A 57671-nucleotide genomic window follows, 5' to 3' on the forward strand; every position below is an offset into this window, starting at 1 on the left:
CTATGTGGTTGCCCAGCCGCAAAGCCAGCTTACAGCCGCTGAACTGCGTGCCGAACTGGCACCGCAACTGGCCGAGTACATGCTGCCAAGCGCGTTCGTGCTGCTTGATGAACTGCCGTTGACGCCGAACCGCAAGCTTGACCGCAAGGCCTTGCCGGTTCCGGCGGACGATGCTTTTGCCAGTCGCGAACACGTGGAGCCGCAAGGTGCTACCGAGATTGCGCTGGCGCAGATCTGGCAAAACCTGCTCGATCTGGAACAGGTGGGCCGTCATGACCAGTTCTTCGAACTGGGCGGCCACTCCTTGCTGGCGATGCGCCTGATTTCCCAGGTGCGCCATCAATTGGGCGTCGAACTTGGTCTGGCCGCGCTGTTCGCCCATCCCGAACTGAGTACCCTGGCCGCGGCCATCGCTCAGGCCGGACGCAGCAACTTGCCGGACATCGTGCCGGTGGCACGCGATCAGGCGTGGCCGTTGTCATTCGGCCAGCAACGTCTGTGGTTTCTCGCCCAGATGGAAGGCGCCAGCGCGGCCTACCACATACCTGCCGGCCTGAGCCTGCATGGCAAACTGGATCTCAAGGCATTGCAACGGGCGTTGGAGCGCATCGTGGCGCGCCACGAAGGTTTACGCACCACGTTCATGCAGGGCGATGACGGACAGCCGGTGCAACGCATCAGCCCGGCGGACACCGGTTTCAAACTGCAAGTGCACGACCTGCAAGGGTTGGCGGATGCCGAGGAAAAACTTCAGGCACTGGCCAGCGAAGAGTCGCTGCAAGCCTTCGATCTGCAACAGGGCCCGTTGATTCGTGGCCGCCTGATTCGTATGGCCGAGGACCATCACGTATTGTTGCTGACCCTGCACCATATCGTTTCCGATGGCTGGTCGGTTGGTGTGCTGACCCGCGAATTGTCCGCGCTGTATGCGGCATTCAGTCAGGACCAGGACGACCCGCTGGCGCCGCTGGACCTGCAATACCTGGACTACGCGGTGTGGCAACGTCGCTGGCTGAGTGGCGATCTGCTGCAACAGCAAAGCAATTTCTGGCAGCAAACCCTGGCAGATGCTCCGGCGTTGTTGATGTTGCCCACCGACCGTGCGCGTCCGGCGCTGCAGGACTATGCCGGTGCAGCACTGCCCGTCGTTTTCGACAAAGACCTTACCCGAGGTCTCAAGGCATTGAGCCAACGCCGCGGCAGCACCCTGTTCATGACGGTCATGGCCGCGTGGGCCGGCCTGCTGGGACGCCTGGCGGGTCAGGACGATGTGGTCATTGGTACGCCTGTGGCCAATCGTACACGCAGTGAAGTCGAAGGGCTGGTGGGTCTGTTCGTCAACACCCTGGCCATCCGCGTTGACCTCAGTGACAAGCCTACGGCAGAGACGCTGCTGGCGCGGGTCAAGCAGCAGACTCTCGATGCCCAGGCGCATCAGGACTTGCCGTTCGAACAAGTCGTGGAAGTCATCAATCCGCTACGCAGTCTGTCCCACAGCCCGATTTTTCAGGCCATGCTGTCGTGGGAGAATAACGAGGCGTCTGATCTGACGCTCGGCGACATGACCCTGAAAAGCGTCGAATTGGCCGCTGATACGGCTCAATTCGACCTGACGCTGGATATGGCCGAGGTGGATGAGCAACTGGTCGGCACGCTGGAGTACGCCACCGCGTTGTTCGACGAGAGCACCATGCGGCGCTATCTGGGCTACTTCCGGCGTTTGCTGGAGGCCATGGTCGCCGACGACCAGCAGGTGCTGGAGCACGTAGCCTTGCTGGGTGGCGACGAACGTGAACATCTGCTGGCGGGCCTCAACGCAACAGAGGCGCCCTACCCGCAGGACTTCACGATCCATCAACTGTTCGAAGACAGGGTTCAGGCTCAGCCCAACGCCATCGCCGTGGCTTTCGAGGCGCAGCGCTTGAGTTATGCGGAGTTGAACCTTCAGGCCAACCGTCTGGCTCATCACCTCATCAGCCTGGGCATCAAACCGGATGATCGGGTGGCGATCTGCGTAGAACGTGGCGTGGAAATGCTGATCGGCGTGCTCGGTGTACTCAAGGCCGGTGCTGCCTATGTGCCACTGGATCCGGCCTACCCTGCCGAGCGCCTGGCCTACATGATCGAAGACAGTGCGCCGTCGGCAATGCTGACCCAGCGTGATGTGCAGGCGCATTTGCCGACGCTGGACTTGCCACTGGTGCTGCTCGATGAAGATCAACGCGACACCTTCAACGAGCGTGACGACAACCCGGTGGTGGAAACCCTCGGTGCGCACAATCTGGCGTATGTGATCTATACCTCGGGCTCAACCGGCGTGCCGAAAGGCGTAATGGTCGAGCATCGCGGATTGCTCGCTGTCAGCGCGGCGTGGAAGCAATTGTATCCGTTGCACGCGCCACTCAATCACTTGCAGATGGCAGGGTTTTCCTTCGATGTGTTCAGCGCCGACCTGATCCGCTCACTGGGTTTCGGCGGCACACTGGTGCTGTGCCCACGCGAGACCTTGATGGACCCTCCTGCGCTTTACCGCCTGTTGAGCGAAGAGTCGATCGGTTTTGCGGATTTCGTGCCTGCCGTGCTCAACGCGTTGCTGGGCTGGGTGGAAGAGACCGGTCACGACCTGTCGTTCATGCGCACGGTGGTCTGTGGTTCGGATATCTGGACCGCGCACAGCGCCCGGCAACTGCGCAAGCTGTGTGGCGATCACGTGCAGATCGTCCAGGCCTACGGCGTCACTGAAGCCAGCATCGACAGCACCTGTTTCGAGTTCGAGGCAGCCAGCCAGGTCGACGGGGTCTTGCCGATTGGTCGGGCACTGGCCAACACGCGGATTTATCTGCTCGACGAGCTGGGCCAACCGGTCCCGCCGGGTGTCGCGGGCGAGTTGTATATCGGCGGCGCAGGTATTGCACGCGGTTATCTGAATTTGCCGCAACTGACTGCCGAACGCTTCATGGACAACCCCTTCGTGGCGGGCGAACGGCTGTACCGCAGTGGCGATATGGCTCGCTATCGGGCTGATGGCAATATCGAATTCCTCGGCCGCAACGACTCCCAGGCCAAGCTTCGCGGGCTGCGTCTGGAGCTGGGCGAAATCGAAGCACGCCTGGCCGAGGTTGCGGGCGTGCGCGAAAGCCTGGTCGTGATTCGCGAGGACAGCGGCGGCACGCCGAAACTGATCGCGTATTTTGTGGAATATGCCACTCGCGACGAGTCTGGCCCTGCCCTGACCCCGCGTGCGCTGCGCCAGCAACTGCAACTCAACCTGCCGGAGTACATGATCCCGGCAGCGTTCGTGCGCATGGCCGCATTGCCGCTGAGCGCCAACGGCAAACTGGATCGCAGGGCGTTGCCCGAACCGGATGCCGACGCCTTCGATCAGCATGATTTCGAAGCAGCCGATGGCCCGCTGGAGACGGCAATCGCCGCCATTTGGGCCGATGTGCTGGGCGTCGCACAAGTCGGCCGTCATGATGACTTTTTCGCGCTCGGCGGTCATTCATTGCTGGTCATGCGCGTGCTTGCTCAGGTTCGTCAGCAATTGAATCTGGAGGTTTCACCGTCAGTGTTTTTCGCAGCACCGGTGCTGCGGCAGTTCGCCGAGCGGCTGGGCAACACGCAGGACAACGCTCGCCTGGCGATCACGCCTGTGCAGCGTTCGGGTGCGCTACCGCTGTCGTTTGCCCAACAGCGCCTGTGGTTCCTCGCGCAACTGGAAGGTGGCAGCGCCGCTTACCATATTCCAGTTGGATTACGTCTGCGCGGCAGCCTTGATCAAGCGTCGCTGCAACGTGCACTGGACCGTATCGTGGCCCGCCATGAGGCACTGCGCACGACCTTTGTACAAGAGCAGGGACAGCCTGCAGAGCAGCGTATCTCTGCCGCTGAAACAGGTTTCAGACTGCAACTGCAGGTACTGGCCGGGCAGAACGATGCAGAAGACACGCTGCTTGCCATCGCAGCACAAGAGGCCAGCGAGCACTTCGACCTCGTCAATGGACCGCTGGTGCGCGGGCGTCTGGTGCGCATGGCCGATGACGACCACGTGTTGCTGGTGACCATGCACCACATCGTCTCCGATGGCTGGTCAACCGGGGTGTTGAACCGCGAGCTGGGCGCTCTCTATGCAGCCTTCAGTCAGGGGGCGGAGGATCCATTGCCGGCCTTGCCAGTGCAATACGTCGACTACGCACTGTGGCAACGTGAATGGTTGAGTGGCGACGTGCTGCAACAACAGCGTCAGTACTGGCAGCAGGCCCTGGCCGGTGCACCAGCCTTGCTGACCCTGCCGACCGATCGGCCACGTCCGGCGCAACAGGACTACAGCGGGCGGACGCTGGAACTGGTGCTCGATACACACTTGACCCATGGCCTCAAGGCGTTGAGCCAACGCCATGGCAGCAGCCTGTTCATGACCGTCATGGGCGCCTGGGCCGCGCTGTTGGGACGGCTGTCCGGTCAGGACGACGTGGTGATCGGTACGCCGGTGGCCAACCGTATGAGCGCCGAGGTGGAGAACCTGATCGGCTTCTTCGTCAACACCCTCGCTGTACGGGTCGACCTTTCGGGCGCCCCGAGCGTCGAAACGCTGCTGCAGCAAGTCAAACGGCAGACTCTGGCTGCCCAGGCAAATCAGGACCTGCCGTTCGAACAGGTGGTTGAAGTGGTTCGACCACAACGCAGCCTGTCTCACAGCCCGATTTTTCAGGCAATGCTGTCATGGCAAAACAACGAGGACGCCGCTCTGCTGCTCGGCGACATGACCCTGCAAGGCGTCGCAGTGGCCGGTGATACGGCAAAATTCGACCTGGCGCTGGACATCGGCGAGGTGGACGGGCAACTGATCGGCACGCTGGAGTACGCCACGGCGCTGTTCGACGAAAGCACCATGCGTCGTTATCGAGGCTACTTCCTGCGTTTGTTGGAGGCCATGGTGGCCGATGACCAGCAAGTGCTGGAGCAGGTGCCGTTGCTCGACACTGCGGAGCGCGAGTACCTGCTGAAGGATATCAATGCCACAGAGCGCGCCTACCCTGTCGGTCAGTTGATGCATCGCTTGTTCGAGGCGCATGCCGAAGCTGCACCGCAGGCAATTGCAGTCCGCCAGAGTGAGCAAACGCTGACCTACGCCGAACTCGACAGCCGCGCCAATGCCTTGGCTCAGCACCTGCGCAAACACGGTGTGGGGCCAGGAACCCGGGTGGCGATCCTGCTGGATCGCTCGGTGGAATTGCTGGCCAGCATGCTGGCCACCCTCAAGTGCGGCGCGGCTTATCTGGCGCTGGATCGTCTGGCGCCCGAAGAGCGCCTGCGCTTCATGCTTGAGGACAGCGAAGCCATCATGCTGCTGAGCAGTAGCGACCTGACGGCACCTGACATGACGCCAAGACTGGATCTGGACACACTGGAACTGTCGGCGCTGAACCAGGGGCCAGTCGTGCTTGCAGATGAAATCGCAGGCGAAACCCCCGCGTGCATCATCTACACCTCTGGCTCCACCGGTGTGCCCAAGGGCGTGATCGTGACTCACAACGGCATTATTCGGCTGGTTCAGGACAACGGCTACTACGACTTCTCCGCCGAGGACCGTGTGGCGTTTTCGTCCAACCCGGCGTTCGACGCCAGTACTCCGGAAATCTGGGGTGCATTGCTCAATGGCGGCCAGTCGGTGATTATCGAGCCGCAGGTGCTGCTCGAGCCGGTGGCGTTTGCCGCCCTGTTGAAACGCCATGGTGTAACAGCCATGATCAGCTCGACCGCCCTCTTCAACCTGTATGCCGGATTGATTCCCGAGGCCCTGGCAGGCCTGCGCATGATCATGTGTGGCGGCGAGCGCGCTGATCCGGCCTCGTTCCGTCGGGTCCGGGAGCACTCCGCTCAGGTACGCCTGTTCAACGGCTACGGCCCGACCGAGGGCACCACCTGTGCCACCAGCTACGAAATCTTCGATGTACTGCCTGACACCCTGAGTCTGCCGATTGGCAAGCCCAACGCCAACGTGCGGGTCTATGTGCTTGACGCCCGGCGCGAGCCGGTGCCGATGGGTGTGGTCGGCGAGATCTACATCGGTGGCACAGGTGTCGCACTCGGCTACCTGAATCGCCCGGAACTGACCGCCGAACGTTTCAGCGAAGACCCGTTCAGCCAGCAGGCCGGCGCGAGACTCTATCGCACCGGCGACCTGGCGCGCTGGTTGCCGGACGGTAACCTTGAATATGTGGCGCGTAATGATGGGCAGGTCAAGGTCCGCGGCTTCCGCGTCGAGCTGGGCGAAATCGAAAGCCTCCTGCACTTGTGCGACGGCGTGCGCAACTCCGTGGTGGTGGCGCATGAAGCCAGCCCGGGTGACACCCGTCTGGTCGCCTACTACACCGTGCATGCAGACGCTGAAGCACCTGATCCAGAGGATCTGCGTGCGCAATTGAGTGCCGATTTGGCGGAATACATGGTTCCGAGTGTGTTCATGCGCCTGGATACCTTGCCGCTTACGCTCAATGGCAAGGTCGACCAGAAAGCACTGCCGGCACCGGACCTGAACGCCATGTCCGCGCGAACTTACGTTGCGCCGGAGGGTGCCACCGAACAGGCCTTGGCGGACATATTCCAGGAGCTGCTGAGCCTTGAACGAGTGGGTCGCCATGACGGCTTCTTCGAGCTTGGCGGTCACTCGCTGCTGGCTGCGCAACTGGTTTCCCGTGTGCGTCAGCAACTGAACGGCGACATGGCGCTGCGCCAGCTGTTCAATCACCCGACCGTGGCCGAACTGGCGAAGGTGGTCGATGGCCTGCAAGCGGTCGATTCCGACAGCATCGAACCCATCGAGCGTAACGCGCCGCTGGCACTGTCCTTTTCCCAGCAGCGCCTGTGGTTCCTCGACAGGCTCGACCCTGGTGCCAGCAGTGCTTACCACATGCCGATGTCGCTGCTGCTGCGCGGCGAGCTGGATCACGGCGCGCTCAAGGCTGCGCTCGACCGTCTGGTCGCACGTCATGAAAGCCTGCGCACTAAGTTCAAGTTGCACGGCGAACATCCGGCGCAGGTCATCGCTGCGGCGGACAGCGGTTTCGCCCTGGCAGAGCAGGACCTGCGCTCGCAGCCTTATGAACAGGCCAGCCTCAGCGCTTCACGCATCGCCGACAGCGAGGTCGCTGCACCGTTTGACCTGCGCCAGGGCCCGCTGATTCGCGGGCGTCTGCTGCGCCTGGCGGATGATGAGCACATGCTGTTGATCACCCAGCATCACATCATCTCCGACGGCTGGTCGGTGGGTGTGCTGATCAACGAGTTCGCCGCCCTCTACCAGGCCTTCAGTCAGCATCAGCCTGACCCGTTACCGGCCCTGTCAATTCAGTATGCCGACTACGCCGCCTGGCAACGCCGCACCTTTACCGGCGAACGCCTTGCCGAGCAGGCCGACTTCTGGCGTGAGCACCTGGGTGGTGCACCGACGCTGCTGTCGCTGCCTACCGACAGGCCGCGCCCGGCGGTGCAAAGCTACCGCGGCGGCGCGGTTCCCGTGACGATCGATGCAGCGCTTCACCAACGTCTGGAGCGCTTCTGCCAGACCCACAACGTCACTCTGTTCATGGGCCTGCTCAGTGCATGGTCGGCGCTTATGGCGCGCCTGGGCAACGAACGCGATGTGGTCATCGGCGTGCCGAGCGCCAACCGTGGCCGCACCGAAACCGAGAACCTGATCGGTTTCTTCGTCAACACCCTGGCCCTGCGCATTGATCTGGCGCAGAACCCCAGTGTGGCGCAACTGCTGGAACAGGTCCGCCAGACCACGCTGGCGGCCCATGAACATCAGGACATTCCGTTCGAGCAAGTGATCGAAGCCTTGCAGCCGCCACGCTCGATGAGCCATAGCCCGCTGTGTCAGGTCGCCCTGTCGCTGGATAACACCAGCATCGGCGGCGAGTTGAAGCTGCCGGGTCTTAGCCTGCACCCCGTGTTACAAGCCCATGAAACCGCGCAGTTCGACCTGATGCTGATCCTGGGCAGCGAAAACGGCACCCTCACCGGGGTTATCGAATACGCCAGCGATCTCTTCGATCGCGCCACCGTCGAGCGTTTTGCCCAGCATTTCCATACGCTGCTGGAAGCGATGGTCGAGGATGTCGCGCAACCCGTGCTCGGCCTGCCGTTGCTCAGCCCGGCGCAGCGCCTGGCCTCGCCAGCACTGCTGCAGCCCAAAGCGGTATTCGCGTCGGGGCTGATGGTGCATCAGCGCTTCGAACAGTTCGCCGCCGTCCATCCGCAAAACATCGCGCTGGTCTTTGGCGGGCAAGAGGTGAGTTACCAGACGCTCAATCGCCGAGCCAACCGTCTGGCCCATGAACTGCTTGCCCAAGGCGTACGTCCCGATGACCGGGTGGCGATCCTCGCAGAGCGTGGCACACAAATGATCTGCGCGGTGCTGGCCGTGCTCAAGGCCGGTGCGGCCTACGTGCCGCTGGACCCGACTTACCCCACCGAGCGTCTCGGCTACCTGCTGACAGACAGTGCGCCGGTAGCGTTGCTGGCCCAGTCGGCCTGCCTCGACGTGCTGCCGGTACACAGCGTGCCGGTACTGACCCTCGGCGCGGACAACGACAGTGCCGATTTGGCAGATGAATCGCTGGACCGCAACCCTGAGCCTGCTGCGCCGGGTCTGTCTCGCGATCATTTGGCATACGTCATTTACACATCAGGGTCTACAGGCCTGCCCAAAGGTGTGCTGGTGGAGCACGGCAACGTGGCACGCCTGTTCGACGCCACCGCCAGGCAATTCAACTTCGGGCCTGAGGATGTCTGGACGCTGTTCCACTCCTTTGCCTTCGACTTCTCGGTCTGGGAAATCTGGGGCGCGCTGTGCTACGGCGGCAAACTGGTCATCGTCCCGAGTGAGGTGGCGCGTTCACCGGATGACTTCTATGCGCTGGTCTGCGAGCAGCAGGTCACCGTTCTGAACCAGACGCCAAGCGCTTTCCGCCAGTTCATCCAGGCTCGCGAACGCAGCCCGCAGGAGCATGCGCTGCGTGAAGTGGTGTTCGGGGGTGAGGCTTTGGACTTCCGCAGCCTGCAGCCCTGGACCGCACGCACACCGCTGTCGCGTACCCGTCTGGTGAACATGTACGGCATCACGGAAATCACCGTGCATGCCACTTACTACCCGATCAGCCAGTCGGAAATCGACACAGCCATGCCAAGTCTGATCGGGCCGGCACTTGATGACCTGTGCCTGCGTATCCTCGATGACTATCAGCAGCCGGTGCCGGTCGGCGTCAATGGCGAGATTTACATTGGCGGTGCCGGGGTTGCCCGGCATTACCTGAACCGCACCGAACTGAATGCCGAACGTTTTATTGCCGACCCCTATGCGTTGCAAAGCGGCGCACGGCTCTACCGCACCGGCGACGTTGCGCACTACCGCAGCGACGGCGGCGTGGTCTACGTCGGCCGCAATGACTCGCAAATCAAGATTCGCGGTTTTCGTATCGAGTTGGGCGAGATCGAGGCGCAATTGCTCGCCTGCCCCGACGTTCGTGAAGCGATGGTCATCGTGCGTGAGGATCGCCCTGGCGACAAACGCCTGGTCGCCTATCTGATTGCCGAGGACGGCGCTGCTCCCGAGTCAGTGCTTCTGCGCAGCCAACTGGCCAGCGTGCTGGCCGAACACATGCTGCCAAGCGCCTTTGTGACCATTGAAACCTGGCCGTTGACCACCAACGGCAAGCTGGACCGTGCCGCCCTGCCCGCGCCGGACCAGTTCGCGACGGTGAGTCGTGACTACGAAGCACCGCTAGGCGCTGTCGAAACGACCCTGGCCGCTGCCTGGCAGGAATTGCTCGGGGTTGAACGTGTCGGTCGCCAGGATCACTTCTTCGAACTGGGTGGTCACTCCTTCCTGGTGATTAACCTGATAGAGCGCTTGCGTCAGATCGGCTTGGTGCTGGACGTGAGCACGGTGTTCTCGGCGCCAACCCTGCAAGCCATGGCTGCGGTCCTGGCGGGCGGCACTGCGGCGGAACGGGTCGCCCCGGCGAACCTGATTCCGGTCGATTGCACAGCGTTGACCCCGGACATGCTGCCGTTGGTGAAGCTGACCCAGCAGGAACTGGAACATATCGTTGCCGATGTGCCAGGCGGCGTCGCCAATGTTCAGGATATCTACCCACTGTCGTCGCTGCAGGAAGGCATCCTGTTTCACCATCTGTTGCAGTCAGAAGGCGACGCCTACCTGATGCGCACCATAGCGACGTTCGACAGCCGTGCGTTGCTCGACAAATTCCTCGGCGCGCTGCAAGTGGTGATCAACCGCCACGACATCATGCGCAGCTCACTGCGCTGGCAAGGTCTGCCGCAACCGGTACAAGTGGTGCATCGTCAGGCAACGTTGCCAGTCATTCAGCTCGACACTGCACCGGGTGAAGACGCCTTGCAGATGCTGCGCGAACGCACCAATACCTACCATATGCGCCTGGACCTGCAACAGGCACCGCTGATAGCCGCGTATATCACCTACGATACCCGGCAGGAAAAGTGGCTGATGGCGTTGCTGGACCATCACCTTATCAGCGACAACGTCACCCTGCGCCTGATCATGGGCGAGATCCAGGCAGTGATGGACGGACGCGCCGACGCCCTGCCGCCATCGCAGCCGTACCGCAACTTCATCGCCCAGGCCGCGTGTGTGTCCCAAGCCGAACATGAAGCCTACTTCCGTCAACTGCTGGGGGATGTCGATACCACCACTGCGCCTTACGGCGTGCTCGATGTGCGTGGCGGCGATGCAACAATCCTGCGTTCGGTGCAGGATCTGAGCGACGATCTCAGCGCGCGGATCCACGCCACCGCACGGGCTCAGGGCGTGCCGACCTCGGTGCTGTTCCACGCGGCATGGGGCTTGGTGGTAGCCGCCACCAGCGGCCGCGACGACGGGATTTTCGGTACCGTGCTTTCGGGACGTTCCCAAGGCACCTCCGGTGCCAACCATGCGCTGGGCATGTTCATCAACACCTTGCCGATGCGTATTCGCCTGCAACAAAACAGCGTGCGCGATATCGTTCAGGACGCCTACCAACAGCTCAGCGGCCTGCTGACCCACGAGCAGGCGCCACTGGCCCTGGCGCAGCGCTGCAGCGCAGTGGATGCATCGCTGCCGATGTTCACCGTGATCCTCAATTGCCGTCACGGTGATCTGGTGAACACTGCCGGGGAAAACATCGAGGACATGGGCGAGGAGCAGGAAGGTGTTCATTTCCTGGGCTCCGAAACCCGTACCAACTACCCGATCGAAATTGCCGTAGCCAATGAGGCCGATGGCTTTTCGCTGACCGCGCAGTCTATAGATGGCATCGATCCGCACCGGATTGCCGCCTACCTCGGCCAGGCGGTTGCCGAGCTGGTCAATGCCCTTGAGCAGGATCCGCAACGCCTGGCAAGCAGCCTGGAAGTGGTCCCGGAGGACGAGCGGCAACTGCTGCTCAACGACTTCAACGACACCGCCAGTGAATTCGCTCCTGCAGTGCCGATCCATGCCTTGTTCGAACACCAGGTCCGCTGCAATCCCGAGGCTGTAGCGCTGGTCTACGAAGACCGCCAACTGAGCTATCGCCAGCTCAACCGTCGCGCGAACCACGTAGCCCGGCAGTTGCTGCAACGCGGTGTACAGCCGGACGAGCGCGTGGCCATCTGCGCCGAACGCAGTCTTGACATGATTGTCGGCCTGCTGGGCGTGCTCAAGTCCGGTGCTGCCTACGTGCCGATTGACCCTGCCCACCCGACTGACCGCATGGCCTTCATGCTGCAGGACAGTCAGCCGCGTGCGCTGCTGACCCAGAGCGCACTCAGTCTGCCGGCCGGCGACATACCGTTGATGCTGCTCGATAGCGCTGAATCGCTGCTGGCAGCGGACGATCAGGCGTTCGACGCCAATCCAGTGGTCGACGGCCTGACGGCGGACAACCTGGCCTACGTGATCTACACGTCAGGCTCCACCGGTCAGTCGAAAGGTGTCATGGTCGAGCACCGCTCGGTGTTCAACTTCTGGAACGTGCTGACCCGCACCACCCATCAGCATTGCCCGACACCGGCCACCGTGGCGCTGAACGCCGGCTTCTTCTTCGACATGTCGATCAAAGGCATCTCGCAATTGTTCTCCGGCCACACGCTGGTGATCATCCCGCAACTTATTCGTGCCAACGGCAGCGAACTGCTGGACTTCCTCGAAGCCCATCAGGTTCATGCCTTCGACTCAACACCCTCGCAGCTCGACACCTTGCTCTCGGCCGGTTTGCTGGAACGCAGCAGTTACCAGCCGGTCAGCGTGCTGTTGGGTGGCGAGGCGATCAACGCCAGCACCTGGGAAAAGCTGCGCAACTGCCCGACCATCCGCTTCTACAACATGTATGGCCCGACCGAATGCACAGTGGACGCGACCATTGATCTGATCCGCGACCTGGGTGAAAAGCCAAGCATCGGCCGACCCATCGCCAACGTTCAGGTGCATGTTCTGGATGCGCGTGGCGAGCCCGCACCACTGGGCGTCGCCGGGGAAATTCACATCGGCGGTAGCGGTGTGGCCCGTGGCTACCTCAACCGTGACGAGCTGAGTGCCGAACGCTTCATCGTCGACCGGTTCTCTGATGTCGCCAATGCGCGCCTTTACAAAACCGGCGACCTGGGTCGCTGGCTGGCGGACGGCACGCTGGAATACATGGGCCGTAACGACTTCCAGGTGAAGGTTCGCGGTTTCCGTATCGAGCTGGGTGAAATCGAAAACGTTCTGCTGGCCGTACCAGGCATCCGCGAGGTGGTGGTGATTGCCCGCAACGACAGCCAGGGTGATTCGGACAGCCAGCGCCTGGTCGCTTATGTCTGCGGTGAATCGGTTGCGGCCGAGCACTTGCGTAGCGAGCTGCTCAAGCATCTGCCTGAGTACATGGTGCCCAGCGCCTTCGTCCAGCTGGATGCCCTGCCGCTGACCTCGAACGGCAAGCTCGATCGCCGAGCGCTGCCGGCCCCCGGTCAGGATGCTTTGGCCAGCAAGGCGTACGAGGCGCCGCAAGGCGAAACCGAAGAGGCCATCGCCGAAATATGGAAAGCGCTGCTGCATCTGGATCAGGTCGGCCGCAACGACGGCTTCCTTGAACTGGGCGGCCATTCGTTGCTCGCCGTGCAATTGCTGTCGCGACTGCGACGCAAGCTCGGTACACGAATCACCTTGCGCGAACTGTTCGACGCACCGACCGTTCGCGGCCTGGCCTCATTGGTCAACGCCACGGCGCCAAGTGAAGCGCAATCGATTCCAAGGGCGGATCGCTCGGGAGGTCTGCCATTGTCATTCTCCCAGCAACGCCTGTGGTTCCTGGATCATCTGGATCATGCTGCCGGTGCGGCCTATCACTTGCCGATGGCCTTGCGCCTGACAGGGACGCTGGACACGGCTGCCTTGCAGGCGACGCTTGATCGTCTGGTTGCACGCCACGAAACCCTGCGCACGCGCTTTGAGTTGGTTGACGGTGAGCCGGTGCAGAAGATCGCCCCGGCCGATACCCGTTTTCCGCTGTTGCAACAGGATCTGCGCGACCTTTCCAGTGATGAGCGCACGGCGACCCTGGCCCGTCTGGGTCAGGATAATGCCACGCAACTGTTCGATCTGACTCAGGGGCCTATGCTGCGCGGGCATCTGCTGCAGGTGGCGGATGCCGAGCATGTGCTGCTGATCACGCTGCATCACATCGTCTCCGATGGCTGGTCCAACAGCGTTCTTGCCCAGGAAGTGAGCTTGCTTTACGCCGCCTTCAGTCAAGGGCAGAAAGACCCGCTGCCAGCGCTGCCGCTTCAATACGTGGACTACGCCGCCTGGCAACGGCAATCCCTTGACGGCCCTGCGCTGCAAGCTCAGGTCGACTTCTGGCGTACGCATCTGGAAGGCGCGCCAAGCCTGCTGAACCTGCCACTGGACCGTCCGCGTCCAGCCATCCAGAGCTACACCGGCGGGATGATCGAGTATGTGTTCTCGCCAGAGCTGAGTGCCGACGTGCGCGCGTTCAGTCAGGCTCAGGGCAGCACGTTGTTCATGGTCCTGCTGGCAGGCTGGTCGATGCTCATGAGTCACCTCAGCGAGCAGAATGATGTGGTGGTCGGTACGCCTGTCGCCAACCGTCAACGCCCGGAGCTGGAGCCATTGATCGGCTTCTTCGCCAATACACTGGCATTGCGTGTGGCAACCTGCCGAGAGACCCGACTGAGTGAAGTGCTCGGTCGAATCAAAGACATCACGCTGTCTGCCTACAGTCATCAGGATCTACCGTTCGAGCAAGTGGTCAGCGCCTTGCAGCCAACCCGCAGCATGAGCCACAGCCCGTTGTTCCAGGTGATGCTGAGCCTGGACAACACGCCGCCTTCGCTGTTGCAACTGCCCGGCCTGGAAGTCGAGTCGCTGGACAGCGCCCATATCACCACTCAGTTTGACCTGTCTTTGTCACTCACCGATGCCGGCGAAAGCCTGAGCGGCGGTCTGCAATACTCCAGCGACCTGTTCGACAAAACCACTGTGCAGGCCATCATGCAGCTGTTTGCCAGGGTTCTGGAGAACATGGTGACTGACGCACAGCAGTCGATCGGTCAGGTGCTTGACAACACGCCTGCGCTGCCGCGCTCGGTGCATACCTCGACGATCACTGCGACGCTCGAAGACGAACAGCCTGAAGCACTGCCTTACGAAGCGCCCGAAGGCGAGACCGAGATCGCCCTCGCCAACCTCTGGAAGGAGCTGCTCAAGCTGGACAAGGTCAGTCGCCATGACGACTTCTTCAAGCTGGGCGGTATTTCGTTGATGGCCGTGCAGATGGCGTCGCGTTTGCGCAAGGTGCTCGGCAAACCGATCGCGGTCCGCGATCTGTTCATCGAGCCGACCATTGCCGGTTTTGCCAGGACACTGGACAGCCAGACACGTCCCGGCCAGCACAGCAATCTGGTACCGGTCCGTCGCACCGGTTCGCAAAGGCCGCTGTTTCTGGTGCACCCGCTAGGCGGTGAAGTGCAGTACGTGCGCGATCTGGCTGCGGCAATCGACCCACAGGTGCCGCTCTACGGCTTGGCCGCCAGTGGCCTGGCAGCTGGCGAGAAGCCGTTGTCTGACGTGCCGGCCATGGCGGCGCGTTACCTGGCAGCGATTCGCCAGGTACAACCGAAAGGGCCTTACCGGATCGGCGGCTGGTCTGCAGGTGGTCTTATCGCTTATGAAATGGCCCGCCAGCTGCAATCCAGCGGTGAACAGCTGGAGTTCCTCGGCATCATCGATACCTCCGCGCGTCTTGAGCAGCAAACGCCGGAGGCGTTGAACGAAGGTCAATTCCTGATGGACTGGCTACCAGAGCAGCTCGACCCCGAGGTACTCCGGCAGCTCACCGAGCTGGCCAGCACGGATGCCATCGATGAAATGCTGACACTCTGCATGGCACATCGCCTGCTTCCGAAGGAGCTGCCACAGGACGTCGATGCCAACGTGTTCCGCAGCCATCTCGCGGTGGCCTATGCGACCCATATCGCAATCAGTGCCTATGTCAGCCCACCCGCTCCGCTCTCGGTGACGCTGTTTACGGCCCGCGAGGAGGAGCGCAACGATCCGCTGCTGGGGTGGAGTGAGTTGCTTGAGACCCCGGTGAGCATGACAGCGCTTCCCGGGACCCACGAGACCCTTGTCCGGGCGCCTCATGTCAGCGCATTGGGCAAGGCAATCTCCCGAGCGCTGGACAAGCAGCCCGTTCACACGACCTGCAGCGAGGAAGAGCATGTTCGGTAACTGCACCAACTGACGAGTGACCGCTCGGTTGCGCAGGATGTCCCGGTATCCCGTGACAGACTTTTCCTGCGCAACTCAGCCTAATGGGAGCCTCGAGCTGAATCGTTTTTTTTGGAGACGTTCACGCGTGATACCGGATTCGAGTGATGTTGAGGCGCAAAGTATTTGAGCGTCCTGAGGGCGGAATTCACAGTCTGGTCGACAGAATTGCACGCAACGTCTGATCTTCAGGAATTGACATATGAACCGACAAGCGAATGCCAAAGATGAAGTGAAAACGCACATTTATCTGGAACTCGGGAAGCTGGTGTCCAGCGTCGGGGATGACATGTTTCTGAGTAACATGCACCAGTTCATCAACGCGTCGCTGGCCGTAAGCCGTGTGGAGCTCAGCGAGTGGACCGTTGACGACAGTCAAGCGACGGTGACCGATGTACAACTGCTGGGCTACGCGGGCACTGAGTTGAATTCGCAGATGCAAACGGTGTGTCCGACTCGTGCCAGGCACCGCAACGACCATCCACTGGTCAAGCGCGTGCTTGAGGTAGAGGACGACCTGCTGATTCACCTGAACGCCCGGATGAAAAACCAGAAGGACAATGACTGTCTCGGAACCTCCCACCAGTGCAGCATGATCTCGCGCAAGGCCAATCGCTGTTGTGTGATCTCACTGCACCGACCGCAATCTGACAAAGACTACTCGTTGCAAGAGCTGTCTTTTTTGAAATACCTCTCGGAGACTCTGCTGCCTTTGTCGGAGCGTCATGCCCGCGCCCATCGCCAATCCGGTATGAGAAGCGCTGGGGGGGCACTGTCGCATGGCCCGCTTTCCCTTGAGTACAAACAATTGCAACACGAGTTCAACAAACGTTTGCGGGCCTGCGACGTATCGCTCTCGACACGGGAGAAGGAGGCCTGTCTGGAATTCCTGGCGGGCAGCACAGTTCCTGAAATCGCAGAGAAACTATGTGTCAAGAGCAGCTCTGTCGAAACCTACCTGAAACGCTCTGCCGCCAAGCTGGGTATCAGCGGTCGACATGGGCTGGCCAAGTGGCTGGTATGTGCAGAATGAACAAATCCATTAGCCCATTGCTGTTTGCTGTGCTGTCCTTGAGCGGCTGCTCGTTGATTCCGGACTATCAGCGCCCGGCAGCCCCGGTTGCCGCACACTACCCACAATCTTCCGCCTACGCGCCAGCTCTTTCCGGCCCGCTGGCGGCGGACATGGGATGGCGTGACCTGTTCCGCGAACCGATGCTGCAACAGCTTATCGAAAGCGCCCTGCTCAACAATCGTGACTTGCGCGTGGCAGCGCTCAATGTCGAGGCCTATCAAGCGCAATACCGCATTCAGCGCGCCGATCTGTTTCCCGCGATCAGCGCCACGGGCAGCGGTACCCGGCAACGCCAACCCGCCAGTATCACGCAGACCGGCGGCCCGGTGACCAGCGGTACTTATTCTGCGACGCTGGGTATCAGTTCCTATGAACTGGATTTGTTCGGACGCATACGCAGCCTCAGCGATCAGGCCTCGCTCACCTATTTGTCCAGCGAAGAGGCACGGCGCAGCACTCAGTTGAGCCTGGTGGCGAGTGTCGCCATCGCCTACCTGACCTGGCGTGCCGACCAGGAACTGTTGGCCCTGACTCAGGACACGCTGATGTCCTACGAAAAGAGCCTGAAGCTGACCACTCGCAGCCAGCAAGTGGGTGCTTCTTCGTCACTGGACCTGGCCCAGTCGCGCACATCGGTGGAGAGCGCACGGGCAAGTCTGGCGACGTTCCAGCGCCAGGTCGCCCAGGATCTCAACAGCCTGACCTTGCTTGTGGGTACGACAGTTGCGGACAGCGCGCCCAACCGTCCGTTGTCCTCGGAATGGCTCGCCGAAGTGCCGGCGGGGCTGCCTTCTGACCTGCTGCAACGACGCCCTGACATTCTTGAGGCCGAATACCAGTTGCAGTCGGCCAACGCCAGCATCGGTGCTGCGCGAGCGGCGTTCTTCCCGAGTATTACCCTGACGGCCAACGCTGGTACATCCAGTACCGAGCTGTCCGGCCTGTTTAAAGCTGGCTCTGGAGGCTGGGTGTTTTCGCCGCAGATCGACATCCCGATTTTCAACGCCGGCAGTCTGCGGGCAAGCCTTGATTACTCGAAGATCCAGAAGGATATAAGCGTTTCAAAGTACGAAAAATCGATACAGACCGCCTTTCAGGAGGTCTCCGATGGTCTGGCTGCGCGTCAGACCTACAAACATCAGCTGAAGGCGCAGAGCGACCTTGTACAGGCAAACCAGGAGTACTACCGCCTTGCCGAACGTCGTTACCGTATCGGCGTCGACAACAGCCTGACATTTCTCGACGCCCAACGCTCTTTATTCAGCGCTCAACAAAACCTGATCACCGACCGATTGTCGCAACTGACCGCCGAAGTCAATCTCTACAAGGCGTTGGGCGGCGGCTGGACGGAGCGGACATCAAAACCCTTGTGAGGAGGAACTGAAGATGGGCACATTTGAACCTGGAACACATGTACGCCTTCGCTCGGGCGGCAAAATCATGGTGGTCAAGCATGAACCCGCGATCATCCCTCTCCCGGACACTCTGCTCGTGATGTGCGAGTACCGGTCAAAGAATCGCCTGGTGCAAGGCTTCTATTCGGCGCGTGATCTGATACGTGCGCGCCGCGAGCCAATGCCCAATCATGGCTGAGAGCAACCCGGCGTAGCGGGTTGCGACTCAGGAAGCACCTGCGCGCCGGTATTCAGCTCAGCAATATCAGCCATGGCAGATACCGTTACTCAATGGCGCTGATCAAGTGCCCTGCAGGTATTCCAGTGCGAGCCTGATCTTGCCCCGCAGTCCAGGCCGTCCAAGCCGTCCAAGCCGTCCAAGCCGTCCAAGCCGCAGAGCCTGTCCCAGGCTTGATTCCTCACACCAGAACAGCAACGCCTTATTCGGGCGTTTTGGATATGACCCCGCCACCTTCCTGGGATTTCTCTTCGACGTCAGAATCACCGTGCAGTTTTGGCACGTTTGCCAAGTGCGGTTTTATGTCGTTGGCGGCCCAAATACGCTGGACGCTGGCCGGCGATATACCGACGAGCTTCGCCATGCTTCGGCAGCTCCAGCGAGCGTGGCCGATACACGGCTGAGTGACTTGATCAAGGGCTTGTCTCAATGCTTCTGCTGGCAGGGATGACTTGCGGCCTCGTCCAGGAAGATCCACCAGGCCTTGCAGACGCAGCTCCCGAAAACGCTTGCACCAACGGGTGACTGAAACAACCGACAGCCCGGTCAACCTGGCAATCTCGTTACGTGAATAGCCTTGTGCCGCGAGCAAAATCACCTGCGCACGGCGGCCTTCGCGCTGACTGATCGTGGCTGATTCAAAGCGCCGATTCAACTCGGCCTCTTCATCGTCACTGAGCACGAGGTCACGGTAGCTCACGTGACCACTCCAATAGTTGTTAACCACATAAGTACAATCAACGTTAGGGACTTGTTTAAAAGACGGCGTAGTGACTGAGTGCTACCGGGGTGAATAACTCAGGCGAAGATTGCTGTGGTGGCCACGTTATACAAAGCAATCGTCGCGAACAGTGCAATGACCACTGAAACCAATCGGTTGACTCGATTGCCCGATATTATCGACGGTAGTTTTCGACCAAAAACGGCACCCAGCGCAACCCATGTCATACCGACAGGAAGAACGACCAGGGAAAAAACCGTCATGAATGAAAGATAGCTTTGCACTTGCAAAAACGTCCCGGCGGGGGCTATGAGCGTAGCGAAAAACAGCCCTTTCGGATTGTTGAGTGTTGCCAGAAACAACGCGGAGACCGAAATCGGAGATGGCTTTCCATCAGGGTCCTGGTGAATCGAAAACCATAGTTTCAGAGAAATGTAGAACAGGAATATCACGGCCAGAACCTTGGTTGTCACCACCACCCAGCCATAGTGTTCGATCAGCGCGTCAATGGATAAGCCCCATGCGCTGATCTGAATCATATAAGCCGCCCATTCGGCAGCGACCAGCTTCAGCGAATACAGGCTCAGCCCGCGACTGATCCCTGACTGCAGCAGCAGTGAATTGGTCGGCCCTGGCACCAGCAGCACGGTGAGCATTGCAATTGCGACGTAATACATAGCCATACCCAACACTCCAAAATAGATTTGTTTTCCAGCTCGCCTGATTTCCAGACATGAACACCCATGGCGCATGGGCAAACGCGTATGCCTTCAGGACATGCCTGTGGCTGGCATTGATTGTTAATCCACGGTTGACCTTATTTTTAAAACGTACGCCTGCTTCACTTATCAGACGCCTGCAACTTATCCGTTATCGATTTGACGCAGACTTACGATTGTCTTCGATGCCTTGTTATTCGGCATACCCTCAAACACCTTCCACACCGCCCTGCTCTCCAATCACAACCCTGTCGCCGGCCTTGAGCCCTGAACGCACTTCGACCCTGACCTGATTATTGATACCCGGCTCCACGTATGCCGTTCTGACCTCGTTACCTTCACCCAGAACTCTTACGCTGTAGGTGCCGTCTTCCCGCCGGTCACCCAGTGCGGCAACAGGGATCGTCAACACGCCCTCCTTTGCCTCGAGCACAATTCGGACGCTGGCGGTCATGTTGATGTAGAAGCGGTTTTCAGGGTTGGGGGCATCGAAAAGAGCGTTGTAGAAAACCGCTTTCTTGTTTTCGCCTGTTGCGCTGGACTGGCTTGCGGCATCCAAAGGTCCCGGTTCGATCGCTTTGAGTGTGGCGTCATAGCGTTTGTCAGGATCGCCGGGGATGCTGAAGTAAACCGGAAGGCCGGGTTTGATCTTGAGTACATCGGCTTCGGAGACCTGCGCTTTCACGATCATGCTGTCGAGTTGCGCCATCTTCAGAATCACCGGTGCCATCTGGTCTGCGATCACGGTCTGGCCTTCCTGGGTGACGATGGCGAGGACCTGACCATCCATTGGCGCGAAGATTCGTGTGTAATCGAGTTTGATGCGTGAGGCTTCTTCCTGCACTCGGGCCGTGTGTAATTGCGCAGTGAGCGAAGCCAGATTGGCGCGTTGGGTCTCCAGCTCAAATCGGGCCTTGTCCTGATCCGCTTTGGAAACCGCCGTCGTGGAGCCGAGAGCCTGGTATCTGCGGTCATTCGACTCGGCAAGTTTCAATTTATGCAGCGTCGCGTCCCGCTCAGCCGTGAGCTGTTCGATCTTGACAACCGCCTGTCGCAGAGCATTTCTGGCGGGCAGTGGATCGATCTCTGCCAACAGCTGGTTTCTTTTGACCCTGTCACCTGGTTTGACCTTCAGCGACTGCAATTGCCCGGAAACCTGGGCTCCGACGTCCACCTGATTGCGTCCCTGAAGCACGCCCTGTGCCGATACGGCGTACTCAATGTCCGTCACTTCTGCTGCGGCTGACAGAAAGGCAGTCTCTTCTTCCCCGCTGGCGCCTCTATACAAGGCATAGCCAGCCAACGAGACCGCCAGATCGATCAATACGATCCTCAAAAGGATTTTGCGGAAATTCAATTTCCGGAAAAAGCCGACAATGCTCACTGTATTCCCCACTCACTGGGCGTCCCGGATCTCGGATGAATCAACGGATCAACACTTAAATAAAGGGTGTACATGAGAATCTCTACTTCGATACTGCAGCTGTCCTGCGAGGCAGGCGTTCATCCTGCAGCCATGTACCAATGGAAACATCAGGGCCTGTGTGCGTCTGTCCCCGCATTCAGGGACATTGTCACGGGGGCGTCGCCGATTGCTCCGTTCGGCTTTTCCGGACAGCGGCGCCTGGCCTGGAACCGGTTCCTGTGCGAGCGCGGCGATCGGTGCCGCCGACTCGCCGGGTCTGAAACGCCAAAGCGAAATAGGCGTTGAGCACACTAGAGTGGCCGCATGAGGTAGCGCACTCGAGGACGTGAAGAACTTTATTTTCGAGACAACTGCGCTGTCTCGTATTTCGCTACAGGCGTCATGTTTAAGTCGTTACACCGTGATGTTTAGAAAGACCGGTCACTCAAAGATCTTTTATTCTGAGACATCACACTGGATTTCCTCTATATGGGATTTGCCAAGTGCTATTGAACACGGTCATGACTGGCGAACCGGCCTCTAGCGAGACGTTTGTCCCCCTTTTCCCCTACAGACTGGTCATGCTCCCAGTGTGTAAATTCTTTAATACGCCAGTAATATTGTCCTACAATCAGACAGTGTACTCATTGCCAGGCATTGAGAGGGCTGTCCTGTATGCGAGGTTGCTTTTGGTTCGGCTGGAAACTAATGCCATGGGGGCGAATGTGTAATGGAAGCCAATCTACAAATGACGGGAAATCAGTCAGCGTATTTTCTGGAGCTGGGGAAGTTAATCGCAAGCGTGGGTGATACAGGATTTGCCTCGAATATGTACCAAATCATCGCGGCCACCGTCCCTATCGATTTACTCGACCTGAGTGAATGGACGATCGACGAGAATGAAGGAAGCGTGATCAGCATCCAGCCCCTCGGGCAAGAGAGCGCGGATCAGAAGCCGGCCAGTCTGACTGTCTCGCAGAACCAGGAGATGCTGCTCGCCCGAATGCTCAATGTGGACGACTTTCTGCTCGTTCATCTTAAATCACCCTGCAGCACGGGTTCGTCCGGGACATATCACTGCAACCTCGTGTCGCGCAAGTCGAACAGACGCTGTGTCATTTCCTTGCACCGTGAACACCACCAACGTGACTTTTCACTTCACGAATTATCGTTCTTGAAAAATTTTTCAGAGGCACTGTTGCCCCTGCTGGAGCGACATGCCCAGACGACCCGTACCTTGTGCACTGCGCATGCTGACAACGAAGCCGTTACGCAGGGCGGTCACCAGCTTCAACGTGAATTCAACGAAAAGCTGAGTCGATCGGAGGTCCGGCTTTCATTGCGTGAAAAAGAAATATGCCTTGGCATATTGGCTGGCGCAACGGTCCCAGAGCTGGCCGACAAGCTTCACGTCAAGAACAGCTCCATCGAGACCTATCTGAAGCGGGCCGGAGCGAAGCTTGGCGTGAGGGGACGACACGGCCTGGTCAAGTGGATGACAGGCGTATCTCAAACAGCGTGATTCCACCATGAGTCGCGGTGCGCTACCTGTCTGCTCGTCTCGCCCGGCGGCCGAAGTCAATCTGCATCGTGCGCTCGACGAGGCCGCCCGTGCTGCACGGTCAGCCATCCATCCGCTAAACCGAGCGAGGCTACTGTTGTGCGGCGAATAGAATTATAAAATGCTTGTAGAGAAACCAGCAGAAAATAAAATAAAAAACAAGAGTGCCCTGATGAAGGGTGTTGTTACGCGCACTTGCTGTGCACTAAGCTGTCAATGAGCACGCCTTCACTTGCTATCGGGCCTCATAAATAGTAGAGAGGCTGGCCGGAGCGTCATGCGCTTCTTAGCGCGGCGCAGCATATCCAGTGATACTGGGCGCAGTGCCCTCCCCCAGCCTGTAGCCGAACCTACTGTGAACGCTCTCTTGTTGGTTTAACTTTTTTAATTGCAATTGGCGCGTGAAACATGAACTATATGGTTAGTTTTCGGTCATAACGGTCAGCTTGAGTTTATTCAAGTTCCTTGCGATCAATATGATCACCTTAATATAAACACGTGAGTGCTGCACGACCCGTATCGCCACGCCCTGTGCGTATGCGTTAACAACATGGATAGGGATAGGAGTTGAACGTCATGCCAACGTTACTGGAGAGCTCTGCACTGTCACTGCAGGCCATACGCTGCTGCTCTATAGGGCAACGGTCGTCAGCCGGCCCGTTAATTATTCAGAGTGATTCGCATTTACCCCTGCTGTACGGGAAACATCAAACTCAATAAACATCGATAAAAGAGTTGCCGCTATTAAAGAGTGCCTTGCTTACGGTTAGCGTTCTCGCCTCTCGTAACACGATTGACTTTTTACTGCTGCATGCTCTTGAACGCCGTTAATGTCTAACTTTCAAACTCCTGTTCAGCCCGTCTGAATGTTGTATTACGGTCTGCATATAACCTGTTTGACCGCAGGGCTCGACTACTACAGAACAGTTACTTATCTGCTGAATCAAGGCTGCGCCTTGGCGTGTCTCTCTATAAACGGAAAAAGGAAACCCGATGAACATGCAACAGCTCTTTCCACACCTCGGTAAAGTGATCTCCGGTATCGGAAGCCGCCAGTTCGCCCGCTTGCTCCACGAGATGATCACCGCGTCGCTGCCCGTGGATGCGACCCATGTCATTCAGGGACTCAGTCGCTCCACGAATGAAGTAACCGGCACTCACGCCATCGGTGCATTTGGTGGAAATCTGCACCAGGTGCTTAACCCGGGGATCGAAAGCAGGCGTCTGGAGCCTGTTCTGTTGAGCCCGACAGAGCTGGCAGACACTCGCGTCGACAGATCCATCAGGTTTGAGTCGCCCTCCTACAACGCACAAGAAAAGCCAGATCATCTGCTCCCTCACGCGTCCTTCCCCCAAGTACACCTCGCTTATCCGGGCAAGGGGGAATATGTGCTGTCGGTCTATCGATCGCCCTCTGCCAAGGCATTCACCAGTCAGGAGCGCGCCCGGCTCAAGGACCTGTCCTGGGTCGTATTACCCATCGTCAAACAGCACATTGCGACCGTAACACCTACCCTTATTGCTTCCATACCCTCGCCTGTCGCGAAAAGCCTGAAAAACAAAGATGCCATGGAAGGCCTGCGTCAGCGTTTCCTTGGTCGCCTGGAGGCCTCGGCACTGAGTTTGTCTTCGCGCGAAACCGAAGTGTGCGTCGGGCTGCTGGCCGGTCTCACGGTGCCTCAATTGGCGGACAGGCTTGATCTGAAAGTCAGCACGGTAGAAAGCTACTTCAAGCGCGCGGCAGTAAAGATGGGAATCGCGGGGCGCAGTGCGCTACTTCGCTGGTTGCATGCCGAGCATCGCGTGCAGCCGCCCATCCCTGTAGAGATGTTTCAGGCGGCTGTCTGAGCTGAGGGAGGTTTTATTGATTTTCCACGACCAGGGATTTTCACTCCATGCAGCGGTACGGTCTGTAGATCGGTTGATACCCGTCCAGACCGCTACCGCCGCGCCATCCGGCATACGCCGCACACCATCAACGCCCTGCTCGACTGATCAACGTCGAGGGTGAACTACCACCCTGTTCGGGTATGCGCGCATCGCTCCATTCCTTGCGCCCATAAAAAAACCCGCCGAAGCGGGTCGTTTTTCTATCAATACCATTCCAACATCCTGTCAGAAGCCATCCCGGCAATGGTGATCATCCCTGACCTCCGAAGCGCCTCCTGCGCAACGGTTGATGGGTATAGATTGCTACTTCGCGAGCATGTCGTACAGGGCTGATCCACCCCAGCGTGTGTAAGCCTTTCGCTATAGATTCAACTACGGCGCAGTGACCTCACTTCCGTTCAAACTCGATCAACACCTTGCCGATGTGCTGCGCGGCGGCGAAATACGCGTAGGCTTCGGGGGCATCGGCGAATTTGAATGTCCTGGCGACCACCGTTTCAATTCCATTGGCCTCGATGGCTCGAATAAGGTCGACAAACATCTCGCGGCTGCCGTTGGCGATGCCTCTGATTGTGACATTTTTGAGGATCAGCGACAGGTAGTCGGGAATCGGCGAGTGCTGACCTGGCGTCACGCCTATCACGGCAATACGGCCGTTGACGGCAGCCGCCGCGATCGATTGCCCCAAGGTGTCCTGGCCTCCTGTCTCGATAATGATGTCGGCACCGGCGTTATCACTGAGCGCCATGACCTGCGCTGCCCAGTCCGGATGCTTGCGGTAATTGATCGTGATGTCGGCGCCAAGCTGACGCGCGATGTCCAGCTTCTCGTCACTCGATGAGGTGATCGCCACGCGTGCGCCGTGAAGCCTGGCCAGTTTCAACGCGGCCAGCGCCACTCCGCCGGTCCCCAGACACAGGACGAGCTCACCCGGTTTGACCTTGCAGACCTCCATCAGCGCGTTCCAGGCGGTCAGACCTGCGGATGCCAGTGCGGCAACGTCCTTGTCAGCCAACGCGTCCGGCACGTGAATCAAGGCAGCAGCGGGCAATACGACTTTTTCAGCCAGCCAGCCGTCATGGGTTACACCGACATCGTGGGCGAACACACTGGTGCGAAATTCGCCCTGCAGCCAGCTGGGAAAGTGACCGCAGATGACCCGGTCGCCCGGTTTGACCTGGCTGACGCCCTCGCCGACCGCGATGACTTCACCCACGCCTTCGGACATGGGAATGCGCTCTGGTAATTGTCTGGGTCCGTATGTACCACGCAGGATTTGAACATCCCGGCTGATGAGGCTCACCAGGCGAGGCGCCACGATGGCCTGCCCCGGCCCGGCGATCGGCTCGGGCCGAGTGGTCGCGGTCAGCGCGTCCAGGCCTTGTTGAGATCCGATCTGAAAAGCTTTCATGAACATAATCCTTGTGCCGTCAGCGCCATGAGGTCTCTGCATCGCGCCTTGAAAAATATCGTATGGCCCGGTTCAGGGCCGCGTGTTTTTTTCATGTCGCCTACACGATACCTGCTCAGCGCTGAGCATCAAGTCCGGCACTCACATCCCCGCCGCCTTCGACAGTCGTCTGGCGGAACGTCATGACACGGCGCAGCATTGCGCTGCGGCCGTGCGCACGCCGGCTGTAACGAATTACTGCGGTAGCTGGCAGCCCTTTTTCTTCAAGGATTCCAGGACCCACGAGCGATCGTTTTCTCCGCTGGCGATCTGTTCCAGTTGCTTTTGTTCGGCATGGTGTTTGGCCGAGGCTCGATCATAGACGTCGGCGACATGCTCGTACGGTACGCACAGCAAGCCATCCTTATCACCTATGACCAGATCACCCGGTTCGATCACCATTCCGTCGATAGCAATGGCCACGTTGATCTCACCCGGTCCGTCTTTGTAGGGGCCCCGGTGGGAAATGCCCGCTGCGAACATCGGGAATGTCCCGGCAGCAATGCTCCCTGCGTCCCGAATCGCGCCGTTGATGACAATGCCTGCCACGCCACGTTTCACCGCATAGGCCACCATCATCTCGCCGATGAGCGCGTTGCTCAGATCTCCCCCCGCATCCACCACGATCACATCGCCCGGCTCAGCGATATCAATGGCGTAATGGAGCATGAGGTTGTCGCCGGGCCGGGCTTTTACAGTCAATGCAGGTCCCGCCAGCACACCTTCACGGTGCATCGGACGCAGGCGAGCGCCGCCTGCGGTCATTCTATTCATCGAATCGCTGACGTTTGCGACGGGTACGTCGCGATAACGTGACACCCACTCGGCGCTGACTTTGCGGGCTGCTTCGAGGACTCGGAATCCAATCGTCATGGGGCATATCTCTCTTGAAATTATGGGGTGCCACCGAAAAGCTGTGTAATGCCATTTTCAGAATCACATTTCATTTTGGATCAATCAAGTGGTAAAAAATAATTAATAAACTTTTTTAGTCCGATAAAAATCAGGATAGTGAAATGGCATTTCATTATGGTAGGGTTTGGATATCGGGTTGAAGTCGCTGCCCGGTCGCACACCAAACGCGAACGCAAACAAGAACAAGGTACGCATCCATGACCCGCAAGATTCTGCTGACAGGTCCCGCCCTGGCACACGACGTGATGAGCTATGCAAATGATCTGGGCATTCAGATTTTCCCCACCACCCCTTACCTGCCGGCTGAAGAGCTCACTTCGCTCATCCGCGACGTGCAGCCCGACGCGATCATCGTCAGGCAAGGCAAACTCACGCGAGAAATGATCGAGGCGTCGTCCAGGCTCAAGGCGGTCGCCAAGCATGGAGTCGGCTACGACACCATCGATATTCAGGCAGCGGCAGAGAAAGGTGTGCCTGTCATGATCGCCCTGGGGGCGAATGCGCAATCCGTGGCCGAACATGCGTTCGCGCTCATGTTCAGCGTGGCTCGGCAAATTGCCTGGCTGGATGCCCGTACACGTCAGGGGCATTGGGACAAGGCCACCGCCAACGGCATCGAGTTGTCCGGCAAGACATTGGGGCTGGTTGGCCTTGGGGCGATCGGCAGCATCCTGATGGATCTGGTTGCGCCGTTGCAGATGAAGGTCAAGGTCTTCGACCCTTACCTCAAAACGCTACCCGAACGGGCACACGTCGAGCGCGAAACCGATTTCGACCGCCTCATCGAATCCAGCGATATCATCAGCCTGCATTGCCCGCTGACTGACGAAAATCGCAACCTGATCAGTACCGCGCAACTGAACCGTATGCGCTCCAACTGCATCCTGATCAATACTGCTCGCGGCGAACTGGTCGACACCCCGGCGCTCATCCAGGCACTGCAAAGCAACAGAATCGCTGGCGCGGGGCTGGACACGTTCAACCCGGAGCCGCCTTCTGCCGACAGTCCGCTGTGGCAACTGCCAAATCTTGTCGCCACACCGCATACGGGTGCCAATACCACTGAATCCCGTGATCGCGTAGGGCTGCTGGCCGTTCAACAGATCATGAAAGTGTGGGACGGCGGCGCGCTGGACCCTCGCTGCGTGGTGAATCGCCAATTGCTCGATAGCTGATCCGGCTTGCGCCCCGCTGCCGAGCTGGCGGAGCGAAGATCTACCGTTTCTCCACAAAAATAAACACAGGAGAGCACCATGGCCAGCACCCAACCGACTCAACCGGTCACCGAACTTGAACGCACCACCATGCGCCGGGTTGCATGGCGACTGCTTCCCTTTCTTATCCTCTGTTACCTGATCGCGATCATCGACCGCGGCAATATCGGTATGGCATCACTGCAGATGAATCATGACCTGGGCCTTAGCCCGGCGATCTTCGGTTTCGCGAGCAGCCTGTTCTTTGTCTCGTACTTTCTGGTCGAGGTGCCGAGCAATCTGGCCCTGCAGAAATTCGGCGCGCGCATCTGGATTGCACGCATCATGATCACCTGGGGGCTGATTTCCGCTGGTACGGCTTTTGTGCAGGGCGCCAACTCGCTATACGTCATGCGCTTTCTGCTGGGCGCTGCCGAGGCGGGTTTTTTCCCCGGCGTGCTGCTGTACATGACTTACTGGCTGCCTTCGGCCTATCGCGCACGTATGGTGGCGATCTTCATGGTCGCTATTCCGGGTGCAAACTTTCTGGGCTCACCGCTTTCGGGCTACCTGCTGACACTGGACGGCTGGATGGGCATGAGGGGCTGGCACTGGCTGTTCATTCTTGAGGGCATCCCCGCAGTACTGCTGGGTATTGCCTGCCTTTTCATCCTGACGGACCGCCCGACCCAGGCTCGTTGGCTGGATGACGAGCAACGCACCTGGCTGGTCAACAAGCTGGACGAAGAGCGCAAGCTCAAGACCAACATCGGCCATATCTCGCTGTGGAAGCTGCTCAAGCACAAGGACATATGGGTCATGGCGCTTATCTATTCAGGCGCGTCTGCAGCAGGCAGCACCATGAGCGTGTGGGCACCGCAGCTGTTGAAAAGCTTTGGCCTGAGCAATCTGGAGATCGGCTTCGTCAATGCCATCCCCTACGGTATTGCATCGGTTGCCATGATCATCTGGGGGCGCAGCTCGGACCGCAGCAATGAACGTCGCTGGCACACCTCCGCCACCTTGTTTTTGATCACGGCGGGTCTGCTGCTGGCGCTGGTCACGTCCTCTTTACCCGCCACTGTCGTGATGCTGACCATGGTGCTCATCGGTGCCTACTCGATGAAAGGTCCGTTCTGGGCTCTGGTGTCCAACTGGCTTTCGAGCAGCACGGCCGCCGCCGGACTGGCGGCTATCGGCGCCCTGGCGAATCTGATCGGAGGCGGGATCATGGTCAACGCTTATGGCGCTATCCATCAGGCCACGGGGAGTTATGCGATCGCTCTGCTGCCTCTGGCCGCGCTGTGCACGGCCGGCGCAATCGCCGTGCTGGTAATGGGCAGAAGCCGCAAACGTGAAACGCTTGAGGATGCCAAATCCGTAGAGGTCAGTTGAGGCGCGGTAATTACGATTTGAAACGCTGCCTTGTGCAGCGCTTCAAGTCGGCTGTTTATGGAAACTCCGCGCTGCCTCCGGACTCAGACCGCTTCGTCAACTGCCGGCGCACGGTGTGCCACCTTCTCCTCGCCAAAGCTCTTCCCTCCAAGGCTGCGCGTCAGGTCGTCAGCCACCTCAATGAAGATGGAGCGGATCGCTTTTGCGTAGTCGGCGGTCAGCCGCATCGACGGGCCCGAAAGCACCAGTGCTCCGATGTTTTCATGCAGCGGGCCAAAAATGGGCAACGCCATTGAGGCCGCGTGCGGATCCGTCGCGCCGCTCGAGTAAAAAGGCTCCAGCCCGCCCTTTGCACGGGCATACGGGGTACGCAATGCTTCGGCACTCGCCGCACCGTCCATGGGGCGCATGTCTCCAGGCTGCATGTGCAAACGCAGCCGGTGAGGAGAATTAACCCGGTACTGGCACAACCGATAGGCACCGTGTTTCACGTAAAAAGAGGCCGTCTCGCCGGTTTCTCCGGTCAGTTTGTGCAACCTTGGCAACACATGCCGTTCAAGATCCAGAGCATCCTGATAGACCGCATTGAGGCGCATGACCTCGCTCGCGAGCATATAGCGACCGTCTGCAAGTCGATTGACGAAACCATAGGTTTCCAGGGAAACCATCAAACGCATGATCGTGCTTTTGATCAGTCCGGTGCGCTCGACCAGTTCCACAAGGCTCAAGGCCGAGTCTCCGATCTGAAATGAAGACAGAACGGTGAGCACCCTATCCGCTGATGCGACTCCATTCACGGCGGGACGTGGACGCGTTTTGACCATCATTAACTCCTGTGCGGCAGATTGCAGCATGAACCTCGAACTCGCGGCATTATCCGTTAGCTGAAAACGGATAGCCACGAAACCCTTGGTATTAGCCACGCTGCTCAAGCCAAAAAAACGCCGCCGGCCCAACGTCGGTTTTACTGCTTCAAACGCCAAACACCCTCCACCTGGTGCGCCAGACCTCGCTCGCCCAATGATTCTATGTATTTCTGCATGCCCTTTTCGCCACGTTTTTGCAGCAGGCGGATGGCCCTCGGCAATAAATTGGGGAACAGCATGGCCAGACTGGACGCCCAGGATTCACTCGGTTTCGGTGATCGCTCCAGGCAAGGTTTGTCGAGCATGAGCATTACCTGACGTGCGACGTCATCCGGCGATTGCGGCGGCGCGATGAACTGCAAGGCGTTGCCGCCTTCAATGGCTTCCTTGCGCAACATTTGTGTGTCTGTCGCAGTGGGCAGGATCGAGCCGACCTTGATGCCCTTCTCTGCCAGATCCAGCCCGATCGACAGCATGGCGCCACGCAGGCCGAACTTGCTGGCGCAATAGATGGGAGATTCCGGCGTGGGAAATACACCGCCCAGCGAAACCGTGGAAATGATCCGCGCGTCAGCCGAGCGCTTGAGCAATGGGATGGCGAGACGCGTGAGAATCAAGGGTGCAACGAGATTGATATTGAGCTCTCGGCTGATGCTGTCCACCGAGCGCGTATCGAACGCTTCGACCACCGCGATGGCGGCATTATTGATCAGCACGTCCAGTCGGCCAAACTCTGCATCTATATATGCCATCAGATCAGCCAGGCCTTGCTGATCGGTCAGATCAACCACATAGGGATAAGCGCTTTCCCCCAGTTTTTCTGCCAGCGAACACAATTGTTTTTCGTCGATATCAGCCAGGACCAGTTGCATCCCCCGACGGATCAGTTGGGCGCAGATTGCCTGGCCTATGCCACCGGCCGCACCGGTAATCAGGACAACTGTTTTCATGAGCATGTCTCCTGAATGGCGGTCGGTTGCTGGTGCAGCGGCGCAGCCACATAGCCGGCGCCTCTGCGTAGACTGCTGTAGTAGCCTTCCTCGACCACTGGCCAGCCCAGCTCATGACACAGCTTGCGCAGGTATTTCTTGAGCGTGTGAGCCTCCAGGTACACCTCATGGCGTTGGGATTTGACGAACGTGATCCCCCCTGAAAGATCCGGGTCGTCAGACGCAATCAACCGATCAAATTGACCAGCTCTGGCTTTTTGCTGCAATTGGTCGCGCAAATAACAGGCCACCGCGTGGGCCTCGCTGTCGAACAGCTTGTAGGCGCTGGAGTTGGTTTCGACGTACCCGATGCCAAACAGGTTGTGGTGCTCGCGGCTGAAAATCGACAGGTACAACCGGGGCCGGCCGCCTTTCCACTCGAAATAGTTCGCGGCGTATTTGCAGCTCCATTTATAACCGGTGGCGTAAAGCACCAGATCCAGCGCCTCGCGTGTGCCATCCTTGAACACCACGTACTGCCCCTCATAGTGCGAAACGTCCGGTTTGACCTGAATATCACCGTGCTGCAAACAGTGCAGCAACTGGGTGTTGAGCAACGGGTGGCTTTCAAACAGCCTGTGATCAGGTCTGGGCAATCCAAAACGCTGCGTGTCGCCATTGATCACGCGCAGAATCGCCTGAAATATCGGCCGCGCGAGCCACATTGGCAGTTGCGGCCCCTTTTCGCCGAACTCATCAACCGGCATTCCGAACAGATGCTTGGGGATGAAGTGATAGCCGCGGCGCATGCTGATAAAGGCTTTATCCGCATGCCTGGCGGCGTCACAGGCAATATCTGCACCTGAGTTGCCCGCCCCGATAACCATCACCCGTTTGCCCTTGAATTCGTCGGCATGCTTGTAGGTCACCGAGTGCCTGATGGAGCCTTCGAACTGACCTTTCACCTCGGGCATGTTCGGGTCCCAGTTGCACCCTGTGGCGCACACAACCGCGCGATAGCGGCGTCGTTCACCGTTGGCCAGTGTCACCAGCCAGCGTCCGTTTTCTTCCTTTTCGACATTGTCGACGGCGGTGTTGAAGCGGATTTTGCCGTACAGGTCGAACGCCATCGCAAAGGAGCGAACGTACTCGAAAATCTGCCGATTGCTCGGGTAGTCGGGAAAGTGCGCAGGCATCGGGTAATCAATGAAGCCTGACTGATCGCGCGAGGAAATAAAGTGCGCCGACTGGTACATCGGCGTTCCTGGGTTATTGATATCCCAGACACCACCCACTTCACTGTGTCGCTCGAACTGTTCGTAATCGAGTCCCTGGCGCTTGAGCGCCCTGGCCATGCAAAGCCCGCCAGGTCCGCTTCCGATAATGCATACCGCGTCGGCGCAATCGTGGATCTTGTTGTCGTTGCTCACTTTGTATTCCTCGGGTTCTACAGCGAGAACCCTAAGTTAGCCAAGGAGCCATAGCGCTAGCAGGGGGATTATGGACGTTAAAGGGGGTGGTAACGGACTTGTTCTACAAGCACTTCTGGCCGATGAAAAATGAGCGACTGCATGGACGTTTCAGCTGTTTTTTCAGGCATGCTGTGACTCGATAAAACAAAAATACCTGCATGTGAAAGGTCCGGATCAACATGAAACTCATTGCCGACCCACTGTTCTCCGAAGCCTCTGCCCCGCCACAGATCTCGCGCATGCTCCTGCAGTACGCGACCGATCGTGGTGTCAATACCCAGTGGCTATGCCGTGGTCTGGGTTTCGCTCCTGATGACTTGAAGAAATCAGGCTATTTACTGTCGCATCGGCAAAGCAACCTGCTGGTGCGCCGGACCCTCTCGGAACTGGGTGATGGTGGTTTGGGCTTGTCGGTCGGCGAGCGCCAGACGGCAGTGTCATGGGGTATTGTCGGGCTGGGCATGCAGGCCAGCCCGACGCTGGGCGATGCGCTCAATCTGGCCATCCGTTATCAGAAACACGCCGGCGCCCTGCTCTCCCATCGTATGGAGTTTCACGACGGCCGTTGTCTGACGTATATCGTGCCGCAGTTCTTCGACCCCGATGTAATCGGTTTCTATCTGGAAGAGGCATTCGCCAGCGCGATGGCTATCGTTCGGCACCTGAGTGGCCGTCATGACCTGGTTCCCAGTCGTCTCGAACTGGAATACCCGGCACCCGAACACGCGCATCGGTACAAGGACGTATTCCGCTGCCCTGTAGTGTTTGCCGGTACGCATAATCTGATCGAGTTCGACGCTTGCTGGCTGGAAACGCCATTGGTTACGCGCGACGATTTCGTTGCAGCCGAAGTGGCCGAGTTGCTGGATAGCGCAAATTGGGAAGACAAAGGCACGTCTGATCTGGTCGAAACCGTGCAACGGGAAATACGCAAGCGGCTCTGCGCGCCGCCTTCACTCAATGAACTCGCGCAGCAACTCAATATAGGCGAGCGCACCTTGAGGCGGCGTCTGGATGAAGCCGGACAGTCTTATCAGAGCGTCATCGATTCACTGCGCAGGGCAAGGGCACTGTCATTGTTGAGTCACCGCGAAACGAAGCTGATCGACGTGGCCAGCGAAACCGGCTTCAGCGATATTCGTGACTTTCGCCGGGCGTTCAAACGATGGACCGGGGTCACGCCGCGAGAGGCCAGGCATGAGATGCAGCAATTCCGTAAAGATATCCAGCGCCCGACATTGCCTTGAGTTTCGTGTAATCAGCAGCCTGCAGCGGATTATCGAAAGTCCATCAACGCCCCCTTTTACGTCCGGTTCAGCCCTGATCGTTCTGTAACCGATTGTTTAACGTAGCCCCTGCTCTGCATGAACAATCAAACAAGAGATGGGCTGCCATGACTGATCGAGTCCTTGTTACCGGAGGTGGCGGGTTCGTTGCCTGTCACCTGATTCAGCAATTGCTCGCCAGCGGTATTACCGTCAATACCACCGTGCGCAATCTCGCCAACGAGGCAAAAGTGCTGCCTTTGCGGACGCTGCAAAAGCAGTATCCGGGCAGGCTTTATCTGTTCGAGGCAGACCTTCTGACAGAAGGCGCGTTTGATGCGCCCATGCGCGACTGCAGCGTGGTCCATCACGTAGCGTCACCTTTCCTGCTGCCCGAGAAAATAAAAGATGGGCGCCGGGAGATGCTTGAACCTGCACTGCTGGGCACCCGGAATGTCCTGCGCAGCGTCGATAAAACTCCCAGCGTGACGCGTGTGGTAATGACGTCTACAGTCGGGGCAATTTTCGGTGACTACATCGATGTCCTGCACATGAGGAACAAAACCCTTACCGAAGACTATTTCAATACCAGCAGCACACTCGACACCAACCCCTACCATTACGCCAAGGTCGAAGCCGAGAAAGAGGCGTGGCGGATCTGCGAAGCACAGAGTCGCTGGAGCCTGGTGACGATCAATCCAGGCATGATTCTGGGCCCTTCTCTGACGCCGGCCTCGGAGTCCGGAAGCCTATTCCTGCTGGACGAAATGTTCCGTGGCTACTTCTTTTACGGAATGCCCGACCTGAGCCTGACGACCGTCGACGTCCGGGATGTTGCGGCAGCCCATATCACCGCAGCCAACAAGGCTGATGCCCACGGACGCTACATCCTTGCCGAGCAACGAATGATCTCTTTCGTGGAGATCGCTGGCATTGTACGGCGCCTGCATCGACGTCCCTGGCTACTGCCGCGCTACCAGATCCCCAATGTGCTCGTGCGCGTGATCGGTCCGTTGTTCGGGCTCACTCAGGCTTACCTGAGCAAGCATCTGGGCATTCGTTTCAGCGTGGACAACCAGCGCAGCGTGAATGATCTGGGTGTCAGGTATCGCTCGATCACCGAAACGCTGACCGATCACTATCGCTGCTGGGAAGCGCAGCGCCAGCTGAAAGGTCAGGCGACCCGAAACCGTAAGGTTGCACCTGATGTGTAAACGGAATGGAACATGCATGGTTTTTTGCCATCATGTTTCACCCGAGGTATTCCCATGCGCCATCTCGATACCGATTGCCTTGCCGCTTTTGTTGCTGTCATCGACTGCGGCGGGTTTACCACTGCTGGAGAGCGTATCGGCAAGACCCAGGCAGCGGTAAGCCTGATGCTGGGACGACTGGAGGCCAGGGTCGGGCGCAAGCTGCTCGAGCGCTCTCGCCGTGGCGTGACGTTGACGGAGCATGGCGAAAGGCTGATCGGCTATGCCCGGCGCATCCAGATGCTTGAGGATGAGGCACTTGCCGCGCTGGATTGCGGGCAGGAGGCTACCCGCGTGCGTATCGGCATGCCGGATGACTACCTGGAGTCACTGGGGTGCGAGCTGATGCAGGCGTTCGCCCTGCGCCACCCGCATCTGCAGGTGGAAATCATCTGTGATTTTTCTTCTCGCCTCGAGGCGATGATTACGGAAGGTAGCATCGACCTGGCGATCATCACCCGCGCCAACGCCAAGGTACAGGGTGAGTTACTCCGGTGCGAGCCGATGTTGTGGTGCGCAGCGCCGGGGCATTTTCCCGAGCAGCAGAAGGTCCTGCCGCTGTCATTGTTTACCGACAGCTGCCGGGCGCGTCCGCAGATCATCGAGGCCCTTGATCTGCTCGGCACACCCTGGCGGGTAATCAGTTCTTCATCTCATCTCCCGGGCGTCATGCATTCGGTTCGATTGGGCACCTCGGTGACGGTATTGCCCGCCTCGGTCGTGCCCTCCGGTTGGCGCATTCTGCACTGCGAGCAATTGCCCGAGCTGCCGAGCATCGAGCTGGAGCTTGTGGTGCCCGAACATGCCCTGCTGAACACGCGCCGCCTGGCACATTTCGTTCGTGACTGCTTCAAGGCCGAAAGCCTCTCGGAAAACAGCTCGCAAATCACTTCGAAAGGCACGATTCAAAGCGAAGCGATGGCCGCCTTGTAGCCTTCCAGCAAGGCCTGCAATGCCTGCTCCTGATGGGCAAAGGTCAGGTAGGTGCGGCCAAAGGCAAACGGCATGCTCATGACCCTTTCCCGACGTAGCGCCTTGTGCAAGGCCAGCGTCCAGTGGCTGTCAGCCATTTGCGCTGCATCGGCGTAGTCTTTGGGCGGGACTGCCGACGGCCATAAGGTGAACACCGACCCGTAACCCGTGCTGCTTACCTTCATGCCCTTGTTGGCAAAGGCTGCCACCAGTTGCGCGCGCAACTGGTCGCCGCGTCTCAGCAGTGCGGGATAGTCCGCAGTGGCCAGTTGCTTGAGGGTTGCCAGTACTGCGGCGCAGGCTGGAGGCGCTCCGCTGTAAGTACCGGCACGGACGATTTTCCCCTGTTCGAACAGCCCCATGTATTCGGGCTTTCCGACCAGTGCAGCGACTGGAATACCACTGCCGATGGCCTTGCCGACCGTGGCGAGGTCGGCCTCGGCACCCAGCAACGTGCCGGTCAGCCCGGGGCACAGGCGCAGCCCCATCAGCACTTCATCCAGGATAATGAGCGCACCGTTGCGGTGGGCCAGATCGCTGAGGTGCTTCAAGTACCCGGCTGCAGGCTCGATGCATCCCGCGTTGGCCAGCACCGGTTCCAGTACCAGAGCGGCAATGTCGTGGTAGTCGCGAAACAGCTGTTCGGCGTCGGCAAAATCGTTGTAGCGCAGCAGCAGTACACCGTCCCTTTCCGGACGCTGCGTACCGGCCATCAGGGCCGATGCCTGTCCGGCGTTGCCAAAGGCGACCGAGTCGTACCAGCCGTCATAGCCGGCAGCGAACTTGACGATACGCTGGCGACCCGTCGCGACGCGGGCAGTCCGGCAGGCCAGGTGCACCGCTTCGCTTCCGGTATTGACGAATATCACCTGGCTGAGATCGCCGGTGAACGCTGCCAGCGCCGCCGCAGCCGCCTCCTCATCTGCGTGGGCGAAGGACGGCATCGGGCCGTTGATCATCGCAGCACTGGCAGCAGCCATGACCTGCGTCTGGGCATGACCGAGCATGGTCGCGCCAAAGCCCATTGCCGTGTCCACGTAGCGCACACCCTCGCTGTCCCATAGCCATGGGCCGCTGGAACGCGTGACGTTGAAGACCTGACCATCGATTTCAGGCAAAGCGCGGCCGCCGCTGGAAATTCCACCGATCAAATGTTTCATCTTTTTTCTCAGGAAATGGGAGGGATCAATAGCCCATGACGCGGGGCAACCATTGGGTCAGATTCGGGAAAAACACGAGCAAGGCGATGGCAAATGCCGTAGCGATCCAGAACGGTATCAATCGTCGTGAAACGGAGCCGATATCGATACGTCCGACATTGCACACCACAAAGATGTTGGTTCCGATAGGCGGAGTGAACAGCCCCCAGCCCAGGGTCATGGTGAAGATCAGGCCGATCTGGTAGGGCTCGAAGCCTGCAGCCTTGGCGACGGGGACCAGAATCGGGGCCAGGATGATCATTGCCGGGCCCAGGTCCAGCCAGAAACCAACGACCTTGAGCACCAGGATCACCAGCAATATGGTGATCAGCGGACCGGTGTGCAGGCCGACGATCCAGGTCGCCACGGTATGGGGCACCAGTTCGAAGGTCAGAATCCAGCCAAACGGCATCGCCACGGCCATGATGATCATCACCGAGCCAGTGGTGGTCACCGCTTCGGTCACGGCCGGGAACAGGTCACGCCAACGCAACTGGCGGTAGACGATGGTGCCGACCAACAGCGCATAAATAACCGACAACGAGGCTGCTTCGGTGGCCGTGGCAAAGCCGGTCACTATCGTCCCCAGCACCATGAACGGCATCAGCAATGCAGGCAGCGCGCCAGCGGTATCACGCAGGAACAGGCCCCAGTCCATCTTGCCTTCGGCTTTTGGAAAGCCCTCGCGAACCCCGACGATGTAAGCGGTCATCATGAAGACTGCGGCGAGCATCAGGCCGGGGATCACGCCGGCCATGAACAGACCACCGATAGACGTATTGGTCAGCACGCCGAACATGATCAGGATGACACTCGGTGGCACGATAATACCCAGCGTTCCGGAAGCAGCGGTGACTGCCGCGGCGAAGGCACGTGGGTAGCCACGCGCTTCCATCACCGGAATCATGACCTTGGCAACGGTGCCGGTATCGGCCGTGGCCGAGCCGGTCAGACCGCCATAGACGAACGCAGTGGCCACGTTCACCAGCCCGAGTCCACCACGCAGACGTCCAAAACAGTGCTCTGCCACACGCATGATGCGCAGCGTGAGGCCACCACGGTTCATCAACTCTCCGGCCAGCAGAAACAACGGAATCGAGGCCAGGGTGGACGAGTCCGCCCCGCGCAGTGTCTGCTGGGCGAGCCAGGCCATCGGCATGTGCAGATCGCCCCACAGCAGGGCCGCGATACTGCCACCGGCCATCGCCCAGACAACTGGCAGGCCAGCCATCAGCAAACAGAAAAACGCCAGAAAAAGAATCAGCACGGTCATGGGCGTACTCCGTTGCGAATCAGGCGTGTCAGGCGAACCACCGCCAGTAGTGCCAGCATTGCAGCGGCGCTGATCAGCGCCAGTGAACTCAGCCCGGCCGGCCAGCGCAGCACCGGGGTCGGCATCCAGCCTGTGCGTGAAATGAACGCAACACCGCTGCTCAGCAGCCACGCGCTGATACCCAGCAAAGCCACGCTGGCAAAGGCATCCAGGGCCTTTTGCAGAGCGGCCGGCAGCATGCCTGCCAGGCCCTGGAATCGCACGTTTTCGTGCCTGATTTCAGCGATCACCGCGCCAATGAATGTCACCCAGATAAACCCGATAGTGGCGATCTCGAACGACCATTCGAAGCCATGCAGATTCAGGTAGCGGGAGAAGACGCCCGCCAGGATGGACAGAAAGGTAACGGCGAACATCAGCGAGCCTAATACGGCCAGGCAGCGTTCGGCCAGGCCGCTGGGTGGTTGGTCGGGATGCGGGCTGATAGACATGGCGTCACTCGCCTTGCGCGTCGTGTCGCAGTTGGCTGACGAAGTCTTCGCCCCAGACCTTGCCGAACTGCGTGTAGACCGGATTGCTCAGCTCGCGAAACGGCCGCGGATTGACGTCGTTGAACTTCACGCCCTTGCTCTGCATTTCCTGCTGGATTTTGCTGTACACCGCTTCCAGCTGTGAGCGATACCAGGCTGTGGTGTCTACCACCGCCTTGTCGAGAGCCGCCCGCTCCGTTGTGCTCAGGCTTTCATACTTGTCCTTGTTGATGAACCAGAAGTTTGCCGACCACACGTAGTTCGAGAGCGAGACATACTTGGCGACCTCGTACCACTTCTGATCATGGAAATCGCGCAGTTCGGGCTCGACCCCGTCCACCACGCCCGATTGCAGCGAGGTGTAGACCTCACCAAACGGAATCGACTGCCCCAGCCCGCCCAACTGCTTGATGGTTGCCAGAATGACCGGGTTGGGCGGCGTGCGTATTTTCAGGCCGCTGAGGTCCGCAGGCTGCAATATCGGGTGTTTGCTGTTGGCGAACTGACGAAAACCCGAGTCCAGTGCCGAGAGCATGACGAAGCCGTGGTCCTGGCCCATGCTCAGAAATTTCTTGCCGGCTTCGCTATCGAGGTAGGCATGCACGGCAACCGAATCTTCGAACAGAAATGGCAGTGACAACGCATTCAGGCGTGGATCGATGCCGTCGGTCGAGCCGCCCAGGCCAATGTCGATGGCACCGGCGCCGACCGAGTCGACGATAGGCGCTTCGTCGCCCAGTTGGCCGTCCGGATAGACCTGTACGTTCAATTCACCTTTCGTCTCGGCGCTGACCTCGGCGGCAAAACGCGTCATCGCCTGGTTGATCAGACTGTCGGAGCTGGAGGCATGGGCCAGACGCAAGGTCTGCCCGGCCATCGCCAGGTGGGTACCCACGAGAAACGCCAGACCGGCGATGGCCTGAAGTACCACGGTTTTACGAGACAGGAATCTGAGCATGGCGGCGAACTCTCGTTGATAGCGTTGAAGCTATTAACCATGAGCCGCTGCTGCAGCGTCAATTGAGAGATGGCTTTTTGCGATTAAGATGCGTAATACATCCATACATATATTTATTTATGGACACCCTCTCCGCCATCCTGGCGCTCTCAGTCAACTCTGGCCGCTCCACTCAAGTATTGCGATAACCCGGTGATTACAGTCGAGGTGCCAAGCGAAGCCTTCTGCTCACAACTCCAAAAATAGAGCCGCGCCGATGACACTGAAAATATCCTTGCCAGCCTGCCTGGTGCTTAGCTTCATGCCGTTTGTTGCCCACGCAGCAGATGGCCCTCCTCCGCCCTCGGTCAGTCAGCCCAGCGGTATCAATCTGGGCGGCACGAGCTTTTACGACGGTTTTGCCGGACCGCCTGGCCTGACGCACCAGACCTATCTGAAGTTCAGCACGGCAAGCAGCATCAGAACCAACGGCGGCAAGGACAACAGCGCCTTCGACGACCCGAAGATCAATGTTGTCACGATGATCAATCAGTTGAGCTATTACTCGCCGGAGAGCATTGGCGGCGGTGCGCACCTGGGCTGGAGTCTGCTGGTGCCGGTGGTCTCTCTGGACGGTGACTTCGGTAACAACGGCGCCATACTCAAGGACAACGGTGCGGGACTGGGGGACGTAACGGTTGGGCCCCAGGTGCAGTTCGACCCCATAGTCAACGCCCAGGGAAGGCCGGTTTTCGTCCAGCGTGTGGCTTTCGATACCATCGTGCCCACGGGCAAATACGACAAGCACAAAGACCTGAACCCTGGCTCCAATCATTTCTCTCTGAACCCCTACTGGGCGGCCACCTGGATGCCTGCGCCGCGCTGGGAAATGAGTTGGCGTCTCAACTACCTGTACAACTTCAAGAACGACGACCCGGCGAGCAGTTCGCAGCAGTTTTTCGACGGACAGGCAGTGCGCAATACGCAGTCAGGCCAGTCTGCGTGGGCCAACTTCACCGCGTCGTATGAAGTGTTCCCCAAGGTTTCCGTCGGCATCAACGGCTACTACTTCAGGCAGATATCGGATGATCAGGTCAACGGCAGCCGCTTGAGCGACTCCCGGGAAAAAGTCCTCGGCATCGGACCTGGTCTGTTCTGGAAAATAAGCGAACCGCAGGCGTTCTGGCTGAATACCTACAAAGAGACCGGCGTCGAGAACCGCTCGCGCGCGGATTACATGGTGCAGGTTCGTTACGTTCACACGTTCTGACCGATGTCCGTGTCCGCCCATGTTCGGTGGGCGGCACTCTTGTAAAGGTGATGCTTGATGAACGCACTCGATTCGATAGACAGCAAACAATCCCTGGCTGCCATCTGCCTGATGATGGTCATTTCTCTGGGTACCCTGCAGATCCAGCCCATTCTGGGGGGCGCGCTGATAGACCAATTGGGGCTACCGCTGAACGCAATCGGCAGCATTTTCGCTGCGGAGCTGATTGCCATGGCGATAGCCTGCGGGACAAGCGCGATGTTCATGGCGAGCGTGGATCGACGCCACTTCGCGTTGATCGCGCTGGTTGTGCTGGTAGCGGGCAATCTGGCCAGCACTCAACTGCACGGCCACACCGGGCTGCTCATTTGCCGGGTGATCTGCGGCGCGAGCGGCGGTGCAGTCATGGCGGTCGTCTATGCCACCGCAGCGTTGCGTGCTGCCAAGGATGCGACATTCGCCGTCATCAATATCGGCAACCTGCTGTGGGGCATGCTGCTGGTCACCTCGATGCCTTCGATCCTGCAGATGTCCGGCGTAAATGGCGCCTTTTATTTGCTGGCCGCCGTCAGTGCCGTCGCGCTTCTGGCATGTTTCAGAGTGCCGAGACGCTACCCTGAAGCGTGTCGTCAGGCCAATGGTCCGCAACGTCCCTTCGGATGGACGTCGCTGTTGTTGATCATGTTGTTTGCCCTGCTGTTCTTCGGCCATTCCGCACTCTGGGTGTATCAGGAGCGCATCGGCAAAAGCATCGGTCTTGAACCACAGCAGATAGGCGGAATTCTCGGCGGAAGCATCCTCGCCGGCGCCCTCGGGGCCGGTCTTGCGGGCCTGATCGGGCGGCGTCTGGGGCTGCTTTTTCCGCAATTATTGAGTTTTGGCACAGCGCTGCTGGCGACTCTGGTCATGGTCTATGGCAATACGCCAATCGCTTTCGCCGTCACTGCCTGCCTGATCCACATGGTGTGGTTTTTCAGTCTGCCCTATCTGCTTTCAATGGCGGCTGAGCTGGATCCCTCCGGACGACTGGCCGGGCTGGGCAATGCGGCCATTTTCATCGGCCAGGGCCTGGGACCTTTCGGTGCCGCGCTGGTCGTCGGCGAGGGTCATTTCCGAGCCGTCGGCTGGCTGGCGGGCTCTGCGTACCTGATCGCGCTGATCATTTCGTGCATGGTCGTCGCTCGCGTTCGTCGAGAGATCAAACCCGCCACACCCAGGCTATACCCGCAGTCTGCCTGACTGACCGTGGCCAGAAAAATCAACCAGACAGTAGCGAGATTGACCAATGACCAGCCTATTCCCCCGAACGCCCGAGTTTTCCGGCGCGCTTTACACCCCCAGTCGCGTAGAAGCCGACGTCAATGACCTTGAGATTGAAGGTGCCCTTCCAGACTCGATATGCGGGACCTTTTATCAGGTCGCCCCGGACCATCAATACCCACCCATGCTCGGCACCGATATCTTTTTCAACGGCGACGGCATGGTCAGTGGCTTCTACTTCGCCGACGGCAAGGTGTCGCTGCGCCGTCGCTATGTAAAAACCGACCGGTTGCTGGCCCAGCGCCGCGAAGGCCGCTCGCTGAATGGTGTGTATCGAAACACCTATACCAATGATCCGCTCGCGGCGCAGAACAACACGACGGCCAATACCACGGTCATGCCGCATAACGGTATGTTGCTGGCCTTCAAGGAAGATGCAATGCCGTGGGCCTTGAACCCGGAAACGCTGGAGACACTGGGCGAGTGGAATTTCGAAGGGCAGATCACATCGGCGACATTCACTGCTCACCCCAAGCTCGATCCGGCAACCGGCAACCTCTTGGCGTTCAGCTACGAAGCCAAGGGCGACGGTACGCCTGACCTGGCCTATTTCGAAATTTCTGCGCAGGGCAAACTGCTCCACGAAATCTGGTTTCAGGCGCCCTACGCAGCCATGGTTCATGACTTTGCGGTCACCGAGCACTATGTGGTATTCCCGCTGATCCCGCTGACGGTCGACGTGGAACGGATGAAGAAAGGCGGCCCCCACTTCCAGTGGCAGCCCGATCTTCCGCAACTTTTTGCCGTACTGCCTCGCTATGGTCAAGCCAGCGATGTTCGCTGGTTCAGAGGGCCCACCCAGGGATTTCAAGGCCATACCCTCAATGCATTCGACGAAGACGGAAAAGTCTATGTCGATATGCCGGTCACAGGCGGCAACATCTTCTACTTTTTCCCTCAGGCTGATGGCTACGTTCCACCGCCAGAGACCCTGGCGGCGAGTCTGATGCGCTGGACCTTCGATCTGAACAGCCCCTGCGAAGATGTCCAGCCACAGCCGCTGAACGATTACCCGTGCGAGTTCCCCAGGTGTGACGACCGCTATATCGGCCGTAAATATGAGCACGGCATACTGCTGGCCTTCGATCCAGAGCGCCCTTACAACGCCTCGAATGGACCGATGCCCTTTCAGTTCTTCAATCTGCTGGCCCACCTGAACCTGACAACCGGCGTGACCGATGCGTGGTTTCCCGGCGACAGCGGATGCTTTCAGGAACCGATCTTCATTCCCCGTTCGCCTCACGCGGATGAAGCAGATGGTTATGTCGTCGCCCTGCTCAACCTCATCGCCGAGGCACGCAACGAGCTGGTGGTTCTGGACACCCGTGACATGCAAGGCGGGCCAATTGCGCGGATCCGGATTCCGTTCCGTATGCGCATGTCACTGCATGGGTGCTGGGTGCCAGGTTGAAATTGGCGCGTGACGGCCGCCGGGCCATGACGGCGTTCCTCAACGCCGTATAGATGTTCACGCTTGTCGCTATCAGCCTCCTTGCTGAGGCGCGCGCCTGCGTGAGCGTTTCATGGCTGGAAACCGAGCATCAGGGTTTTTAATGCTTATGTCTAAATACAGGATTTATACAAAAATCCCACTTTACAGGATTTAATTGCAGGTCTAGATTGAGACTCATTGCAGCACAGGCATCCATCTATCAAGGAGACTCCATGAAACTCGTGAGCTTTATCGTTCAAGGTCGCAACACTTACGGCATCGTCGAAGGCGACCAGGTGATTGATCTGGAGACGCTCAAGCCGTCTTTGGGGAGTGATCTCAAGCAAGCCATCGCCAATGGCCACTTCCGCGAGCTTGACAGTGTCAGGCTGGAGGGTCTTCCGCGCATTCCGTTGACAGCGGTGATGTTCCTGCCGGTTATTCCTAATCCTGGCAAAGTGCTGTGCATTGGCATCAACTACGCCACGCATGTGCGGGAAACCGGCCGCGAGACACCCACCTACCCAATGATTTTCACGCGTTTCGCTGACAGTCAGACTGCGCATCTGCAAGCCATCGTCCGCCCCAAGGCGTCACACAAGCTGGATTTTGAAGGCGAGCTGGCCATCGTTATCGGGAAAACAGCGCGTCATATCGGGCAGGCCGATGCGCTCGACTACGTTGCCGGATATGCCTGCTACAACGACGGCAGTGTCCGTGACTGGCAGAAGCACACCATTCAGTTCATTCCAGGCAAGAATTTTCCCCGGACCGGGAGTTTCGGTCCCTGGCTGGTCACCCGCGATGAGATCGGTGATCCACAGAATCTGGAGCTGACTACCCGTCTGAACGGTGAAGTCATGCAACAGACCCACACCAGCGACATGATTTTCGATGTGCGCAAGCTGATCGAGTATTGCTCCACCTTCACCGAATTGGCTCCCGGCGACGTAATTGTCAGTGGCACCACAGGAGGCGTTGGTGCGTTCCGTGAGCCGCCGGTCTGGATGAAACCTGGTGATGAGGTGGAAATCGAGATTTCCGGAATCGGTGTTCTGTGCAACAGCATTGTGGATGAGCAATAAGCCATGAGTTCATCCGAACCACTAGCTGATCAGAATGCCGACGCCAAAGGCTCAAGCCTTGAGCGCATGCTGCGGGTGCTCGATCTGTTTACCGAAGAGAGCCCGATCTGGGCGGTCGACGACATGGGTGTCGCATTGGGCTTTACCCGTTCGACCATCTACCGCTATGTGCGTGAACTGGCTGAAGCAAACCTGTTGTTTCAGGTCGAGGCCGGGCGTTACGCGCTGGGTGCACGAATCATTACCTGGGATCGTCAGTTGCGACTCAGCGATCCTCTGGTGCGTGCAGCGCAATCGCTGCAAACCACATTTCCGCGCTGGAGCGAACGGCAGGTCTGGCTGATCTGCCGACTGTTCAAGGATCAGGTCGTCTGCATTCACCAGTACGGCGAGCTGTTCAGCGAAGTCAGTTACGCGCGAGGCACACCGCGACCTTTGTTTCTGGGCGCGACCTCCAAGGCCATTCTCGCCAACATGACATCGCGCCAGCATAGCCAGCTGTTTCTGGAGAAACCGGAGCAGGTACGCGCCAGCAACCTCGGCCAGACCTGGGAAGCGTTTCGCCGTTCGCTGCAGCAACTGCGTCGTCAGGGCTATGTCGCCAGCGCAGCCGAGGTGGATGCAGGTGTCTACGGCCTCGCTGCACCGGTCTTCGACGGCGATGGCAAAGTCGTCGGCAGCATCAGCTGCGTACGCCCGGTTGAGGAACGCGACAGCGATCTGGAAGGGGCTCAGGGACAGCAGATTCTGACCCTGGCACAGAATCTTTCACAACTGATGGTTGAACTCGCCAACCGTCCGCAGCCATAGGGCTGAGCCGGCCGAACAGGGAATAACAATGACAACCCTAAAACACTTTAGCGCTCGGATACTGATCATCGGTGCAGGCCCCACAGGGCTTACCCTGGCCAACCTGTTGGGTCAGGCAGACATCAAGACCTGCATCATCGATCGCAAACCCGGCACGGTGACCGAACCTCGCGCAGTTTCCATCGATGACGAGTCCTTACGCACCATGCAGGCCATCGGATTGGGCGAAGAGGTGTTGCGTGATGTAGTTTCGGGCTACGGCGTACATTATTTCACGCGTCCCGGTGGCCGCTGTTTCGGCAAGGTCGAACCGACCGGCAAGCTGTACGGATATCCGAAGCGCAACGCTTTTCGCCAGCCGATTTTTGAGCGAACCCTGAAGGCAGGTCTCGAACGGTTCCCCAGCACGAAAGTGCTGTTCGGCCATGAATTGCTGGAGTTTCATCAGGACGACAAAGGTGTTTGCGCACGTGTCCGTGATGCCGAAGGCGAGACGCTTGAAATCAGTGCAGATTATCTGATTGCCTGTGACGGCGGCCGTAGCCCGGTTCGCAAGCAACTCGGCATTGGCATGGTCGGTTCCAGTTTTTCCTCTCGGTGGCTTGTTGTCGACACCGATCAGGACAACGATCCGTTCTGGCAGACCCGCGTGTATTGCGACGCACGACGCCCCGTCGTGGATGTTCCAGGACCTCAGCATACTCGTCGCTTCGAGTTTCTCCTCAAGCCTGAAGAAACGGATGCTCAGGCACTTGGCGACTCGTTTCTGAGTGCCCTGCTACGCCCCTTCAAGGGCGATGCCGCGGTGTCCATCGTGCGCAAGACGGTGTACACCTTCCATGCACGAGTTGCAAGCCAGTGGCAGTCAGGCCGGGTATTTCTTGCCGGGGACGCTGCGCACCTCACGCCGCCCTACGCCGGCCAAGGCATGAATAGCGGTGTACGCGATGCCCACAACCTGGGCTGGAAGCTGATCGGTGTCCTGAAAGGACAACTGGCCGAAACCGCCCTTTCGTCCTACGAAAGCGAGCGACGCGAGCACGCCTGGGCATTGATCCGGCTGGCCTTGAATCTGGGTGTCGTCATGGCCCCCGCCACCGTGCTTCGTGCTCGCATCATCAGCGCTGCTTTTTCGCTGATCGGCCTTTTCCCACCGTTGCGCGACTACTTCCTGCAAATGCGCTTCAAGCCCAAGCCCCGCTTTATCAAGGGCCTGGTTCTGACTGAGGGGCAAGCCGGGAAACTGAGCTGTGGACACATGTTCCCCCAACCGATGCTAATGGACAGACATAAGCTTTTGCGTCTGCTCGACGACGTCATTGGCACGGGGTTCGCCCTGATTCAGTACGGCGATGCAGCGCATCATTGTTTTGATGAGCTCAGGCACGGCCTGTGGGACCGTCTTGAGGCCAAACGCATTCTGATACTTGCGCAAAACGCTGGCGCCATACCCTGCATAGCTGGCTGCGATGTGCTTCAGGACAGCGAAGGTCTGCTCAGCGAAATACTCGGTGGCTCAACCAGCGTATTGCTGCTGCGACCGGATCGCTATATCGCCGCAATCTTCGACACGTCTTCAGAGGTTCAAACCGCCGAATCTCTGCAATCGTTGTTTGGAATCGCTACCCCCAAGGATGGCGAACTTGAGTCAAGCGTTACTCCTGTCTTTCCCTGAACCGATCACGATACGAGGTGGTTATGCAAACACTCCAGACGTCTACACCTGCCCGCCTTTGCTACCTGCACCTGGCGAGCAAGGAACCGCAGCAACAAGTCGACTTCTATCGTCGCATGCTGGACATGGACAGCCTCGCGCAGCCTGATGGCAGTTGGCTATTGACCGGTCCGCAACGTGCGATGCTGGTATCGCCTGCTGACCACAGCGGCCTGCTTGCCGCAGCCTTTGCACTGGATAACCAGGAACATCTGCAAACACTGCGCGCTCGTCTGAGTGGCAATGGCTGTGTTGTCGAAGATATCGATTCGCCGCTACTTGAATCGGGAGCGTTCATGATTCGTGACCCTCAGGGCCGACAGACGCTGTTCGGTGTATCTCGTGACACCTCCCAGGTTGCTCGCGATGGCATGCCAGGCCGCCTGCAACACGTTGTGTTCCAGACCACCGAGCTGGAGGCCATGATCGACTTCTACGTCAACACGGTCGGGTTCACCGTGTCGGATAACGTTGTGGACGAGCAGACTGGGCACCTGACGACCTGCTTTCTGCGTTCCGACGATGAGCACCACACATTGGCGTTTTTTCGCGGGTCAAAAAATGAATGGGATCACCATTGCTACGAAACCAACGAGTGGAACGATATTCGTGACTGGGGCGACCGCTTCGCCAGGGAACGCATAACGATCTTCTTCGGTCCAGGACGACATGGGCCGGGCAACAACCTGTTCTTCATGGTGGTCGATGCCGATCGCAACCGGCTGGAGTTTTCGGCCGAGCTTGAGGTGACCGATGCCTCCCGCGAACCCGGTGTCTGGCCGCAGGAAGAGTACACCCTTAATTCCTGGGGGCGCGCCTGGATCAGAAGTTGAGCGCTGCCACAGAGCCTCGAATTCCCTGATTGACGTGCCCCTCTTTTTTCGAAAGGAAAAATCATGAACGCTGCACAGCCCGCCCCATATGCCATAGCCGGCGACCAGTACATCAAGGGTGCCTGGCGCACCGGCCGCTCGACCCGGCGGCTCGAGGATCGTAACCCTTTCAATGGTGAGCTACTGCTGGGAATGCCTTTGGCTTCAGTCGCGGACCTGGATGACGCGTACCTCGCTGCGCACAACGCACAGATTGCCTGGGCACAGTTACAGCCGACAGAGCGCAGTGCCTTCATCGAAGGGCTGGCGAACGTTATCCAGAGCCGTAGCGAAGAAATCATCGAGTGGCTGATCCGCGAGTCCGGCAGTACGCGTATCAAAGCCAGCATAGAGTTGCAATCGACGTTGCGCATGGTCCATGAGTGCGCGACATTGCCCACGCAGGTCGAAGGCCGGATCCTGACCAGCTACAAGCCCGGCCAACAGAGCTTTGTCTTTCGTGAACCGCTGGGAGTGGTCGGCGTGATCAGTCCCTGGAACTTTCCGCTGTTTCTGAGTTTGCGCTCGGTAGTGCCGGCACTTGCGCTGGGTAATACCGTAGTGCTCAAACCTGCCAGCGATACCGCAGTGAGCGGCGGTCTGCTGATAGCGCACCTGTTCGAAGAGGCCGGCTTCCCTGACGGCACGCTCAATGTGGTGGTGGGTGCAGGCTCGGAAATTGGCGATGCGTTCGTCGAGCATCCTGTCCCGAGCCTGATTTCGTTTACCGGTTCCACAGACGTGGGTCGTAATGTCGGCCGCATCGCAACCGGCGGCAAGCACATCAAGCGCGTGGCCCTGGAACTGGGAGGCAACGCGCCGTTGGTGGTCCTGGATGACGCGGATATCGAGATAGCGGCGCACGCCGCAGTGGTCGGCCGCTTCCTGCATCAAGGGCAAATCTGCATGAGCGTCAACCGGGTCATCATTGATCGCTCTCGTTATGCGGACTTCGCGGCCTGTGTGGTAGAACGTGTGCGCAACCTGAAAACAGGTGATCCGGCCGAGGCAGATACCGTGATCGGGCCGGTCATCAACCAGAGCCAGCTTGAAGGTCTGCTAAGCAAGATCGATCTGGCCAAGCATGCCGGTCTCAAATGCCTTCAAGGTGGCCAGGCATCAGGGCTGGTGCTGCCACCGCACGTTTTCGGTGAAGTAGGCGCTGATCAGGCGCTGGCACGCGACGAGACGTTTGGCCCCCTGCTGCCGCTGCTGATTGCCGAAAATGAAGCGCATGCGCTGCAGTTGTCCAATGCCAGCGAATACGGTCTGGCCAGCGCCGTGTTTACCCGTGATATGGCGAGAGGCTTGAGCTTCGCGCGCGGTATTGTTGCTGGCATGACACATATCAACGACATCACGATCGATGACCAGCCCAATGCGCCCTTCGGAGGGGAAAAGAATTCCGGCCTCGGCAGATTCAATGGTCAATACGCAGTGGATGAGTTCACGCGTGCCCATTGGGTCACCTGGAAAGCAGGCAGCCATCACTATCCGTTCTGAACCGGGCCCATTGATGAGTGGGCGGGCAACGACCGTTGCTCGTTCAACTGAAAACTACAACAAGAAGAGAGGCAGCCTATGAACAATCTGGCCTGTGCATCCACCGAACAGCTGGTGTGCTCCGAACGCCTGATGAAGTGGAAGGAGTTCATGAGTGAGCACCTTGGGCGTACGCCGGATTATATAAGGCGCCTGGAGTCGACCTTCATCGAACCCCTCAATGACCGCGACTTTCAGGGGCGACTGGAGTACGGCGACCTCGGCCCGTTGCGTTTCTGCCGGATGACTGCCAGCGCCCACCGCTATTCGCGTCACCTGAGCAACGCGGTCAACGCGGTCGACACTCCGCGGATGCTGATATTGCAGACTGCGGGCGTCAGCCATGTAGAGCAAGGTCTGCAGCACAGCGTGCTGGCGCCTGACGACATGCTCCTGGTCGATTGTGGCAAACCTTTCAGTGTCACCAGCATGCAAGGCTGCGAGCATTTCATTCTGCTGCTCGAGGGCACAGATGATCGGCTTGCGGCCAACGTAGACGTGCACCTTAACGGGCGCACTGGCCTGGGAAGAATCCTGAGCCACTTGATCAATGATGCGTATGGCCAGTATCCCTTGCTCAACAGCCATTCGGCACGCCTGATCGGCGATAGCATTGTCGGGGTACTGGATAATGTGTTCAAAAACAAAGACGAAGAAAAGCAACTCACCCATGACTTCCGTCTGTTCAAACAGAATCGCCTCAAAGCTTATATTGAACGTCACCTTGCCGACCGGGACCTGACTGTGGAGCGCATCGCCAGCGTCGAACAGTGTTCGGTGCGCAGCCTGCACAGGACATTCCAGGTGGAACAGGGTTGTACGGTCAGTGAATATATCTGGCAACGACGCCTGTCGCGTTGCGCCGAAGAACTGCGCAGCAATGAGCATGCCCATCGTTCACTGACCGATATCGCCTATGCCTGGGGCTATGGCAGCAGTTCGCATTTCAGCAGGCACTTCAAATCGACATTCGGTATGTCGCCCCGCCTGTTTCGAGAGATGGCGCGCGGCAGGGATAAGCCGTCGAGCGCCGCCTGACAGCTGCAATCAAACGACGGTTTCAGACCGGTTTCGAGCCGTGCAGTGCCGGCAAAGGCACGCCAGCTCGACAATCGGCGCGCGTTGCAAGAAACTTGGCAGCACGGTCTGCCCGTATCGGCATTCCGCCTCGGCACCATGACCTTCAGCATCCCTGCTCCACAATACCCTGCAACGGAAGTCGTTCAGCAGGGCCAGATCGACCTTATTACTGCCCGTGCCGTTGACGCAGTTATTCACATCATCGATATCGCCAACGGAGCACGTTAATGTTTCATGTCATGTTCAGCCTGCCCTGCCTGTACGTCATCGCCCGATTCCTATGGCCGATGCCCTGGGCGTTATCGGCGAAAATCGCCGTTGCGGTGCTGCTTGTCCTTGCCTCGCAATACCACCTGTATTGCCGATTTTCCTCCGGCAGCGTGTTCTCGCCGGAATTTCCACGCTACATCGTGATGCTGTTCAACTGGGCGTTCGGCGCGATCCTGTTGCTTGCGGTGCTGCAAATCATCGTCGACATCGGCACAGTGCTGACGATGCTGGTACGCCGGCAGACGCTGAGCATTCCGGCCAATCTGCGCTACGTCATCGGTGTGGCGGCCCTGGTGCTGGCGGCCATAGGCGTCCAGCAGGCCGTGCGCGTGCCGCCGGTGAAAGACATCCAGATCGCGATTAAAAACCTGCCTTCGCAATTCGAGGGCTACAAGGTATTGCAACTGACGGACATGCACATCAGCCGTCTGTTCGACGCGCCCTGGACCCGGGCGGTGGTGCAGCAGTCCAATGCGCTGGGGGTTGACCTGATCGTCATCACCGGCGATCTGATTGATGGATCGCTAAGCAACCGGAAGCAGGATATCGAGGCCCTGCGCGATTTGCGCGCGCCGGATGGCGTGTACGTCATCCCCGGCAACCATGAGTACTTTTTCGATAACCAGGCGTGGATGCAGCACTTCGTCTCACTGGGCATGATCCCTCTGGCCAACAGCCACACGCTGATCGAGCGCGACGGTGCACGCATCGCTCTGGCCGGCGTCACCGACGTCACGGCGCCGAAAACCGGTTTCCCTGCGCCAGATCTGCAGAAAGCCATAGCAGGCATCGCGAAAGACACACCGATCATCCTGCTCGACCATCAACCCAGAAACGCCGAGGAAACAGCGACCCACGGCATAGCGCTGCAACTCTCCGGACATACCCATGGCGGCATGATCTTTGGCATTCACTGGCTGCTGGCCCTGGCCAACGGCGGATTCGTATCCGGGCTTTATGATGTGGGCGGGATGCAACTGTACGTCAACAACGGCACCGCACTCTGGCCGGGGTTTGCCATTCGTCTTGGCAAACCTTCGGAATTGACCCGGATCACGCTTCGGCGGGCGCTTTAGCGCCCCGTCAGCGGGGCGTTGGCTGTTCGTTTAGTGGGTCTGCTGTCTCCTCCCGGGACTGCGCCAAAAGATCATTCAACGCTGCGTTCAGCCTCTGCAATGCACCTTCCTTGTCTACCCACCATTCCGTGGACCATAGCCGCACCAGGTTCCAGCCGAGGCCACTGAGAATTGCGCCGCGGACCTTGTCCCGATCGCGGGCAGTGGCAGCGCTGTGATAGGTAGCGCCATCGCATTCGACACCCGCCAGATAGTCACCCGGGCGGTCAGGGTGAACGATTCCCAAGTCAATGCGGAAACGCGACACACCAATCTGCGGCACCACTTGCCAACCGAGGCGCCGTAGCCCTTGAGCGACTGCTTCCTCGAACGGCGAGTCATAACCACCGACCGAGCCCTGTACCGCCTCGGCCAGGGCTTTTGGTCCGCGCTGGGCGAATTCTATGAAATGCTTCAGATCCCGGACTGCACGGGCGTTGGTGCGGTTCAGGTCGATCATCGACGGATCAAAGGATGAGAACACCAGCATTTCCCGGCGGGACCGTGTGATCGCCACGTTAAGCCTGCGCCAGCCACCGTCCTTGTTGAGGGGGCCGAAGTTCATGGACATGACCTGCGCACCCGGCTCGGTCGGGCCATAGCCTATCCCGAGCATGATCAGATCGCGCTCATCACCCTGGACTGTTTCCAGATTCTTCACGACAACCGGCTCGGTCTGTGTGTCCTGGAAAAAAGGCTCGATCTCTGGGTACTGCTTGCGGGCGTTGTCCAGCAGATCATTGATCAGTTTTTGCTGATCAGAGTTGAGCGTGATAATACCGATCGAATGGCCAGCAGCCACGAACGCAGGATCGGTAAGGCGCTTGACTGTCTCGCTGACGATGGCTTCGGCTTCAGCCTGGTTGTAGCGCCCTTTGCCTTTTGCATAAACACCGTCAACCCGGCGCCACTCCACAGCACTTGCACGGGTCTCTGCGGCCGGGAAGGTGATGAGATTGCTGTCGTAGTAACGATGATTGGAGAAGGCAATCAGGCTTTCGTGGCGACTCCGGTAGTGCCAGCTCAGACTGTGGCTCGGCACCCCTGCTCCAAGGCATTCGTCCAGAATGCTTTCCATGTCTTGCGCGGTATCGTCGTCGCTGGCATTCGGGCCACGGTTGAAGAAGTTCGTCGGCGGCATTTGACGCGGGTCACCTGCGATAACGACTTGCCTGCCGCGAGCTATCGAACCGATTGCGTCCCATGGAGCAATCTGCGAAGCCTCGTCGAAAATGACCAGATCGAAGGGCGGTTGATCGGCGGGCAGGAATTGCGCAATCGACAGCGGGCTCATCAGCATGCAAGGGGCCAGGCGATTCAGCGCGTCGCCCATCTCGACGGCCAGTTGTCTGACAGGTTTGTGCCGGCGGGACTTCTGCAATTCATGTTTGAGAATGGCAAAGCCGCTGCTTTTGGGTATGTCATTTTTGGAGGGGATCAAGCCACACAGTCTGGCCCGGATGTAACGCACCGTCAGTTTGGCCATTTCGTCGTCCAGACGAGCGAACGCCGCAATGTCGCTCATGTGCTCGGCAGCCACGAAATTCCTCAACAGAGGTTCGCCGTCTATACCCTGCGTAGCGAACCAATGAGCATAGGCCGTGACGAAGGTTTCTTCGCTTGCTGCAGGTGACAGACTCCCTGTCTCGAGCGCACGGGCCAGACTTGCCAAACCAGCCTCACCCGCCTGCTCGCGAACCCGGCACCAATCGCACCATGCCTTGAGTTGCTCCTCGTGTTGCTGGATCGAGAGTGAAGTAGCCCGCAACGCGCCAACGCTTGGTTGTGTGTCTGTACCGGCTGCAGATAATTCGGCAAACAGTCGAGCGGCGTCTTCATAGCGAGACAAAGCCTGTTGCAAAGCCGATAGCGCTGCGCCGATTTGCCCGCCCGGCGCCAACATTTCATTTGCCTCAACGATCAGACGCGCGACGGCGCTGCGCAATGAAATGAGGTGGTCCGGTGATTGGGCCAGACCGCTCATCAGCCCACGCAGGTTTTCAGCCATTGAGGCTGCACGAAATATCTGTGACACGTCACTGCTCAGGCCCTGCCAGCCCGGGATCGACTGCAGGCCTCCAGCTAATGTATCCAGTTCGTTCAGTTGCGCGTGCAGGCGCTCGAAAATTGCCAGGTCGCCAAGTGTGTCCGGCAGGCCTGCTGCGCCACCTGAAGAGGCCAGTTTCTTCGCGACCTTTTTCTTGGCGATAGTCGCCAGGAACCAGAACTTTCCTTCGGCATCTCGCCATTCGCTGCGCATCGCCTCAACGGGAATGCGACGGCAGGCTTCGTCTGCATAATCCAGCGAAAGACCTTCTTCAAGCTCTCGATAGCTTTCGATTAACCGGCACGCGCGCCGGGCTGCTTCGATACGCGCTACAGCATCGGGTGCAAAAGCGAACGAGAGGTTCAGGCCATAGGACTCCACGACCAGAGTCGTCAGTTCGTCAAGGTGCTGAACCTGCGCCACTTCAGCTACAGGCAAGTCAAGGTGCATAAGGCCAAGAAGCTTTTCACTCGAGGCATTCAGCGCGTCAAGGGCCTGCGGCAACTCACGTGCGGCATTCGCAATGTGTGCCTGCCAGGCGTTCGACCACTGGGTCTGCGCCAGAGCGCCGAATTTGCCTGACAGATTACGTGCGGCATCACCGTTCAAGCCTAACCGACGCGAAAGGTCCAGCAACTGGCTGTACTGGGCTGCATCATGTTGCGTGTCTGATGGCCAGGTCAGCCTGGGTGTTTGAGGGCCATGATCACGAACCACACGACCAATCGCCTGATGCAGGGAGAGCCCGTTGCTCCAGCGTCGGTGCAGTACCTCGACCAGTTCGTTGAGTCGCGAGCGCAGCGTCTGCAAACGAGTGGCTTCACGTTCCCACTCCTCCGGGCTCAACGCATCGCTGACATCCCAGGCGCGGTCCAGTTGTTTGAGTACTTCAACTTTAGAGGTCTTGCTTGAGTGCAGCTCCAGGCAAAACTCGCCCAGCCCCTGTTCTGCCAGGCGACGGTAAACCACGTCCAGTGCCGCACGCTTCTCTGCCACGAACAGTACGCGGCGGCCCAAGGCCAGATTGTGGGCAATCATGTTGGCAATGGTTTGCGACTTACCGGTTCCCGGAGGCCCATCCATGACGAAACTATGAGTACCGGCAGATGCCACCACGGCAGATAACTGTGAAGAGTCGGCCGGCAACGGGGCGAAAAGCATGGCGGGCGTTACTGACGAGTCCAGATGCTCTGGTCTGGGAAACTCGTCTGAACCGGAGAAGCCCTCATCTCCCTCAGAGGGATCCAGCAAATGCTTGACCAAAGGGCTTTGCAGCAGCTGTGCTGCGTTGGCATTCAGGTCTTTCCACATCAGGTATTTGGCAAATGAGAAGGTGCCCAACACAAGTTCGGTACTCACCTCGAAACCTGGCACGTCACGCACTGCTCGCCGCACCAGGTTCCAGATACCCGTCACATCAATGCCACTTTCATCACTGGGTAGTTCGCCGTCCAGTCCGGGAATTACCAACTCGAAGTCATGGCGCAGCAATTCAAGCAGCGTCAGGTTGAAACGCGGTTCTTCATCAAGAAGACTGAGCGTCACCCCGGACAAGGCACTTTTGCGTTCAAGTTTTACTGGCAGCAAAATCAGGGGCGCGGAATAGGCTTTAGGGTCGTCTGCACTCTTCTTCCATTTGAGAAAACCAATGGCCAGAAACAGTGTGTTTGCACCGCCCTCTTCCAGATCGCTACGCGCCTTGCGGAACAGATCAATCAGGGTTGCTTCAAGTTTTACCTTTTCCAGAGTGGCGAGCACTTCACCACGAGCAAGCGCCTGACGAGCAACTTCGTCGACCAGGTTCTCATTATTCTGCTGCTCGTACAGGGCCACATCCCGGCCACTGCTTTTCAGGTCAGGCACCGGCAACACGCGAATTCGCTGGCCACTGGAGAGAAGGTCTTCAAGCGCTGCCGGATCAGGGCACAACAGGCGTACGCCTTTTGCGCTGTCCGGGAGATGCAGGAGACGGTTGCGGGTCGTCAGATCCAGCAGCTTGCGTTGCCACAGCGTCAGCTTGCCCGCTGGACCTTCACTATCCGTGTTAATTTCGACATCGAACCCCGGAAGTGCCGGAGCCTCCTCCAGCCCTTCAATAGTGGGTGGAGCATCGGCTGTCTCATCCGATCCCTCGGTTACTGAGACGAGCGCCATCGGACGAATCTTCTGCATCCGGGCACGGTGCAAATCGATGGCCATGATGAACTGCTCATCATCGAGTTGCCGCTCGGCGGCTGCAATGGCCTGGGAGAAGCCCGGCGCAGGTGTCTGTGTAGAAAGGGTGGTTTCGAATACCACCATTTCCTTCAGATCCAGGCGTTTGCGTACTGCCGACGCCTCATCGGTCAACAATTGGGAAAACTCTTGAGGCTGCAGCCAGACGCCTGCGAATGCGTGTCCCTTGGTCATGATCAGCAGAGCGTTCAAGCCCGCCTGCTCCAAAGCCGCGGCAAACAGCAATGCAGTGTCCAGGCAGGTCGCCACGCCGTTTTCCAGAACCACACTCGGAGGCCGGACCTTCTGGCCCTGTTGCTCAAAACTGGCCGGGGGCAATGCATAGCTCAACTGAAAGCTGCACACTCCGGACCAAATGGCAGAGGCAAGCTCCCAGGTTCGCGTGCGCGACT

The 57671-nt window shown here is 58.8% G+C and carries 33 protein-coding genes and 2 pseudogenes (1 of these 35 running past the window's edge); 22 read left to right on the forward strand and 13 right to left on the reverse strand.

All coding sequences use genetic code 11. From position 1 onward, the window contains the following. The 4 genes and pseudogenes from syrE to LIX91_RS22145 form a co-directional block, all read left to right on the forward strand. Positions 1-15796 (forward strand): annotated as a pseudogene (gene syrE, locus LIX91_RS22130) (syringomycin E biosynthesis non-ribosomal peptide synthetase SyrE); the annotation flags it as partial. Positions 15797-16037: 241 nt separating this feature from the next. After that, entirely contained in the window at positions 16038-16868 is an 831-nt protein-coding gene (locus tag LIX91_RS22135; RefSeq protein ID WP_046270207.1) for a helix-turn-helix transcriptional regulator, read from the forward strand. Next, positions 16865-18283 carry an AdeC/AdeK/OprM family multidrug efflux complex outer membrane factor gene (adeC, locus tag LIX91_RS22140; protein WP_046270206.1) on the forward strand — a complete coding sequence of 473 codons (1419 nt, stop codon included), beginning with the start codon at positions 16865-16867 and terminating at the stop codon, positions 18281-18283. The genes LIX91_RS22135 and adeC overlap by 4 nt, the downstream gene beginning before the upstream one ends. Before the next feature lie 13 nt (positions 18284-18296). After that, entirely contained in the window at positions 18297-18503 is a 207-nt protein-coding gene (locus tag LIX91_RS22145) for a hypothetical protein (RefSeq protein ID WP_226489162.1), read from the forward strand. Positions 18504-18611: 108 nt separating this feature from the next. On the opposite strand, the pseudogene LIX91_RS22150 reads toward LIX91_RS22145, so the two are convergent. The 3 genes and pseudogenes from LIX91_RS22150 to LIX91_RS22160 all read right to left on the reverse strand — a co-directional run. Beyond that, positions 18612-19242, reverse strand: a pseudogene (locus LIX91_RS22150) (helix-turn-helix domain-containing protein); the annotation flags it as partial. A gap of 98 nt (positions 19243-19340) precedes the next feature. Then, positions 19341-19946: a LysE family translocator gene (locus LIX91_RS22155; RefSeq protein WP_080343866.1), complete on the reverse strand. Its 606-nt coding sequence runs from the start codon at positions 19944-19946 to the stop codon at positions 19341-19343. A 244-nt stretch (positions 19947-20190) separates the two neighbouring features. After that, positions 20191-21366, reverse strand: a complete 1176-nt coding sequence (locus LIX91_RS22160) for an efflux RND transporter periplasmic adaptor subunit (RefSeq protein WP_046270203.1) — start codon at positions 21364-21366, stop codon at positions 20191-20193. A 769-nt stretch (positions 21367-22135) separates the two neighbouring features. On the opposite strand from LIX91_RS22160, the gene LIX91_RS22165 reads away from it, so the two are divergent. Beyond that, positions 22136-22909, forward strand: coding sequence for a helix-turn-helix transcriptional regulator (locus LIX91_RS22165; protein ID WP_046270210.1), 774 nt, complete (start codon positions 22136-22138; stop codon positions 22907-22909). A gap of 1032 nt (positions 22910-23941) precedes the next feature. Continuing rightward, positions 23942-24796, forward strand: coding sequence for a helix-turn-helix transcriptional regulator (locus LIX91_RS22170; RefSeq protein WP_046270201.1), 855 nt, complete (start codon positions 23942-23944; stop codon positions 24794-24796). A gap of 430 nt (positions 24797-25226) precedes the next feature. Here LIX91_RS22170 and LIX91_RS22175 read toward each other — a convergent pair whose 3' ends face one another. After that, positions 25227-26249 (reverse strand): zinc-dependent alcohol dehydrogenase family protein, encoded by a 1023-nt coding sequence (locus tag LIX91_RS22175; protein ID WP_046270200.1) that lies wholly within the window; start codon positions 26247-26249, stop codon positions 25227-25229. Positions 26250-26483: 234 nt separating this feature from the next. Next, positions 26484-27161 (reverse strand): RraA family protein, encoded by a 678-nt coding sequence (locus tag LIX91_RS22180; RefSeq protein WP_226489163.1) that lies wholly within the window; start codon positions 27159-27161, stop codon positions 26484-26486. A 239-nt stretch (positions 27162-27400) separates the two neighbouring features. Here LIX91_RS22180 and LIX91_RS22185 point away from each other — a divergent pair, with 239 nt between their 5' ends. Then, the gene (locus tag LIX91_RS22185; RefSeq protein WP_226489164.1) at positions 27401-28378 is read left to right on the forward strand and encodes a hydroxyacid dehydrogenase; all 978 of its coding nucleotides are present in this window, start codon (positions 27401-27403) and stop codon (positions 28376-28378) included. A gap of 78 nt (positions 28379-28456) precedes the next feature. Then, positions 28457-29791, forward strand: a complete 1335-nt coding sequence (locus LIX91_RS22190; protein WP_226489165.1) for an MFS transporter — start codon at positions 28457-28459, stop codon at positions 29789-29791. A gap of 83 nt (positions 29792-29874) precedes the next feature. On the opposite strand, the gene LIX91_RS22195 is transcribed toward LIX91_RS22190, so the two are convergent. The 3 genes from LIX91_RS22195 to LIX91_RS22205 all read right to left on the reverse strand — a co-directional run bounded on the left by LIX91_RS22195 (position 29875) and on the right by LIX91_RS22205 (position 33016). Then, on the reverse strand, positions 29875-30615 hold the full coding sequence (locus LIX91_RS22195) for an IclR family transcriptional regulator (protein ID WP_103688499.1): 741 nt from the start codon (positions 30613-30615) through the stop codon (positions 29875-29877). Positions 30616-30755: 140 nt separating this feature from the next. Beyond that, positions 30756-31607: an SDR family oxidoreductase gene (locus LIX91_RS22200; RefSeq protein WP_226489166.1), complete on the reverse strand. Its 852-nt coding sequence runs from the start codon at positions 31605-31607 to the stop codon at positions 30756-30758. Continuing rightward, the gene (locus LIX91_RS22205) at positions 31604-33016 is read right to left on the reverse strand and encodes a flavin-containing monooxygenase (protein WP_226489167.1); all 1413 of its coding nucleotides are present in this window, start codon (positions 33014-33016) and stop codon (positions 31604-31606) included. Before LIX91_RS22205 ends, LIX91_RS22200 begins: the two co-directional genes overlap by 4 nt. Positions 33017-33237: 221 nt before the next feature. On the opposite strand from LIX91_RS22205, the gene LIX91_RS22210 reads away from it, so the two are divergent. The 3 genes from LIX91_RS22210 (at position 33238) to LIX91_RS22220 (ending at position 36509) form a co-directional block, all read left to right on the forward strand. Beyond that, positions 33238-34305: an AraC family transcriptional regulator gene (locus LIX91_RS22210; protein ID WP_226489168.1), complete on the forward strand. Its 1068-nt coding sequence runs from the start codon at positions 33238-33240 to the stop codon at positions 34303-34305. 146 nt (positions 34306-34451) lie between these two features. Then, on the forward strand, positions 34452-35537 hold the full coding sequence (locus LIX91_RS22215) for an NAD-dependent epimerase/dehydratase family protein (RefSeq protein ID WP_226489169.1): 1086 nt from the start codon (positions 34452-34454) through the stop codon (positions 35535-35537). A 54-nt stretch (positions 35538-35591) separates the two neighbouring features. Further along, positions 35592-36509 (forward strand): LysR substrate-binding domain-containing protein, encoded by a 918-nt coding sequence (locus LIX91_RS22220; protein ID WP_103688494.1) that lies wholly within the window; start codon positions 35592-35594, stop codon positions 36507-36509. Here the strand turns inward: LIX91_RS22220 and LIX91_RS22225 are convergent. From LIX91_RS22225 to LIX91_RS22240, 4 genes are read right to left on the reverse strand one after another with little or no spacing between them, the layout of a single operon-like run. After that, the gene (locus tag LIX91_RS22225) at positions 36482-37708 is read right to left on the reverse strand and encodes an aminotransferase class III-fold pyridoxal phosphate-dependent enzyme (RefSeq protein ID WP_226489170.1); all 1227 of its coding nucleotides are present in this window, start codon (positions 37706-37708) and stop codon (positions 36482-36484) included. The genes LIX91_RS22220 and LIX91_RS22225 overlap by 28 nt on opposite strands. A gap of 25 nt (positions 37709-37733) precedes the next feature. After that, positions 37734-39020 carry a TRAP transporter large permease gene (locus tag LIX91_RS22230; protein ID WP_046270190.1) on the reverse strand — a complete coding sequence of 429 codons (1287 nt, stop codon included), beginning with the start codon at positions 39018-39020 and terminating at the stop codon, positions 37734-37736. Further along, positions 39017-39511: a TRAP transporter small permease gene (locus tag LIX91_RS22235; RefSeq protein WP_046270189.1), complete on the reverse strand. Its 495-nt coding sequence runs from the start codon at positions 39509-39511 to the stop codon at positions 39017-39019. Before LIX91_RS22235 ends, LIX91_RS22230 begins: the two co-directional genes overlap by 4 nt. Before the next feature lie 4 nt (positions 39512-39515). Then, entirely contained in the window at positions 39516-40508 is a 993-nt protein-coding gene (locus tag LIX91_RS22240; protein ID WP_103688491.1) for a TRAP transporter substrate-binding protein, read from the reverse strand. 256 nt (positions 40509-40764) lie between these two features. Here LIX91_RS22240 and LIX91_RS22245 point away from each other — a divergent pair, with 256 nt between their 5' ends. The 11 genes from LIX91_RS22245 (at position 40765) to LIX91_RS22295 (ending at position 52958) form a co-directional block, all read left to right on the forward strand. Next, entirely contained in the window at positions 40765-41757 is a 993-nt protein-coding gene (locus tag LIX91_RS22245; RefSeq protein WP_226489171.1) for a transporter, read from the forward strand. A 57-nt stretch (positions 41758-41814) separates the two neighbouring features. After that, positions 41815-42996: an MFS transporter gene (locus LIX91_RS22250; RefSeq protein WP_226489172.1), complete on the forward strand. Its 1182-nt coding sequence runs from the start codon at positions 41815-41817 to the stop codon at positions 42994-42996. A 46-nt stretch (positions 42997-43042) separates the two neighbouring features. After that, positions 43043-44488 (forward strand): carotenoid oxygenase family protein, encoded by a 1446-nt coding sequence (locus LIX91_RS22255; RefSeq protein WP_226489173.1) that lies wholly within the window; start codon positions 43043-43045, stop codon positions 44486-44488. Between the two features lie 254 nt (positions 44489-44742). Then, the gene (locus LIX91_RS22260; RefSeq protein WP_226489174.1) at positions 44743-45594 is read left to right on the forward strand and encodes a fumarylacetoacetate hydrolase family protein; all 852 of its coding nucleotides are present in this window, start codon (positions 44743-44745) and stop codon (positions 45592-45594) included. Positions 45595-45597: 3 nt separating this feature from the next. Beyond that, entirely contained in the window at positions 45598-46404 is an 807-nt protein-coding gene (locus LIX91_RS22265; RefSeq protein WP_046270184.1) for an IclR family transcriptional regulator, read from the forward strand. A 28-nt stretch (positions 46405-46432) separates the two neighbouring features. Beyond that, on the forward strand, positions 46433-48079 hold the full coding sequence (locus tag LIX91_RS22270) for a bifunctional 3-(3-hydroxy-phenyl)propionate/3-hydroxycinnamic acid hydroxylase (RefSeq protein ID WP_226489175.1): 1647 nt from the start codon (positions 46433-46435) through the stop codon (positions 48077-48079). A gap of 23 nt (positions 48080-48102) precedes the next feature. Next, a complete protein-coding gene (locus LIX91_RS22275; protein WP_226489176.1) occupies positions 48103-48951 on the forward strand; it encodes a VOC family protein in 849 nt (282 codons plus the stop codon). A 63-nt stretch (positions 48952-49014) separates the two neighbouring features. Next, a complete protein-coding gene (locus tag LIX91_RS22280) occupies positions 49015-50493 on the forward strand; it encodes an aldehyde dehydrogenase family protein (RefSeq protein ID WP_226489177.1) in 1479 nt (492 codons plus the stop codon). A 78-nt stretch (positions 50494-50571) separates the two neighbouring features. Then, on the forward strand, positions 50572-51570 hold the full coding sequence (locus tag LIX91_RS22285) for a helix-turn-helix domain-containing protein (RefSeq protein WP_226489178.1): 999 nt from the start codon (positions 50572-50574) through the stop codon (positions 51568-51570). Positions 51571-51615: 45 nt separating this feature from the next. Then, positions 51616-51840: a hypothetical protein gene (locus LIX91_RS22290; RefSeq protein WP_032702894.1), complete on the forward strand. Its 225-nt coding sequence runs from the start codon at positions 51616-51618 to the stop codon at positions 51838-51840. Next, the gene (locus LIX91_RS22295; protein ID WP_003416725.1) at positions 51840-52958 is read left to right on the forward strand and encodes a metallophosphoesterase; all 1119 of its coding nucleotides are present in this window, start codon (positions 51840-51842) and stop codon (positions 52956-52958) included. Before LIX91_RS22290 ends, LIX91_RS22295 begins: the two co-directional genes overlap by 1 nt. A 7-nt stretch (positions 52959-52965) precedes the next feature. On the opposite strand, the gene LIX91_RS22300 is transcribed toward LIX91_RS22295, so the two are convergent. Further along, positions 52966-57671, reverse strand: the 3' portion of a protein-coding gene (locus LIX91_RS22300; protein WP_226489179.1) for a DUF4011 domain-containing protein. It continues 496 nt past the right edge of the window; the window shows 4706 of its 5202 coding nt (coding positions 497-5202); the start codon falls outside the window, past its right edge; its stop codon occupies positions 52966-52968.

The sequence above is a fragment of the Pseudomonas sp. B20 genome (genome assembly GCF_020515755.1).
Classification (GTDB): domain Bacteria; phylum Pseudomonadota; class Gammaproteobacteria; order Pseudomonadales; family Pseudomonadaceae; genus Aquipseudomonas; species Aquipseudomonas syringae.

Excerpts from the sequence above, each read along its gene's own strand:
- LIX91_RS22255 (WP_226489173.1), top strand. The coding sequence starts at position 43,043 with ATGACCAGCCTATTCCCCCGAACGCCCGAGTTTTCCGGCGCGCTTTAC.
- LIX91_RS22165 (WP_046270210.1), top strand. The coding sequence starts at position 22,136 with ATGACGGGAAATCAGTCAGCGTATTTTCTGGAGCTGGGGAAGTTAATC.
- LIX91_RS22230 (WP_046270190.1), bottom strand. The coding sequence starts at position 39,020 with ATGACCGTGCTGATTCTTTTTCTGGCGTTTTTCTGTTTGCTGATGGCT.
- LIX91_RS22180 (WP_226489163.1), bottom strand. The coding sequence starts at position 27,161 with ATGACGATTGGATTCCGAGTCCTCGAAGCAGCCCGCAAAGTCAGCGCC.
- LIX91_RS22225 (WP_226489170.1), bottom strand. The coding sequence starts at position 37,708 with ATGAAACATTTGATCGGTGGAATTTCCAGCGGCGGCCGCGCTTTGCCT.
- LIX91_RS22145 (WP_226489162.1), top strand. The coding sequence starts at position 18,297 with ATGGGCACATTTGAACCTGGAACACATGTACGCCTTCGCTCGGGCGGC.
- LIX91_RS22280 (WP_226489177.1), top strand. The coding sequence starts at position 49,015 with ATGAACGCTGCACAGCCCGCCCCATATGCCATAGCCGGCGACCAGTAC.
- LIX91_RS22220 (WP_103688494.1), top strand. The coding sequence starts at position 35,592 with ATGCGCCATCTCGATACCGATTGCCTTGCCGCTTTTGTTGCTGTCATC.
- LIX91_RS22190 (WP_226489165.1), top strand. The coding sequence starts at position 28,457 with ATGGCCAGCACCCAACCGACTCAACCGGTCACCGAACTTGAACGCACC.
- LIX91_RS22135 (WP_046270207.1), top strand. The coding sequence starts at position 16,038 with ATGAACCGACAAGCGAATGCCAAAGATGAAGTGAAAACGCACATTTAT.
- LIX91_RS22175 (WP_046270200.1), bottom strand. The coding sequence starts at position 26,249 with ATGAAAGCTTTTCAGATCGGATCTCAACAAGGCCTGGACGCGCTGACC.
- LIX91_RS22260 (WP_226489174.1), top strand. The coding sequence starts at position 44,743 with ATGAAACTCGTGAGCTTTATCGTTCAAGGTCGCAACACTTACGGCATC.
- LIX91_RS22195 (WP_103688499.1), bottom strand. The coding sequence starts at position 30,615 with ATGGTCAAAACGCGTCCACGTCCCGCCGTGAATGGAGTCGCATCAGCG.
- adeC (WP_046270206.1), top strand. The coding sequence starts at position 16,865 with ATGAACAAATCCATTAGCCCATTGCTGTTTGCTGTGCTGTCCTTGAGC.
- LIX91_RS22270 (WP_226489175.1), top strand. The coding sequence starts at position 46,433 with ATGACAACCCTAAAACACTTTAGCGCTCGGATACTGATCATCGGTGCA.
- LIX91_RS22295 (WP_003416725.1), top strand. The coding sequence starts at position 51,840 with ATGTTTCATGTCATGTTCAGCCTGCCCTGCCTGTACGTCATCGCCCGA.
- LIX91_RS22275 (WP_226489176.1), top strand. The coding sequence starts at position 48,103 with ATGCAAACACTCCAGACGTCTACACCTGCCCGCCTTTGCTACCTGCAC.
- LIX91_RS22185 (WP_226489164.1), top strand. The coding sequence starts at position 27,401 with ATGACCCGCAAGATTCTGCTGACAGGTCCCGCCCTGGCACACGACGTG.
- LIX91_RS22250 (WP_226489172.1), top strand. The coding sequence starts at position 41,815 with ATGAACGCACTCGATTCGATAGACAGCAAACAATCCCTGGCTGCCATC.
- LIX91_RS22170 (WP_046270201.1), top strand. The coding sequence starts at position 23,942 with ATGAACATGCAACAGCTCTTTCCACACCTCGGTAAAGTGATCTCCGGT.
- LIX91_RS22265 (WP_046270184.1), top strand. The coding sequence starts at position 45,598 with ATGAGTTCATCCGAACCACTAGCTGATCAGAATGCCGACGCCAAAGGC.
- LIX91_RS22155 (WP_080343866.1), bottom strand. The coding sequence starts at position 19,946 with ATGGCTATGTATTACGTCGCAATTGCAATGCTCACCGTGCTGCTGGTG.
- LIX91_RS22285 (WP_226489178.1), top strand. The coding sequence starts at position 50,572 with ATGAACAATCTGGCCTGTGCATCCACCGAACAGCTGGTGTGCTCCGAA.
- LIX91_RS22200 (WP_226489166.1), bottom strand. The coding sequence starts at position 31,607 with ATGAAAACAGTTGTCCTGATTACCGGTGCGGCCGGTGGCATAGGCCAG.
- LIX91_RS22245 (WP_226489171.1), top strand. The coding sequence starts at position 40,765 with ATGACACTGAAAATATCCTTGCCAGCCTGCCTGGTGCTTAGCTTCATG.
- LIX91_RS22215 (WP_226489169.1), top strand. The coding sequence starts at position 34,452 with ATGACTGATCGAGTCCTTGTTACCGGAGGTGGCGGGTTCGTTGCCTGT.
- LIX91_RS22240 (WP_103688491.1), bottom strand. The coding sequence starts at position 40,508 with ATGCTCAGATTCCTGTCTCGTAAAACCGTGGTACTTCAGGCCATCGCC.
- LIX91_RS22210 (WP_226489168.1), top strand. The coding sequence starts at position 33,238 with ATGAAACTCATTGCCGACCCACTGTTCTCCGAAGCCTCTGCCCCGCCA.
- LIX91_RS22235 (WP_046270189.1), bottom strand. The coding sequence starts at position 39,511 with ATGTCTATCAGCCCGCATCCCGACCAACCACCCAGCGGCCTGGCCGAA.